Source organism: Nocardiopsis sp. NPDC055551, from assembly GCF_053619415.1.
The window spans coordinates 1-57671 of sequence record NZ_JBSHJJ010000006.1 but is presented as its reverse complement, the minus strand read 5'-3'; the positions used below and the strand labels follow the sequence as shown (position 1 = coordinate 57671).

Annotated in this window: 42 protein-coding genes, 1 tRNA gene, 1 pseudogene and 1 riboswitch (1 of these 45 running past the window's edge); of the genes and pseudogenes, 21 read left to right on the top strand and 23 right to left on the bottom strand. The window is 70.1% G+C overall.

Annotated features, from left to right (window positions below; all coding sequences use genetic code 11):
• The 3 genes from ald to ACWGSK_RS12405 all read left to right on the top strand — a co-directional run.
• Window positions 1-510: the 3' end of an alanine dehydrogenase gene (gene ald, locus ACWGSK_RS12415; protein ID WP_358509003.1), read on the top strand. The gene continues 609 nt to the left of window position 1, outside the view; only the last 510 of its 1119 coding nucleotides appear in the window; its start codon lies beyond the left edge, outside the window; its stop codon occupies window positions 508-510.
• 218 nt (window positions 511-728) lie between these two features.
• Window positions 729-1877 (top strand): enolase C-terminal domain-like protein, encoded by a 1149-nt coding sequence (locus tag ACWGSK_RS12410; RefSeq protein WP_452455857.1) that lies wholly within the window; start codon window positions 729-731, stop codon window positions 1875-1877.
• 83 nt (window positions 1878-1960) lie between these two features.
• On the top strand, window positions 1961-2416 hold the full coding sequence (locus ACWGSK_RS12405) for a MaoC family dehydratase (protein ID WP_452455856.1): 456 nt from the start codon (window positions 1961-1963) through the stop codon (window positions 2414-2416).
• 17 nt (window positions 2417-2433) lie between these two features.
• Here ACWGSK_RS12405 and ACWGSK_RS12400 read toward each other — a convergent pair whose 3' ends face one another.
• The 6 genes from ACWGSK_RS12400 to ACWGSK_RS12375 all read right to left on the bottom strand — a co-directional run bounded on the left by ACWGSK_RS12400 (window position 2434) and on the right by ACWGSK_RS12375 (window position 13612).
• Window positions 2434-4122, bottom strand: coding sequence for a glycosyltransferase (locus tag ACWGSK_RS12400; protein WP_452455855.1), 1689 nt, complete (start codon window positions 4120-4122; stop codon window positions 2434-2436).
• A complete protein-coding gene (locus ACWGSK_RS12395; protein ID WP_452455854.1) occupies window positions 4119-6218 on the bottom strand; it encodes a glycosyltransferase in 2100 nt (699 codons plus the stop codon). Before ACWGSK_RS12395 ends, ACWGSK_RS12400 begins: the two co-directional genes overlap by 4 nt.
• 164 nt (window positions 6219-6382) lie before the next feature.
• Window positions 6383-8008 (bottom strand): glycosyltransferase, encoded by a 1626-nt coding sequence (locus ACWGSK_RS12390; RefSeq protein ID WP_452455960.1) that lies wholly within the window; start codon window positions 8006-8008, stop codon window positions 6383-6385.
• A gap of 50 nt (window positions 8009-8058) precedes the next feature.
• Complete coding sequence (locus ACWGSK_RS12385) at window positions 8059-10125, bottom strand: glycosyltransferase (protein WP_452455853.1); 2067 nt, start codon at window positions 10123-10125, stop codon at window positions 8059-8061.
• 61 nt (window positions 10126-10186) lie between these two features.
• Window positions 10187-11206: a class I SAM-dependent methyltransferase gene (locus ACWGSK_RS12380; protein WP_452455852.1), complete on the bottom strand. Its 1020-nt coding sequence runs from the start codon at window positions 11204-11206 to the stop codon at window positions 10187-10189.
• A 330-nt stretch (window positions 11207-11536) separates the two neighbouring features.
• Window positions 11537-13612 (bottom strand): acyltransferase family protein, encoded by a 2076-nt coding sequence (locus tag ACWGSK_RS12375; RefSeq protein WP_452455851.1) that lies wholly within the window; start codon window positions 13610-13612, stop codon window positions 11537-11539.
• Between the two features lie 490 nt (window positions 13613-14102).
• On the opposite strand from ACWGSK_RS12375, the gene ACWGSK_RS12370 reads away from it, so the two are divergent.
• Window positions 14103-14717 carry a superoxide dismutase gene (locus ACWGSK_RS12370; protein WP_358508933.1) on the top strand — a complete coding sequence of 205 codons (615 nt, stop codon included), beginning with the start codon at window positions 14103-14105 and terminating at the stop codon, window positions 14715-14717.
• 100 nt (window positions 14718-14817) lie between these two features.
• On the opposite strand, the gene ACWGSK_RS12365 is transcribed toward ACWGSK_RS12370, so the two are convergent.
• On the bottom strand, window positions 14818-16293 hold the full coding sequence (locus ACWGSK_RS12365; protein ID WP_358508931.1) for an aminotransferase-like domain-containing protein: 1476 nt from the start codon (window positions 16291-16293) through the stop codon (window positions 14818-14820).
• Window positions 16294-16411: 118 nt separating this feature from the next.
• On the opposite strand from ACWGSK_RS12365, the gene ACWGSK_RS12360 reads away from it, so the two are divergent.
• Window positions 16412-16861: a DUF3291 domain-containing protein gene (locus ACWGSK_RS12360; RefSeq protein ID WP_358508930.1), complete on the top strand. Its 450-nt coding sequence runs from the start codon at window positions 16412-16414 to the stop codon at window positions 16859-16861.
• Here the strand turns inward: ACWGSK_RS12360 and ACWGSK_RS12355 are convergent.
• Window positions 16833-17480: a hypothetical protein gene (locus tag ACWGSK_RS12355; RefSeq protein WP_452455850.1), complete on the bottom strand. Its 648-nt coding sequence runs from the start codon at window positions 17478-17480 to the stop codon at window positions 16833-16835. The genes ACWGSK_RS12360 and ACWGSK_RS12355 overlap by 29 nt on opposite strands.
• A 98-nt stretch (window positions 17481-17578) precedes the next feature.
• The gene (gene fabI / locus ACWGSK_RS12350) at window positions 17579-18373 is read right to left on the bottom strand and encodes an enoyl-ACP reductase FabI (protein ID WP_358508927.1); all 795 of its coding nucleotides are present in this window, start codon (window positions 18371-18373) and stop codon (window positions 17579-17581) included.
• 443 nt (window positions 18374-18816) lie between these two features.
• Here fabI and ACWGSK_RS12345 point away from each other — a divergent pair, with 443 nt between their 5' ends.
• The gene (locus ACWGSK_RS12345) at window positions 18817-20172 is read left to right on the top strand and encodes an SGNH/GDSL hydrolase family protein (RefSeq protein ID WP_358508925.1); all 1356 of its coding nucleotides are present in this window, start codon (window positions 18817-18819) and stop codon (window positions 20170-20172) included.
• Window positions 20173-20242: 70 nt separating this feature from the next.
• Here the strand turns inward: ACWGSK_RS12345 and rocD are convergent, their stop codons facing one another.
• Window positions 20243-21517 (bottom strand): ornithine--oxo-acid transaminase, encoded by a 1275-nt coding sequence (gene rocD, locus ACWGSK_RS12340; protein WP_358508924.1) that lies wholly within the window; start codon window positions 21515-21517, stop codon window positions 20243-20245.
• Window positions 21518-21887: 370 nt separating this feature from the next.
• Here rocD and ACWGSK_RS12335 point away from each other — a divergent pair, with 370 nt between their 5' ends.
• The 3 genes from ACWGSK_RS12335 (at window position 21888) to thiD (ending at window position 25828) form a co-directional block, all read left to right on the top strand.
• On the top strand, window positions 21888-23549 hold the full coding sequence (locus ACWGSK_RS12335) for an acyl-CoA synthetase (protein ID WP_452455849.1): 1662 nt from the start codon (window positions 21888-21890) through the stop codon (window positions 23547-23549).
• 394 nt (window positions 23550-23943) lie between these two features.
• Window positions 23944-24870 (top strand): DUF368 domain-containing protein, encoded by a 927-nt coding sequence (locus tag ACWGSK_RS12330; RefSeq protein ID WP_452455848.1) that lies wholly within the window; start codon window positions 23944-23946, stop codon window positions 24868-24870.
• Window positions 24871-24937: 67 nt separating this feature from the next.
• Window positions 24938-25036: riboswitch (TPP riboswitch) on the top strand.
• Window positions 25025-25828, top strand: a complete 804-nt coding sequence (thiD, locus tag ACWGSK_RS12325) for a bifunctional hydroxymethylpyrimidine kinase/phosphomethylpyrimidine kinase (protein ID WP_452455847.1) — start codon at window positions 25025-25027, stop codon at window positions 25826-25828. It overlaps the preceding riboswitch by 12 nt.
• Before the next feature lie 73 nt (window positions 25829-25901).
• On the opposite strand, the gene ACWGSK_RS12320 is transcribed toward thiD, so the two are convergent.
• Both ACWGSK_RS12320 and ACWGSK_RS12315 read right to left on the bottom strand, forming a co-directional pair.
• A complete protein-coding gene (locus ACWGSK_RS12320) occupies window positions 25902-27320 on the bottom strand; it encodes an alanine/glycine:cation symporter family protein (RefSeq protein ID WP_358508917.1) in 1419 nt (472 codons plus the stop codon).
• A gap of 208 nt (window positions 27321-27528) precedes the next feature.
• The gene (locus tag ACWGSK_RS12315; protein ID WP_452455846.1) at window positions 27529-27786 is read right to left on the bottom strand and encodes a DUF6457 domain-containing protein; all 258 of its coding nucleotides are present in this window, start codon (window positions 27784-27786) and stop codon (window positions 27529-27531) included.
• Between the two features lie 270 nt (window positions 27787-28056).
• Between ACWGSK_RS12315 and ACWGSK_RS12310 the strand changes: the two are divergent.
• Together ACWGSK_RS12310 and ACWGSK_RS12305 are read left to right on the top strand one after the other, a co-directional pair.
• A pseudogene (locus ACWGSK_RS12310) lies at window positions 28057-28296 on the top strand (glycosyltransferase); the annotation flags it as partial.
• The gene (locus tag ACWGSK_RS12305; RefSeq protein ID WP_452455959.1) at window positions 28294-28914 is read left to right on the top strand and encodes a glycosyltransferase; all 621 of its coding nucleotides are present in this window, start codon (window positions 28294-28296) and stop codon (window positions 28912-28914) included. The pseudogene ACWGSK_RS12310 and the gene ACWGSK_RS12305, both read left to right, overlap by 3 nt.
• A 144-nt stretch (window positions 28915-29058) precedes the next feature.
• Here ACWGSK_RS12305 and ACWGSK_RS12300 read toward each other — a convergent pair whose 3' ends face one another.
• Complete coding sequence (locus ACWGSK_RS12300) at window positions 29059-30393, bottom strand: pyridoxal phosphate-dependent aminotransferase (protein WP_452455845.1); 1335 nt, start codon at window positions 30391-30393, stop codon at window positions 29059-29061.
• A gap of 150 nt (window positions 30394-30543) precedes the next feature.
• Here ACWGSK_RS12300 and ACWGSK_RS12295 point away from each other — a divergent pair, with 150 nt between their 5' ends.
• Window positions 30544-31494 carry a LysR family transcriptional regulator gene (locus ACWGSK_RS12295; RefSeq protein ID WP_452455844.1) on the top strand — a complete coding sequence of 317 codons (951 nt, stop codon included), beginning with the start codon at window positions 30544-30546 and terminating at the stop codon, window positions 31492-31494.
• Between the two features lie 103 nt (window positions 31495-31597).
• Here the strand turns inward: ACWGSK_RS12295 and ACWGSK_RS12290 are convergent, their stop codons facing one another.
• The 3 genes from ACWGSK_RS12290 to ACWGSK_RS12280 form a co-directional block, all read right to left on the bottom strand.
• A complete protein-coding gene (locus tag ACWGSK_RS12290; protein ID WP_452455958.1) occupies window positions 31598-31927 on the bottom strand; it encodes a hypothetical protein in 330 nt (109 codons plus the stop codon).
• Between the two features lie 118 nt (window positions 31928-32045).
• Complete coding sequence (locus ACWGSK_RS12285) at window positions 32046-33266, bottom strand: glycosyltransferase (RefSeq protein WP_452455843.1); 1221 nt, start codon at window positions 33264-33266, stop codon at window positions 32046-32048.
• A 52-nt stretch (window positions 33267-33318) separates the two neighbouring features.
• Window positions 33319-34212 carry a DMT family transporter gene (locus tag ACWGSK_RS12280; protein WP_452455842.1) on the bottom strand — a complete coding sequence of 298 codons (894 nt, stop codon included), beginning with the start codon at window positions 34210-34212 and terminating at the stop codon, window positions 33319-33321.
• Between the two features lie 445 nt (window positions 34213-34657).
• Here ACWGSK_RS12280 and ACWGSK_RS12275 point away from each other — a divergent pair, with 445 nt between their 5' ends.
• The gene (locus ACWGSK_RS12275; protein ID WP_358508904.1) at window positions 34658-36256 is read left to right on the top strand and encodes a beta-N-acetylhexosaminidase; all 1599 of its coding nucleotides are present in this window, start codon (window positions 34658-34660) and stop codon (window positions 36254-36256) included.
• Window positions 36257-36565: 309 nt separating this feature from the next.
• Here ACWGSK_RS12275 and ACWGSK_RS12270 read toward each other — a convergent pair whose 3' ends face one another.
• Both ACWGSK_RS12270 and ACWGSK_RS12265 read right to left on the bottom strand, forming a co-directional pair.
• Window positions 36566-37819 (bottom strand): alanine racemase, encoded by a 1254-nt coding sequence (locus tag ACWGSK_RS12270; RefSeq protein ID WP_358508902.1) that lies wholly within the window; start codon window positions 37817-37819, stop codon window positions 36566-36568.
• 104 nt (window positions 37820-37923) lie between these two features.
• Window positions 37924-38889, bottom strand: a complete 966-nt coding sequence (locus ACWGSK_RS12265) for a glycerophosphodiester phosphodiesterase (protein ID WP_358508900.1) — start codon at window positions 38887-38889, stop codon at window positions 37924-37926.
• Window positions 38890-39189: 300 nt separating this feature from the next.
• Here ACWGSK_RS12265 and ACWGSK_RS12260 point away from each other — a divergent pair, with 300 nt between their 5' ends.
• Together ACWGSK_RS12260 and ACWGSK_RS12255 are read left to right on the top strand one after the other, a co-directional pair.
• A complete protein-coding gene (locus ACWGSK_RS12260; protein ID WP_452455841.1) occupies window positions 39190-40626 on the top strand; it encodes a hypothetical protein in 1437 nt (478 codons plus the stop codon).
• A 508-nt stretch (window positions 40627-41134) separates the two neighbouring features.
• The gene (locus tag ACWGSK_RS12255) at window positions 41135-42961 is read left to right on the top strand and encodes a gamma-glutamyltransferase family protein (protein ID WP_452455840.1); all 1827 of its coding nucleotides are present in this window, start codon (window positions 41135-41137) and stop codon (window positions 42959-42961) included.
• Between the two features lie 520 nt (window positions 42962-43481).
• Here ACWGSK_RS12255 and ACWGSK_RS12250 read toward each other — a convergent pair.
• The 5 genes from ACWGSK_RS12250 to ACWGSK_RS12230 all read right to left on the bottom strand — a co-directional run bounded on the left by ACWGSK_RS12250 (window position 43482) and on the right by ACWGSK_RS12230 (window position 49123).
• A complete protein-coding gene (locus ACWGSK_RS12250; RefSeq protein ID WP_358508894.1) occupies window positions 43482-44705 on the bottom strand; it encodes a C40 family peptidase in 1224 nt (407 codons plus the stop codon).
• A gap of 193 nt (window positions 44706-44898) precedes the next feature.
• Window positions 44899-46590 carry a bifunctional 3'-5' exonuclease/DNA polymerase gene (locus tag ACWGSK_RS12245; RefSeq protein ID WP_358508893.1) on the bottom strand — a complete coding sequence of 564 codons (1692 nt, stop codon included), beginning with the start codon at window positions 46588-46590 and terminating at the stop codon, window positions 44899-44901.
• A 97-nt stretch (window positions 46591-46687) separates the two neighbouring features.
• Window positions 46688-47605, bottom strand: coding sequence for a 2-hydroxyacid dehydrogenase (locus tag ACWGSK_RS12240; protein ID WP_358508891.1), 918 nt, complete (start codon window positions 47603-47605; stop codon window positions 46688-46690).
• 66 nt (window positions 47606-47671) lie between these two features.
• Window positions 47672-48487 carry a TrmH family RNA methyltransferase gene (locus tag ACWGSK_RS12235; protein ID WP_452455839.1) on the bottom strand — a complete coding sequence of 272 codons (816 nt, stop codon included), beginning with the start codon at window positions 48485-48487 and terminating at the stop codon, window positions 47672-47674.
• Between the two features lie 18 nt (window positions 48488-48505).
• Window positions 48506-49123 carry a hypothetical protein gene (locus ACWGSK_RS12230; protein WP_358507446.1) on the bottom strand — a complete coding sequence of 206 codons (618 nt, stop codon included), beginning with the start codon at window positions 49121-49123 and terminating at the stop codon, window positions 48506-48508.
• 431 nt (window positions 49124-49554) lie between these two features.
• Here ACWGSK_RS12230 and ACWGSK_RS12225 point away from each other — a divergent pair, with 431 nt between their 5' ends.
• From ACWGSK_RS12225 to ACWGSK_RS12200, 6 genes are all read left to right on the top strand, one after another.
• Window positions 49555-51288 (top strand): substrate-binding domain-containing protein, encoded by a 1734-nt coding sequence (locus ACWGSK_RS12225; RefSeq protein WP_452455838.1) that lies wholly within the window; start codon window positions 49555-49557, stop codon window positions 51286-51288.
• Between the two features lie 387 nt (window positions 51289-51675).
• Window positions 51676-53442, top strand: coding sequence for a substrate-binding and VWA domain-containing protein (locus ACWGSK_RS12220; protein WP_358507442.1), 1767 nt, complete (start codon window positions 51676-51678; stop codon window positions 53440-53442).
• A gap of 382 nt (window positions 53443-53824) precedes the next feature.
• Window positions 53825-54496, top strand: coding sequence for a hypothetical protein (locus tag ACWGSK_RS12215; protein ID WP_452455837.1), 672 nt, complete (start codon window positions 53825-53827; stop codon window positions 54494-54496).
• Window positions 54497-54594: 98 nt separating this feature from the next.
• Window positions 54595-56502: a DUF2510 domain-containing protein gene (locus ACWGSK_RS12210; protein WP_452455836.1), complete on the top strand. Its 1908-nt coding sequence runs from the start codon at window positions 54595-54597 to the stop codon at window positions 56500-56502.
• A gap of 106 nt (window positions 56503-56608) precedes the next feature.
• Window positions 56609-57259, top strand: a complete 651-nt coding sequence (gene orn / locus ACWGSK_RS12205; RefSeq protein ID WP_358507436.1) for an oligoribonuclease — start codon at window positions 56609-56611, stop codon at window positions 57257-57259.
• 67 nt (window positions 57260-57326) lie between these two features.
• Window positions 57327-57402: transfer RNA gene (locus ACWGSK_RS12200), tRNA-His, on the top strand.
• The last annotated feature ends 269 nt before the right edge of the window (window positions 57403-57671 follow it).

Here is a 57671-nt window from a genome sequence, read left to right as displayed (position 1 = left end):
CTGCGGCACCTGGACTCCCTGTACCAGGGGCGGATCAAGACGGTGGCGTCCAACCGCTTCGAGGTGGAGTCGTCGGCCCTGGAGTCCGACATGGTGATCGGCGCGGTGCTGGTCCCCGGCGCCAGGGCACCGAAGCTGATCTCCAACGAACTGGTCGCCCGGATGCGCCCGGGCGCGGTCCTGGTGGACATCGCGATCGACCAGGGCGGCTGTTTCGAGGACTCGCGTCCCACCACCCACGACGACCCCACGTTCACCGTGCACGACACGGTGTTCTACTGCGTCGCGAACATGCCGGGCGCGGTCCCCAACACCTCCACGCACGCGCTCACCAAGGACACCTTGCACTACGTCGTGGCACTCGCGGACAAGGGATGGAAACGGGCCCTGCGTGAGGACCCGGCCTTGGCGGCCGGCTTGAACACCTTCGGCGGAGAGGTGGTCTACGCCCCGGTGGCGGAGGCCCACGGCCTCAAGCACCGTGCCCTGGACGAGGTCCTCGCCCACTGATCCCTGTTCCCGTGTCCGGGGTGAGACACCCGACGTGGACCCGACCCGAGGGGGACGAACCCGCTCCGACCCGCACAAAGCCCGTACCACCAGGGAAACCTTCGTCCACAGGGTGAGCCGTACGGGGTGGTCGGGCGGGTTCGGCGGGGGTACCGTCGAAAGTGGGTCCTTCCCCGTGGCGGGCCCCTTGCCCGAGGCCCGAGCAGAGGTGGACTGTAGTGACGCACGCCGGAGCGGTGACCGTGACCCGCATCGTCGAACTCGAACTGGTGCGGCTGCGTCCGTCTCTGGCAGGGCGAGGCTCGGGCACCGCTGCCCCCGTCCTGGTCCGGGTCTCCGACGGCGAGGTGAGCGGTTGGGGTGAGGTGCCCGGTGCCACTCCCGAGCAGTGGGACGCGCTGGCACGGGTCTTCGCACCCGCCCTGCTCGACCACCCCTGGCGCCGGCCGACCGAGGTGGTGGAGGCCTTCGCCGACCTGCCCTGGGATCCCGCGCTGGTTGGCGCGTTGGACACCGCCTGTTGGGACCTGTGGAGTCGACAGCGCTCGACCCCGCTGGCGCACGCCCTGGCCGGGTCGCGCACCGCGCTCACCGCGGGGGTGACCCTGGCCCGGCAGGTCACGTCGGAGTCGGTGATCACCGAGGTGAACCGTCAGGTGGGGGCGGGTTTCCGGCGGATCAGGTTGGAGGTCCAGCCGGGCTGGGACACCGACGTGGTCCGCGCGGTACAGACCAGCTTCCCGTTCATGGTGCTCCAGGTGGACGCGGGCGGCCGGTACACCGAGTCCCCCGAGGACCTGGACGCACTACGGTCCCTGGACGCCTTGGGGCTGGTGGCCATCGAGGACCCCTTCCCGGCCGACGACCTCGCCGCGCACACCCGGCTGTCCGGCGAGTTGCGAACACCGGTGGCCCTGAACCGTTCGTTGTCCTCATTGGAGGACCTGGGCGAGGCGATCCGGGCCGAGGCCGGCGGCGCGGTCAACGTGGATCCGGCCCGGCTGGGCGGGTTGACCGCGGCCCGTCGGGCGGTGGACATGGCGGTGGACGCCGGTTGGCCGGTGTGGTGCGGTTCCTCGGCTCGGACCGGGGTGGGCCGCGCGGCGACGGTCGCGTTGGCCTCACTGGCCGGGGCGACCCTGCCGGTGGAGATGCCCGGCGCGGGCTCTCGCGGTCGCGATCTGGTCGTGCCACCGGTGCGCGCGCACGACGGGGTGGTCCCGGTGCCCTTGACCGCGAGCGGTCTGGGACACGAACTCGATCCGACGACCCTTCGCTCCTTCACCGCCAGGACGCTGCTGTTGGACTCCCCACGGGCCTCCGATCCGGGCACGACCTGGCACCCGGGCGGCCCCGAACACAATTAACCGAACACCGTTAGGTAGAGTGGCGCGCACCACAGCGGGCCTCGGTAGGCAGGCCCGGCCCCCAACCCGAACGTGGAGGCGTCGTGCGCGTATTCGCCGACATCAACGAGGTCATCTCCGCCCAAGGCGAGTCCTTGGGCGTCACCGACTGGGTCACCATCGACCAGAGCCGTATCGATGGATTCGCCGACGCGACCGAGGACCACCAGTGGATCCACCTCGACGCCGACCGCGCCGCCCACGGCCCCTTCGGCGCCACCATCGCGCACGGCTTCCTGTCGCTGTCGCTCGTGGCGCACTTCTCCCAGCAGATCTTCCAGATCACGGAGAAGCCCAAGATGTCCATCAACTACGGGCTCGACAAGGTGCGCTTCCTCCAACCCGTCGTCGTGGGCTCACGCGTGCGCGACGCCGTGGAACTCATCAAGGTCAAGGAGACGCCCAAGGGCTACCTCGTCTCCAGCCGGCACACCGTGGAGATCGAGGGTCGGGAACGTCCGGCCCTGGTCGCCGAGACCTTGGGGCTGTGGGTGCCCTGACCCCCGATCCCCCTGCCTTAGCGGGCGATACGGCTCAGGGCCCGGCGGACCAGGCTCGGGGTGAACCAGCGCAGCTTGCGCTCGGCGCGTTCGGCCCGTCGACGCATCCGGTCCCCCCGGTCCGTGGCCTGCCGCAACTTGACCCGCAGACGCTCCACCGACTCGCCCTCGCGACCGGTGGGGGCCTTCTCCTCCAGTTCGGCCTCCTCCGGGCCCAGGGACGCGATGACGCCGGTCGCCGGGGTCCAGTGGATGCCGAACACCTCCTCCACGAGGTGATCCAGGTCCTTGCCCTCGGCCTCCGGGTCCAGGTGACGGGCGCGCTCGAAGGCGGCCACCCGCTCCAGCCGCAGCACACCCTCACCGGCGCGCAACGCCCCCGGCATCGGGGAGCACAGAAGTCCGGCACCGGATCGGTCGCAGGCCATGACGAGTTCCGCCAGGGCGTCCGGGGTCGGCGGCGGCCCCGCCTCCAGGTACAGCCGGAACGGCACGCGCGGGTCGGTCTCCGGCGGCGACTCCACGAAGCGCACCCGCGGGTCCCCCCGGAAGGTCTCGTGCGCCAGGCGCAGGTCGAGGAACTCCTCCTCCAACGGCGGGCGGCGGTCGTTGTGCAGGCGCGACCACGGCCCCACCATCCACAGACGCAGGTCCGGGGTGGAACCGGACAGCAACGCCCCGGCGGTCTCGTCGACCTCCTCCAGGGTGCGTTCGGCCACGTCGAGGACCACGTCCACCAGCGGCACCTCCCACTGGCGTTCCGAACGCTTGCGGCGCAGGTGGAAATCGGGCACCCGGTTGGCGACGAAGGGCATCCGGTAGCGGGTGCCCGCGTCACGCTTCTCCTGCATCTGGGAACGCCCCAGGTGCCAACTGCTGCTGTCCAGGTCGGGCACGAACACCGCGCCGCGCTGGGCCAACCGGTGCCCGAACTCGCTGTCGCCGCCCAGGACCATCTCGGGGTCCATGCCCCCCGACCTCAGGTACAGGTCGCGGTGCAGCGACCCGGTGGCGCCGACGTAGACCTTGAACCCCTCGTGGCCCGCCGAACGCAGCCGGTCGGTCCGTTCGATGAACCGTTCCACCCAGTGCGGATCGGCGCTCTCCCGGTCGAAAAGCGTGTCGCCGCGACCCGCCGCGACCTCCTCGTACACGTATTCCGGGACCATCGCGGTGGGGTCGAAGTCGACGAACAGCTTGTGACCCAGCACCACCGTGTAGTCGGCCAGGTGGTGCCAGCGCAGCTGCGACTCCACGTGCTCGCGATGGACCAGCATGTCCGCGTCCAGCCGCAGGATCACCTGCCCCGTCGCGGCGGCGACACCGGTGTTGACGGCGTGCGCCGCCCCCCAGCCACCTTCGGCGGAAGGGATGACGCGGGTGTTCTCTGGACGTATCCGCGGCGGGGTGAGCGGTTCGGGGCTACCGTCGTCCACCACGATCACCTCCATGAGGTGCGCAGGGTAGCTCTGCGCGGCCAACGACGCCAGCACCAGGGCGAGCTTGTCCGCCCCCTCATGCGCCGGGATCACCACGCTCACCGACAACGTCGGCGTCCACTCCCCCAATTCGGGGACGTCCAGCACGGTGTAGTCGTTGCGGTGGATCCGGGGCCGTTCGGGCGTCCCGCCGTCCGGTGGGACGACTCCGAGCAGCGGCGCCGGTCCGGTCTCGTCGTACGCGGAGGTGTTGTCTGCGGTGGTCAACGGTGGCCTCCCGTGGTGGTCGGTGTCGTCGTGCCCGGTGTCCCGGTCACGTCAGGTCCCTCGATGCGGGCCTGGACCGGTGCCCGGGAGCCGAGCAGGGGATCCTGTCCGCCGCCCATGGGCTCGGGCGTGCCCTCCAACAGGGCGCTGGGCCGCCAGCCGGACCACTGTCTGCTGTTGCGGCGCAGGAAGTAGCCCATGTCGGCGTCCCAGGTGTGCCCCTCCCCCGCGCGGCGCAGTAGGTAGCCCAGGCCGTGGGTACGGAAGATACGGCCGCCGTTGCGGCGCACGGCCAGCAACAGCTGACTGTCGATCGCTCGGGGCAGCGGCCGGAACCCGCCGACGGCGTCGAGCACGGAGCGGTCGATGACGATCGTGCTGCCCACCACGTCCGGCGAGGGCTTCTCCGTCTGGTAGCTGCGCCACACCGTGACGTCCAGTTCCTGCAGGTAGACCAGGTCCTGGGTGATGCCGACGAGGTCGGCGCCGGAGTACCTGCGGGCCATGAGCATGTCGCCGAGGTGTTCGGGGCCGTACCAGTCGTCGTCGTCCCACTTGGCGATGACCGTCCCCGAGGCACGGTCGGCGGCGTCGTTGAGGACGGCGCCGAACACCTGGTCGGCGGGGGCCTCGTGGACGGTGAGCGGGATTCCGGTGGCCTCGAACTCGCGCAGCGCCGACCGCACCACGGGCACGTCGGCGGTGAACCCGTGCATGGCCAGGACCAGCTCGAAGCGGACACCCCGTTGGCGGGCGATCTGGGCCAGCGCGAAGCCCACCAGTTCCGGTCTACGGGTGCAGAGCAGCACCGTGACCAGGGGTTCGGGTGGCAGCGGGACACCGGCACGTGCGGCCAGCGCACGCCAGCGGACCGATTGCGAGTGGGTGCCCAGGGCCGCGCGGCGCAGCCGAACGCTGTGCTCCTCGCGGGTGAGGGGGTCGGCGAGTTCCCTCTCCTCCACCGCGGTGAGCAGTTCGACGAGCGGGTCTCCGAGGTCGGCCGCCCATACCGGGACGGGCCGACCGATCAGGGGCACACCGGCGGCGGCCAGGGAGGCCACCGTGCGCACCGCGGCGAGCGGGCCGGAGTGTCCGGTCCAGTCGATCCGGATGCCGCGCAGGTACCGGAGCCTGCCGATGTCGAGGTCGGTGACGGTGCCGTCCTCCGGCAGGACGCACAACACCTTCTTGTCTTCGAGGATGACGGCACGGTCGCCGTGGGCGGTGAGGTCGCCCATGGGGCCGCCGGCCTTCTTGGTGAAGCCGATGGGGTTGACGGTGTACTCGTCGACGGGTGGGACCCGGTGTGGATCGGCCTCCCCGGCCCCCGGTGGAACGGCCCTGACGATGGCGGACCAGGTACGGCCCGTGGTCGCCGGGATGTCCAGGTGGGGGACGACGGGGTCCTCCCACTCGGGCAGTCCCACCTCGTCGGTGCGCAGGACCAGGTCGGACTTGGGCGAGACCCGACGCAGCGGAACCGGGCCGGTGGCGCTGACCCCGGTGGCGGCGATGTCGCCGGGCCGCCACAGGGACCCCTCGTTTCCGTGGAGGCCTGCCAGGGGCACGGTGCGCCGGCCACGTCGTCCCCCTCGGACGCCGTGCACGACGCAGTCCATGGCCAGGGCCGTCTCGACGGAGTTGGGGAAGAACAGTTCGCACACCCACCCGCGCTTGCCCATCCGGCGCACGCGGGCTTCGAGGAGGTCGTTCCACTCGTCGATGCCGGGCGGCGAGGGCAGGAGCGGGCCCTGGTGGCCGGGGGTGTCGATCACGGAAACGAGCAGGTGCACGGTGCGCGGCAGCGCGGTGGCCGCCGTCAGGACGCGGCGCAGGTCGGTCAGACTGGCGGCCACGACCGCGACCAGTCCGGCGGTCCCGGCGCCCTCCTCCGGTCCGCCCCCCTCGTTCTCGATGTCGGAGACGGGCACCAGGTCGCCCATGCGGTGGGCGTCCAGGTCGATCAGGCGGTCGCCCGGGCGCAGTCGAAGCGTGGCCAGTTCACGCCTGGTCGTCGTCGGGTCACCGGTGTGGCAGAGAACGGCGGGTTCTTCACCGCGGATGCGTAGGGCCTGACGGACGACTGATGTGATCATCGGGCAACCTTGGGCGTAGCGGGCAGGTGAGGCCCTTGAAGACGGACCGAACCCAGCGTGCCATAATTGTCACCGTATGTGATTGTCGCAGGCGGTGTGTCGCCGGAGCGAACACGGCACCCGATCGGGGCGGGCACGACCGACGTGCCCGCCCCGATCCGTTCTCAGCGCGCGATACGGCGCAGCAACCGTCGTCCCACACCCGGAGTGAACCAGCGCAGCTTGCGTTCGGCCCGCTGGGCGCGCGCCCGCTGCCGGTCGGCGTCGACCAACGCCTTCTCCAGACGCTGTTCGAGGACCTCCACGCTGGGCTTCGAGGCCTCCTCGGTCTCCTCCTCCGCCACGGCGACGAAGCGCTCCCCCGGCATCCAGTGGGTGCCATGGGTCCGCTCGACCGTCTGGTCCAGTTCCTTGCCGGTGGCCTCGGGCTCCAGGTGGAGCGCCCGAGCGAACGAGGAGGCGCGCTCCAGGCGCAACACCCCGTCACTGGCCTTGGTGGCACCGGGCAGGGGCGCGCACAGCAGCCCGCAGCCCAACTTGTCGATCTCCTTGATCAGGTCTGCCACGGCCGTCTCGGTCAGGGTGGGCCCGGCCGCCAGGTACAGGCGGTGCGGCACGCGCGGATCGGTCCGCGGCGGCGTCCCCACGAACTTCACCCGGGGGTCGCCGCGGAAGGTCTCGTGGACCAGACGGACGTCGAGGAGCTCTTCGTCCAACGGGGCGCGGCGGTCGTCGTGCAGCCGCGTCCACGGACCCAGCAGCCACAACCGCAGGTCGGGGGTGGAACCGGACAGCAACGAGGAAACTGTCGTGTCGACCTCCTCCAGGGTGCTGTCGGTGGTGTCCACGACCACGTCCACCAGCGGCACGTCCCATTGGCGGTCCGGACGCTTGCGGCGCAGGTGGAAGTCGGGCACCCGGTTGGACACGTACGGCATCCGGTAGCGGGTACCGGCGTCGCGACGGGTCTGCATCTGGGTTCGCCCCAGGTGCCAGCTGCTGGTGTCCAGGTCGGGCACGAACACCGTTCCGCGCTGGGCGAGCCTGTAGGCGAACTCGGTGTCACCGCCCAGGATGAGCTCGGCGTCGAGTCCGCCCGCGGCGTCGAACAGCTCCCGGTGCAACGACCCGGAGGCGCCGATGAACACCTTGTAGGCCAACCGTCCGGCGGTGCGCAGTCGGTCGTGGCGGTCGATCTGCCGCTCGATCCAGTGCGGGTCGGCGGTCTCCTTGTCGAAGAGCCGGTCCGCGCGGCCGGCCGCGACCTCCTCGTGCACGTGTTCGGCGGTCAGGGCGGCGGGGTCGAAGTCGACGAACAGCTTGTGCCCGAGGACGGCACCGTAGTCGATCCGGTGGTGCCAGCGCATCTGGGACTCCACGTGCTCGCGGTAGACGAGCATGTCCGAGTCCAGTCGCAGGATCACCTGGCCCGAGGACGCGGCGACGCCGGTGTTGACGCCGTGCGCCGACCCCCAGCCACCGGAGGCCGAGGGGATGACCCGGGTGTTCTCCGGGTGGACCGGCGGCAGGGTGAGCGGTTCGGGGCTGCCGTCGTCCACCACGATCACCTCCATGAGGTGCGCCGGGTAGCTCTGCGCGGCCAACGACGCCAGCACCAGGGCGAGCTTGTCCGCCCCGCCGTACGCCGGGATCACCACGCTCACCGACAACGTCGGTGTCCACTCCCCCAGTTCGGGGACGTCCACCACCGAGTAGTCGTTGCGATGGACGCGAGGCTGGGCGGATAGGTCCACGGTCCCGCGCGGCAGCGCGGACACGATGTCCGTCATCGACACGGTCGGCTCGGTGATCGAGGCGATCGTGTGCTCTTCGGTACTGGTCAAGATTGTTCCCCCGGGTTCGTCGTGGCCATGACCGGCTCCTCGTGGACCTCGGTCGGTCCACCCAGCGGGCGAGGTTCGCCTTCGAGCAGGACGCTCGGACGCCAGCCGGCCCACTGTCGTGCGTAGTTGTGCAGGAAGTAGGCCATGTCCTCGGACCAGGTGTGTCCGCCGCCGGTGCGGCGCAGCACGTACCCGAGCCCATGGGTGCGGTGGATACGTCCCCCGCCCCGGGACACGGCGATGAGCAGTTGGGTGTCGATGGCGCGCGGTAGTGGCCGGAAACCACCGGTCTCCTCCAACACCACGCGATCGGTGAGGATGGTGCCACCGGCGATGAACCGGGTGGCGGTCTCGGACTCGCGGCTGCGCCACACCATGAGGTCCACCTCTTGGAGGTAGACGAAGTCCTGTCCGGTGCCGACCAGTTCGGCCCCGGAGTAGGTCCGGGCGAGCACGAGGTCGGCCAGGTGTTCGGGCCCGTACCAGTCGTCGTCGTCCCACTTGGCGATGAGGTCACCGGAGGCGCGGGCGACGGAGTCGTTGAGCACCGACCCGAAGATCTGGTCGGCGGATGCCTCGTGCACGGTGATCGCCAGACCGGTGTCACGGTAGGCCTGGATCGCCGAGAGCACCTCGGGCCGGTCGGCGTCGAACCCGTGCAGCGTCAGCACCGTCTCCAACTCGACCCCGCGCTGTCGGGCGATCTGGGCGAGCGCGAAGCCGACCATCTCGGGGCGTCGGGTGCACAGGATGACCGAGATCCGGGGTGCGGGTGGCAGTGGGATCCCGGCCCGCGCGCCGAGCGCGCGCCAGCGTGAGCGCAGACCGTGTGTGTAAAGGGCGGCGCGGCGCAGCCGGACGCTGTGCTCCTCGCGGGCCAATCGGTCGGTGAGGTCGGCGTCGGTGGCCCCGGCCAGGAGTTCGGTCAGCGGCGCGCCCAGACCGGCGGCCCAGGAGGGCACGGGGCCGGCGACCAGGGGAACGCCCCCGGCGGCCAGGGAGACCACCGCGCGGACCGCCGCCGTGGGGCCGGTGTGCCCGGACCAGTCGACGCTCACCCCGCGCAGGTGACGCAGGTGGGTCAGGTCGACGTCGGTGACGGTGCCGTCGGCCGCCACGGCGACCAGGTCCTTGTTCCCCTCACGGATGACGGCGCGGTCCCCGTGCACGGTGAGGTGTCCCAGGGGCCCCTTCTCGGCCTTGGAGAACCCGGTCGGGTTGACGGTGGTCTCGTCGATCGGCGCCACCAGGTGGGCGGGCGAGACGGTGACCCGAGCGGCCGGGCTCTGCTCGGCGACGACCCGCTCGGCGCGAGCGCGACCGTCGGTCCCGGTGAGGGCCTCCCAGGCGTCGGCCGTGGTGGCCGCGCGGTCCAGCACCGGGACGGTCTCCTCGTTCCACTCCGGGGCCGCGTCGTCGTGCACGCGCAGGGCCAGGTCGGCGACGGGGGTGACCCGACGCAGCGGGACGGGGCCGGTCGCGTCGATGCCGTGCGCGCCGGTGTCGCCGGGCCGCCACAGCGAGGACTCGGGGCCGCTGAGCGCGGTCAGGGGTGCCACCATCGGCCCGCGTCGGCGGCCTCGGGTGCCGTGCAGGACGGAGTCGAGGACCTGGGCGGTATCGATCGCGTTGGGGAAGAACAGTTCGCAAACCCAACCGCGCTTGCCCATCCGCCGCACCCGCAGTTCCTGCAGGTCACGCCATTGGCCCATGCCCGGTCCCGCGGGCACCGGCGGGTCCTGGTGGCCCGGGGTGTCCAGGAGCGCGACCACCACCTGCACGGTCCGGGGCAGGTGCACGGCGGCGGTCAGGGCCCGGTTCAGGTCGGTGGGGGTGGCGGCGACCAACGCCACCAGCCCGGCGACGGGTTCCACCTCCGCGCCTTCGACGGAGTCGATCCGGAGCGGTTCGCCCAGAGGATGAGCGCCCAGATCCACGAGCAGGTCCCCGGGCCGCCGAGGCGCCCCGGACACCTCCCGGAGTGTGTCGGCCCCACTGTGGCAGAGCACGGCGGGCTCTTCGCCACGTGCGCGCAGGGCCTGCCGGAGGACGGTGGTGATCATCGGTGACCTTCTCGGTTCTGCTGCGGATCGGGAGAATGGGGGACGCTCGGGGGAGGGAGGATCAGGGTGTACGGGTGAAGACGTGCGCCCCCTTCTCGGTGGCCTCCTCGACGCGGGTCAGCTCGGGGTGAGCGGCCAGCCACCGGTCGCCCAGGGCGCGTTCCTCGTCGCGGTCGGCGTCGTCGAGGACGAACACGGCGGAGTCGGTGCAGGCTGGCAGGAGCGCGGGAACGGCCGGGTGGCGGGCCTCCGGTCCGGTGGCCGCGGGCGGGCCGTCGACGAAGACCAGTCCGACTCCCTTGAGGTCGCTCAGGGCCTCGGTGTCGTACCAGGGCACCTCGGCGGACACCCCGTCGGCCAGTTCCGCGGGTACCGGGGTGAGCGGCGCGTGCCGGACCTCGACGATGTCCTCCAGGGCGTGGGTGGCGACCAGGGCGCGGCTGAGCTCGGCGTAGCGCGCGTCGTGTTCGATCGCGACCAGACGACCGGCCCCCGCCTTGCGCAGCGCGTAGCCGATCCACACGCTGGAGGAACCGCTGCCGCACTCCACCACGAGTTCGGGACGGTCCCGGTCGATGACGCGGACCAACACCCGTAGCACGTCGGGGGAGGCGGCCCAACCGCGCAGCGGCGGCATGAACGGGGCCACGTCCAGGTACTCGCGCAGCTCGGTCCAGGCGACCTGCTGCTCGTAGTCGTCGCGTCCGCTCCGCACACCGGCGCGGGTGATCTTGTGGATCGCCCGGGGCAGGGCGCCGTCGCGCAGTTCCTTGACCTCGGCGCGCACCCCGTCGAGGGAGCGGGCCAGCTCCAGCCGGTCCTGCCCGAAGAGTTCGGTGACCTGGCCGGTCTGCGTGCGGACCGACGTGGACAGTTCCAGCACCGATCGGCGCAGTCGCGACAACCCCACGGCGAGGCCGAGCATCGCCACGCCCAGGAGCAGGACCGTGACGGCCAGGACGGCCTCGCCCCAGGTCACCAGCCCCAGGACGCCCAGGGCGATCGGGGTCGCGACGGCCGCCAGACCGAGGAGTCCGACCACGGGCAGCGATCGGCGAATTTTCTTCTTGAGGGAGCTCATGGGGGTTACCTCCGCGAAAGGGGTGCGGCGACCGACGCGCGGATCAGCACGCGGAACCGTTCGGAACCGCATCAGCGGGGAAGGCCACTGTGCGTCTTCGACATTAACGCCTTGAAAGAGCCCGGGGGTGCCGAGTATGCGCATCCGAAACCCAGGAGAGCGTCAATTACCGCATCGTTCACCGGACGATCACTCCGATATCACCAAAGCGTGTCCGGAATTTCTGGAAAGGGATTCCGAAGTGCCACGGAAAACCGTCGGACCGGCATGAAGCCCGCCCGGAACACCCTCGGACGTCATCCGGGCGAGGTCGTCGCGGCGGGGCCCGGGTCACCAACCCGTGGCCTCCAACAGCGCGCTCTCCACCACCGGGGTGAGGGTGGCCGCGTAGGTGGCGGTGATGTGCGAGTGGTCCCAGTAGACCAGTACGTTGCCCACCACCGCGTCACAGGCGCCGTCCGGACACACGTGTTCGGTCAGGTCCAGCAGGGTGACGTTGGGCGGCAGCTCCTCCAGCTGCGCGGCCGGGTCGACCTCCCGCAGGCTGCGCGAAACGGGGCTGGTGCACTCCACCGCTTCGGTGGACTCCAGGCACTCCGCGCCACGGTAGGGCAGTCGGGGCAGGTCACGCAGGCCGATCACGTCGATGCCCAGGTCGTTCAGGTGCCACCACATCTCCGTGTAGCCCTCTTGGACCACCTCACGATCGGCGAACGCCCTCGTTGAGGACAGCAACACCGCGTCGGGGTTCAGTTCCTCCAACTCCGCCAACGCATCGGCCTTCCACACCTCGCATTCCTGGAACACCTCCCCATCCCGGGTCGACGTGGCCAGACCGAACGGACAGCCGCTCTTGGTGAACGACACCAGCCGCCACCCGTGCTCGGCCGCGACCTTCTCCACCGCCGGATACCAGTGGGCGGTGCGCGACGCTCCCACCAGCGCCAACGTGTGCTCCGCGTCCGCCGGCCCCCGATCGCAGACCACCACTTCCTCGACGACGAGGTTGACGTGGCAGCCCTCCTGATGGTGGGAGGACAGGTCCCCCTGGGCGTCCTCCGGGGCCGGGCGTACCGGCACGTCGGGCAGTACCGTCAGCAGGTCGGGCTCGGCGACCACCCGCGCGCCCGGGTACGTCTCGGGTTCGATGACCTCCTGCACCCGTTCCACGCGTTCCCCCTCCAACCGCTGCGACCACGACTGCGCGACGATCAGGACCGGAACCAGGAAGAGCACGGCGATCATGACCGACCATCCGGGCCCGCGACGGTGTTCCGGTCGGGTGAGGCGATCGACGCCCCCGTCCACCACCTGATGGGTGATCCAGGCCAGCACGAACGAGGCGCCCAGGATCGCGGCCCCTCCCATCAGCGTGGCCGTCTGTCTCCCGGTCACCTCCAGGTAGCAGACCAGGATCGGCCAGTGCCACAGGTACAGCCCGTAGGAGAAGCGGCCCACCGACATCAGCGGCTTCCAGGTGAGCAGCCGATCGGCCCCGAACCTGCTGCCTGTGCCACCGGCCACGATGACCAGCAGGGCCGCGCCGGTCGGCCACAGCGCGACGTACCCGGGAAAGAGCGTGGAGACCTGGAGGAGCAACCCGCAGGAGACCAGCGCCACCAACCCGAACCAGCCGAGGAAGATCCTGACCCGCGTGGGCACGCGCAGCTCCGTGATGACCAGGGCGAGGATCGCGCCCAGGGACAGCTCCCACAGCCGGGCGCCGGTGTCGAAGTAGGCCCAGGCCTGGTCGTGGGCGGTGATGTACACCGAGTAGCTCAGGGAGAGGGCGAACAACGCCGTGACCAGCACGAGCAGGCTCCGGCGCAGCGGCAACCCCATCCTGGTGGCCATGAACGCGGCGACGGTGACCAGCACCGGCCACAGCAGGTAGAACTGTCCCTGGATGGACAGCGACCAGAAGTGCTGGAGGGGGCCGGCGGCCGTCTCGCGGGCCAGGTAGTCGACCGCGTTACCGGCCAGGGTCCAGTTCTCGTGGTAGAACGCGGCGGCCCGTACCTCCTCCAGGAGGCCCTCCCAGCGTGAACTGGGCAGCCACACGTACATGGCGGCCATGATGGCGAGCAGGACCACCGCGACCAAGGGCACCAGACGTTTGGCCAACCGGGCCCAGAAGGCGACGAACCGGACCCGACCGTCGCGTTCGACGGCGCGCACCAGGGAACCCGTGATGAGGAAGCCGGTGAGCAGCAGGAACACGTCCACGCCACCGGAGACCCGTCCGAACCAGATGTGGTAGACCGCGACCAGGACCACGGCGATGGCGCGCAGCCCCTCGATCTCGGGGCGAAAACCGCCTCCGGTCCGGACGGTCCGCCGAGTGTCGGTGACCGAGGGGATGCGGGGGTCGCCGGGGGTGGGAACCCCGGTCGTGGTTTCACTCATATGCGCAGACGGCCTCGGAAGATTAGGAAGCGTGTTTCACCGAACGAGGCTTCGTGGGCATGGCCATTCGAATTCGACGATGAATTCTCCCCCGGGCCGATGCCACCACGGTGAATGTCGGACGAACACGCGGTCAACGTTCAATCGCGATTCGGGGGCACGCGGGTCAGGGTAGCGGGACCGGACCGAATCACCCGAGATCGAGAATACGGAGGGTTCCTGTCTTAAGGGGCGCCCCGACGGATCCGACGGGAGGATTCGTCGGGCTCCCGGGGTTCACGGGACCTCTGTGGCGGGCAGGGGGGATGAGGAGCATGGGGTCGCCTTCGGACCGGCACGGCAACGACGGTCCGGCCCGATTTTATTCCCGGCCGCCCGTGTCCACGAGCTGACATCGGGGACTCGCTTCCGCTGCTGATAGCTTGCTGGTTAGCGATCCCATCGCTGGTAAGAACACGACGAATATCGTCCTGGAAAGGTGCGTCAGAGTATGTCTGCGCCGTACACGCTTCCCGAGCTGCCCTACGACTACGCGGCCCTTGAGCCGTGGATCTCCGGTCAGATCATGGAGCTGCACCACGACAAGCACCACGCCAACTACGTCGCGGGCGCCAACACGACCCTGGAGAAGATGGCCGAGGCCCGCGAGGCCGGCGACTTCGGGACCGTGAACCAGCTCCAGAAGAACCTCGCGTTCAACCTGGGCGGCCACGTCAACCACTCCGTGTTCTGGAAGAACCTGTCCCCGGACGGTGGCGACAAGCCCGAGGGTGAGCTGGGCGCTGCCATCGACGACCAGTTCGGGTCCTTCGACGCCTTCCGCGGGCACTTCAACGCCGCGGCTCTGGGCATCCAGGGTTCGGGCTGGGCCATCCTGGCCTGGGACGCCCTGGGTCAGCGCCTGATCATCGAGCAGCTGTTCGACCAGCAGGGCAACATCGCCATCGGCACGCAGCCGCTGCTCATGCTGGACATGTGGGAGCACGCCTTCTACCTCCAGTACAAGAACGTGAAGGCGGACTACGTCAAGGCGTTCTGGAACGTCGTCAACTGGGCCGACGTCCAGCAGCGTTTCACCGAGGCCCGCAAGACCCGGCTGGGCTAGCACCTCGAACGAACGTTCTCGTGCGTTCGAACGGGGGAGGGCGGCACCGATCGGTGCCGCCCTCCCCCTCGTCCGGGGGTCGTCTTCGGGGTCCTCGCCCTCAGACGACCAGGGTGTCCGGGTGGCCGACCATCGGACCGTGCCGGTCCAGTTCGCGCCAGGCACGGGTCAGCCGCCACACCATCTCCTCCCGGGTGGCGCGGTCGTAGGACACCGGAAGCCGGAAGTACTCCTCGTGGCACCCGCCGCCCGACGCCGACATCACCGGACCGGGCACCAGGTCGACCTCGTGCGAGAGCGCCACCTGCGCGAAGGCCCGGGCGGCGACACCCGGCAGCCGCACCCACAGCGCAGCCCCACCATCAGGGGTGCGCCACTCCCAGCCGGGCAGGTCCCGCCGCAGCATCTCCTCCATGTGGGCCATGGCCTCGCGCAGGGTCTCCGAACGGTCGTGGGCCAGCGCTTCGTAGTCGTCCATCAAGCGCACCCCGACCGCTTGGTCCAGCAGCGGGCCCGCCAGGTCGGCGAGGATCTTGCGGCGGCTCAACCGCAACGCCATCTCGGCCGGTGCGCGCAGCCACCCCACCCGCAGCCCGGCCCAGGCCACCTTGGAGAGCGAGTCGACGGTGATGACCTCCGCTCCGCGCGGGGCGAAGGCCGCCAGCGGTGGGGGTTCGTCCTCGGCGCGGATGCCGGTGTAGGCGCTGTCCTCCAGGATCGGCACCCCCGAACGCGCGGACAGCTCCCCCAGCTCCCTGCGGCGGACCGCGGACATCATCACGCCGGTCGGGTTGTGGTACGAGGGCATGAGGTACATCAGGTGCGGGCGGTGCTCGGCGATCGCGCGGCGCACCCCGTTCGGATCGATGCCCTGGTCATCGAGGGGCACCGGGATGATCTCGGCCTCACGGTCGCGCATGAGGTCCAGACACCCGGCGAAGCTCGGGTCCTCCGCCACCACCTTGGTCCCCCGCCGCAGGTAGAGCTGGGCGACCAGGGACACCGCCTGGTGGGCGCCGGTGGTGACGACGATCTGGTCGGGGTGGGTGGGCAACCCCTGGCGTTCGTAGTAACGACAGATCGCCTCGCGCAGGGCGGGCAGGCCGCGCGGGTGGTAGGTGCTCTCCGCCATCAGTGAGGGCAGGTCCTGGGCCACGACCTCGCGGACGGCGCGTTCGACCCCTTCCAGGGCGGGGGTGCGCAGGCAGGAGGCGGAGATGAGCGAGTCATCGGTGCGCAGCAACGTGCCGTAGACGGGGTTGCCGTTGCCGCCGGCGGTCCACCCGTCCGAGATCACCGGGGGCAGGGCGCTGTTGACCCGGGTTCCGCTGCCTTGGCGGCTCTCCAGGGTCCCCTCCTCGCGCAGGTGGTCGTAGGCGGCCACCACTGTGGTGCGACTCACTCGGAGCGCGCCGGCCAACGCCCGTTCGGACGGCAGGCGTTCCCCGGGGGCGAGCGAACCCTGCTCGACCAGGTCTTTCAGGGCTTCGGACAGGCGTTTGTAGAGGGCGCCGGAGCCGCTCGTCCAGGAGCCGAGAAGACCCACGAGCTCATCGGTCCGCCGAACAAGGTCCATTTTTCGCTCCATTGGATCTCGCCATCATGGCCTGCCCTTCCGAGAATGGCATCAAGTTCGTGGATCCACCAGAGCCAAAGTGGCCTCGACCACAGGGTCCACTTGAAGGAGAATCCTCATGAGCACCCTGCTTCGTCGTCGCCACGCCGCCGCCTCCCGAGGCCCCAGGCCGCAAGTTCCGCGTCCGCAAACGACGTTGGTCGAGCACCACGTGATCCAGGGCGACCACACTCACCTGGCCACCCTCGCCCGCGCGCTCCGGAACCGGGTCAAGGACCACTCGGGCCACCTGGGAGAGGTCCATTTCCACCACGAAATGGACCGCGTGCATCTGGTTCGGTTGTGGCGGGGGCCCATCGAACTGCGCACCTTCGTGGAGGAGGCCCACCCCGACCTGCTCGCCTACCGCGAGGACAGCGGAGCCTTTCCCACCGTGGAGCGCACCCTGTGGTGGTCCGACGCGGGCGCGAACGTCACCCTGGCGGAAGCGATCGAGCGGTCCTCGCACCTGCGCGGCCACGGCCCCGGGCCGCGCGCCTTCAGCCTGGCCTCCCCGGTCCCGGCCTGACCCCGGCGGCGTCCTCCAGGTAGCGGATCCATCCGTCCACGAAGGCCTCGTGCGTCGACGTCTCCGCCCCGCGCCGCTCCCGCTCACCTTTGCGCGAGCAACGTTCGGCCCTCACCCGATCGAGCGTGAGGGCCGGGAGCCTCACCGCCAGACCCCACTCCCGTTCGGCCACCCACCTCAGGTCGTGGCCCTGTTCCAGGAGCACTTCGGACACACGTTGGATCCGCCCCAGTCGGGCCCGATCCACGTCATCGAGCATCGTGTCCACCACGAACGAGTCCTCGAAGAACGCGATCGTCACCCGAGGATCGATCGAGGCCTCCGCCTCGTCCGCCTTGCGCCGGTATCGATGTCGAAGGTGGAGGAGGAAGATCCCGAAGCCGAGCACCGCGCCGATGGTCTGTGCCGAGTCCCAGAACAGCCACTCCAGGACTCCCAGCCCGCACAGCCCGAGCAGCCCCATGGCATGACCGACCCGCCGGCTCTCCGGCCGGTCCTCGGCCCTGAGCCGGCCCACCGCCTCAGGTGCCTGGTTCAACGCACGCCAGACACCGCGAGCATGGTGTTCCGGCAACCCGGGATCGATACTGACCCGCAGTGGTTCGGGGGATTCGAGCAAGAGCGTCCGCCTTGCCATCTGGGGGATGGGGGGATCCCACAGCTTAGCGTTCGGAGGTCTCGCCCTCCTCGAACCCCGCCGCCTCCACCGCCCGGTCCCTAGTCGTTCTCGGGCTCTGCGGGGGCCAGGGGGGCACCCATGGCGTGGTAGCCGCCGTCGACGTGCATGACCGTGCCCGTGATGGCGCGGGCGGCGGGCGACATCAGGAACAGGGCCGGACCGGCGACCACCGACGTGTCCTTGGTGTCCCAGCCCAGCGGGGAGTGGTCGCCCCAGGAGTCGGCGATCTGGGAGAAACCGGGGATGGACCCACCCGCGAGGGACTTGATCGGGCCGGCGGAGATCGTGTTCACGCGGATGCGGTCCGGGCCCAGGTCACGGGCCAGGTAGCGGGCCGAGTTCTCCAGGACGGCCTTGGCCGACCCCATCCAGTCGTAGACCGGCCAGGCGACGCTGGCGTCGAAGGTCAGCGACACCACGCCGGCGCCCTCGGGGGCCTTGGCGAGCAGGTCGCGCATGCCCACGGTCAGGGCGGCCAGGGAGTAACCGGAGATGTGGATCGCCTTGGAGACGTCCTCCCAGTCGGTGTTGAGGAAGTTGCCGCCCAGCGCGGACTCGGGGGCGTAGGCGATGGCGTGCAGCACCCCGTCCAAGTGGTCCCAGTGCTCACCGATCGCCTCGACGGTGGCCTTGATCTGCTCAGGGTCGGTGACGTCCATCGGCAGCACCGCGACCGGTTCCTTGGGCAGCCGCTTGGCGATGCGCTCGCAGATGGAGAAGGCGCGTCCGGGCGGGTTCGTCAGGATGACGTCGTGGCCCTGGTTCATGGCCTCCTCCGCGATCGCGTAGGCGATGGAGGACTGGGTGGTGATACCGGTGATGAGCAGGTTCAAGAGGTCCCCTTGACGATTCGGCGACTTGCAGTGGAAACGTATCGGCGGATCCACGATTCATCAGTCGTGGAAGCCGACAAAGATTCCAGCCCCCTCTTTGGTCACGCGGCCCACACCGGTGGAACCGGGGCGCGGGCACACCGGCGGAGCCCCGGTCCGTACGAGTGAGCCAGGAATCCACACCGATTCTTTGTGGTCTTCCACGGGTGACCGCGGGGGTGTGATGCGGGCAGAGTCGTAAGCGCGCCTCCCTGGCACGGGTTCGGGGCGTCCCAGCGGGCTTGGCCGCCGCTGGGGCGCCTCGTCATCTCCATGCCCACGGGTCGGCCCCCACACCCCGGAGAACCCCTCACACGGCCGGTTCCGGACGTAATCCGCACGAATCACCACGGGTAGTCTGGCTGCTGGACCACAGGCCCGAGTAACGCGGGAGGCTAGCGGCCGTGTCATCACGCGAGGGTGGGCCGGACGTGCCCGAGGGGACCCCCGGTCCCGATGACGACGGTGCCGCCGAGGAGAACACCCCCTCAGAGGTTCACCACCCGCCCGAGGTGCCGGGCGCCGGCGCGAACGCCTTCGACATCGAGGACGCCGAGCCGCCCAGGCGACGCCGCCGATCCAAGGTCACCGTGATCGTCGCGACCGCCCTGGTCCTGGTCATGGTCGTCGTGATGGCCGTCCCCGTCAGCCGCGACGGGATCCTGGCCCTGTGGTGCGACGTCACCGGCGGGGTCTGCCCCGGCGAGGCGCTGCCACCGATCACCGAGGACGAGGAGATCGACTGGCGGGTGCGCGTGGAACCCGAGGAGGCCGCGCTGTGGGGCAACTACGTGTCCCTGGGCGACTCCTACTCCTCCGGTGACGGCGCCGGCGAATACGACCCCGAGACCGCCGAACCCGGCGAGTGCTGGCGCTCGGAGAACGCCTACCCCAAGCTCATCGAGCAGGAGTTCGACTTCGTGGGCTCCCTGGGGTTCTACGCGTGCAGTGGACACCGCGGCTCGGAGATGCTCGAACAGGTCGGCACCTCCGAGTCCCAGCTCGAACGCGTCACCGAGAACACCTCGCTGGTGACCGTGGGCATCGGCGGCAACGACCTCGGGTTCATCTCGGTGCTGCGCACCTGCATCGTGCGCATGCCCCTCTTGGAGCGGACCGGTTGCACCGACCAGGAGGCCGAGGTCGAGGAGAAGATGGACACGTTCGAGGAGACCCTCACCGAGGTGCTCGGTGAGATCCGCGACCGCGCCCCCGACGCCCGTGTCCTGGTCCTGGGCTACCCGAGGCTCTTCCCGGAGGAGCCGCCCGGCATGTACTACACGCTCTCCAACGGTGACCAACTCTGGCTGAACACCGTCGCCCAGCGGTTCAACGACCGCATCCGCGACACCGCCTACCGGGTGGACGGCGAGGTCTACGGTTCGCGCCAGGTCGGCAGCGTGGAGTACGTGAACGTGTTCAGTTCGTTGACCGGCCACGAGGTCAGCGCGGACGACGCCTGGCTCAACGGCATCGTTCTGGGCGAACTGGGCGAGGGGCTGAAGGTGGACCGCGCGAGCTTCCATCCGACCGCCGAGGGGCAGCGCTCGGTCGCCGAGCGGGTGCGCCTACAGATCCTGGAGGGTCCCGAACGGGTGCTGTACCAGTCCCGCGACCGGTTGGAGAGCGTGTCCCCGGAGAAACTGTCCCGTGAACTCGGTGGTCCGCTGGACCCGGTGAACGGCGAGCCCGAGGACGAACCCGCCGCCGACGAGGGTGCGGAGGAGGCCGCCGAGGCGGACTCCGACACCGACTCCTGACCCGGTTCTCGATCGACGCTCGGACGGCCGGTGGAGGCGGGGGCCGCGAACGGCCCCCGCTCCCCCGTCGCTACTTCTTCTCCGCCTTGAGTTCGGCGATGACCTCGGCGAAGCGGTCCAGACCCCAGTTGAGGTCCTCTTCGGTGATCACCAGGGGCGGCGACATCCGCACGGTGGAACCGTGCGTGTCCTTGACCAGGACCCCGTGCTCGGCGAGCCGCTTGCACAGCTCCTTGCCGGAGGCCAGTTCGGGGTCGACGTCCACGCCGGCCCACAGGCCGATGCTGCGCGCCGAGACCACCCCGTCGCCAACGAACTCGTCCAGCCGGCGTTTGAGGACCTCGCCCAGTTTGCGGGCGTTCTCCAGGTAGGGGCCCTCACTCAGCATGCGCACGACCGTCTCTCCGACGGCCCCGGCGAGCGGGTTGCCGCCAAAGGTGCTCCCGTGCTGGCCGGGCTGGATGACACCCAACACGTCCTCGTCGGCGACCATGGCCGAAACCGGCAGGATGCCGCCGCCCAGCGCCTTGCCGAACAGGTAGGCGTCCGGGACCACCCCGCTGTGCTCACAGGCCCGGATGGTGCCGGTGCGACCCAGTCCGGCCTGTACCTCGTCGGCGATGAACAGCACGCGGTTGTCGTCGCAGATCTCCCGGACCCGGGGCAGGTAGTCCGCGGGCGGCACGATCACGCCCGCCTCGCCCTGTACCGGCTCGATGAGCACCGCGACCGTGGTGTCGTCGACGGCGTCCTCGATGGCCTTGGCGTCCCCGTAGGCCACGGAGCGGAAGCCCGGCGTATAGGGGCCGAAACCCGTCTTCGCCTCCGGATCCGAGGAGAAGGAGATGATGGTGGTGGTGCGTCCGTGGAAGTTGGCGCCCGCCACAACGATGGTCGCCTGGTTCTCGGGAACGCCCTTGACCTCGTAGCCCCATTTACGGGCCACCTTGATGCCGGTCTCCACCGCCTCGGCACCGGTGTTCATCGGCAGGACCTTCTGCTTGCCGACCATGTCGGCCAGGTCTCTCACCCATGGTCCGAACCGGTCGTTGTAGAAGGCCCGGCTGGTCAACGTCACCCGGTCGAGCTGGGCGTGCGCCGCCGCCAGGAGGTCGGGGTTGTGGTGGCCGAAGTTCATGGCCGAGTACCCGGCCAGGCAATCGAGGTACCGCTTTCCCTCGACGTCCGTCACCCAGGCGCCACGGCCCTCGGAGATCACGACGGGAAGGGGTGAGTAGTTGTGCGCCGATCTGGCCTGCGCGAGTTCGATGTGGTCCGAGCTGGAAAGTGCGTGTCCGGCGGGGTTTCCGGCGGAGTCCTGCTGTCCCAGGTTCTGGGTGGTCATCTAGCCGCTCCGATCACCATTGACCGATGTCAGACAGTAGATACCCACCGTGGGGCCGGGTAGAGCCTCCGCGGCGGGATCCCCAAGAGTTGAGCAGATCATCCGGTGAGCACACAAGAGGTGGCCGACATCACCGCGCGCGACCGACGCCCGAAACCCATGTGCGCTCCATGCCGGTACACCGCCTGAGCGGGGCTCTTCCGAACCCCGGTCACAAGGGGGTCACGGGCATGGTCGCGCAGGTGACGCGGTACACAGCCCTCACCACGATCAGCCCGGTTTCTGACGGGTACGGTCGCCGTACAGTCACAGCCGCCGCGAGCGTCTTCGCCGGGGACGGCCGTCACACGAACGCCAGGGAGGATCTGCCGTGCCACACACGTCTTCGGATACCCCTTTCTCCCTCCCTGCGCTGATGGCGGCGGTGGCCGAGGCCGTACCGGAGCGGATCGCCCTCGTCGCGGGCCCACGTCGGCTCACCTACCGCGCCTTGGACGAACGGGCCACCCGATTGGCCCGACACCTGGTCGGCGCGGGTGTGCGCCCTGGTGAGAACGTGGCGATCCTGTCGTTCAACCGGGCCGAGTGGATGGAGTCGTTCCTCGGTGTGCTGCGCGCCGGAGCGGTGCCGGTCAACGTCAACTACCGGTACGTGGCCGGTGAACTGCGACACGTACTGTCCGACTCGCACGCGGCGGCGCTGATCGCCGAGGACTCCCTGGCCGCCACGGTCACGGCCATCCGACCGGATCTGCCACGACTGCGCCACGTGCTGCTGTTGGCCGACGGCACCGAGCGAACCGCCGAGGGGACGGACTACGAGTCCGCCCTGACCGCGCAGGGCGAGGACGTCGGAACCCCCCGGAGCGCGCTCCCCGGCACGAGCGGCGACGACCACTACCTGCTCTACACCGGCGGCACCACGGGTTACCCCAAGGGTGTGCTGTGGCGCCAGGCCGACGTCTTTCGCGCCGCCGTGGAGCGCCGGTCCCCCGGCACGCCGCGCGCTCGCACCCCCGATGAGGTGGCCGAACGCGCCGTTCGCTGTTTCCCGCAGCGCATGCTGGTCCTGGGTCCGGTCATGCACGCGGCCGGGCAGTGGCACGCGTTGAGCATGCTGCTGTGCGGCAAGCGCGTGGTGCTGTCCACCGACCGCAGCTTCCGGCCGGACCGTGTGCTGGAACTGGCGCACCGCGAGGGCGTGCACGCGCTCCAGCTGGTGGGCGACGCGATGGCGCGTCCCCTGGCGCGGCACCTGCTCACCGAGCCCGAACTGTGCCCTGACCTGACCTCGGTGCGTTCCGGTGGTACCCCGTTGACCCCGGCGGTGCGCAACCTGTGGAGGGCCTGGCGCGGAGACGTGACCCTGGCCGACTCCTACGGGGGTTCGGAGACGGGTGTGTGCGGTTCGGCGACCGCCCCCGACGAGGCGGCCACGGTCGCCGACGCCACCGACCGTCGCAGCTTCACCATGGGCGGCAGCATCTCGGTGCTGGATGACGCGTTGCGTCCGTTGCGGCCGGGGTCGCCACAGGTCGGACGGATCGCGCGGACCGGCCGGATCCCCTTGGGCTACTACAACGACCCCATCGCCACCGCTCGTACCTTTCCCACCGACGCCGAGGGGCGACGTTGGGCGTTGTCGGGCGACTACGGGACCCGGGCCACGGACGGTTCGATCGACCTGTTGGGCCGGGGCAGCGTGGTCATCAACACCGCCGGGGAGAAAGTGTATCCCGAGGAGGTGGAGGCCGTGCTCAAGGCCCACCCGTCGGTGGACGACGTGATCGTGGTGCCCGCCCCGGACGAGAACCTCGGCCAGCGGGTCACGGCCCTGGTCTCGTTGGCCCCCGGAAGCGACCCGGACGAGAAGGCGTTGCGCGCCCACTGCCGGGTTCGGTTGGCCGGGTTCAAGGTGCCCCGGACGGTGCACTTCGTGGACCGGGTCCGGCGCACCGCCGTGGGCAAACAGGACTACCGTTGGGCCACTTCGGTGGCCGATGAGGGCGCCCACAGTCCCCGATCGCGGTGACCCGTGGAGGTCTCCGAGGGGTCCCCTCGACCTCCCTCTGTGGTACCCCTCATTTCGGTCTCCGAGTCAGTACACCATTAAGCATCCGAAACGCGGTTTCGGCGCCCTCTCGATGTCTCCAGGACAGTTCCGGGACGCTTTCCGCCCTCATCGACGACGCTAGAATGGCCACACCCGGCCCGGGGGCCGCGGTCCCCTTCCCCCATCGTGTGGCCGGAGTGACGAACCTCGGCGTTGGGCCCGGGATCGTACCATCGGCGGATTCATCGAGGTCCGCGCCGACCCAAGCACCCCTTTGATCGTCCGGTCCACCGTGGATACGGGACCGGCGACACCATCAGGACGGAGGACGGCGTCCCCTTTCCGGCTCCCCGGAAGAAGCGCCCGAGCATTCATGGCCAACTCAGTAGGCTCCTACATCTTCAACGCGGTGCGCGGCGGGGCCGTGGGCACCTCCGAAGCACTGCCCGGTATCAGCGGCGGCACCGTCGCCCTGATGGTCGGTCTCTACGACAAGCTGATCGGTGGCGCGGGCCACGCGGTCAGCGGGATCAAGCGCTACGTCACCGACGTGCCCCGAGGACGCGGCAAGGACCGTGCCCGGGAGCAGTTCCGCCAGGTGGACTGGGGCGTCCTGATCCCCGCCCTGATCGGTATGGCCTTCGCGCTCATCCTCGCCGCGGTCTTCCTGGCGCCCCTGGTCGAGAGCCACACCCAGTACGCCTACGCCCTCTTCTTCGGACTGGTACTGGCCTGCCTGTGGATCCCCTACACCGGCGCGGGCAAGACCTGGAAGGCCTGGCACTACCTCCTGGCCCTGGTCTTCGCCGCGCTCTCCTTCTTCCTCACCGGGTTGCCGGGTGCCAACCTGCCCACCCATCCCGTGGTGGTGTTCATCGCCGCCGCGGTCGCGATCTGCGCCCTGGTCCTTCCAGGTCTGTCCGGATCCTTCATCCTGCTGGCCCTGGGTCTGTACGAGCCCACCATGGCCGCCCTGCGCTCGGTCGACATCCCCTACATCGCGGTCTTCGTGCTCGGCATGATCACCGGTCTCGCCCTGTTCGTGAAGGTCCTGCAGTTCCTGCTGGAGAACCACCACCACGTCACCCTGGTCGTGCTCACCGGTCTCATGGCCGGTTCGCTGCGCGCCCTGTGGCCTTGGCAGTCCGAGGAGCGAGAGATCCTGCCGATGACCGACGTGCCCGTGACGCTGGCCTTCACCGCGCTCGGCTTCGTAATCGTGGTCGCTTCGATCGTGTGGGAGCACCGCACCCGCGCCCAGCGCGAGCACGAGGCCGGTCACCAGAGCGTCTCCGTCTGACCCTTAGAGTCGTACCCACAACCACATACCGAGTCGGGGTCGAGCGAGCGCTTCACGGCGCTTCGACCCCGACGGCGCGGGGTGCCGGGGAAACGACCCGGCTGAGAGCACACCCGTCGAACCTGCCCTAGTTCGTACTAGCGAAGGAACGCCCATGAGCGTGCACAACGTCGTGTCCATCGCCGGAAGCGACCCCAGTGGGGGCGCCGGCGTCCAGGCGGACCTGAAGTCGTTCTCCGCCCACGGGGTCTTCGGGATGAGCGTGGTGACGGCGTTGACCGCCCAGTCCACGCGCGGGGTCACCGGGGTTCACGGTGTCCCCGCTTCGTTCGTCGTCGACCAGATGGAGACACTGTTCGGGGACGCCACGGTCCACGCGGTCAAGGTGGGAATGCTGGGTACCGCCGAGGTCACCGAGGCCGTGGCCGCCGCGATCGACCGACACGGGCTGCCGAACGTGGTGGTGGACCCGGTGATGGTCGCCAAGAGCGGCGACCGGTTGTTGGAGCGTTCGGCGATGGAGGCGCTGCGCGGAGAACTGCTGCCGCGCGCCGACCTGCTCACACCGAATCTGCCGGAGGCCGCCGACCTGCTCGGCGAGGAGGAGGCCACGGACCTGGCCACGATGCGCTCCCAGGCCGAGAGGCTTCTGAAGCTGGGGCCGCGTCGGGTCCTGCTCAAGGGTGGTCACCTGCCGGGTACCGACAGCGTCGACCTGTTGGTCGACGGGGAGTCCGCCCCGGTCGAGCTGAGCGCCACGCGCGTGGCGACCCGCAACACCCACGGCACCGGCTGCACCCTGTCCTCCGCGATCGCCGCGCTGATCCCCCAACGCCCGGACGTGGCCACCGCCGTGGCCGACGCCAAGACCTGGCTGACCGAGGCGCTGCGCCACGCCGACGAGATCGACGCCGGCGGCGGCCAGGGCCCCGTGCACCATTTCCACGCCTGGTGGTGATCACACGAAGGGGGGACCGGCCCGTGCGGACCGGTCCCCCCTTCATATTCTCCCCGTGGGGCGTGCGAGTCGGCTAGCGCTGGACGTCGTCCATCACCGCGTCCGGGTTACGCCAATCGGGGTGACCGAAGAACCTCTTGCTCTCCGCCACGATGACCGGGGACAGCAGGAGCAACCCCACCAGGTTCGGCAGCGCCATCAGGCCGTTGGCGATGTCGCTGAACAGCCAGACGGAGTCGAGGCTGGCGACCGAACCGATGAAGATGATGACGATGAAGATGAGTCGGTAGGGCAGGACCAGCTTGCGTCCGCCCAGGAACTCCACGCACCGCTCACCGTAGTAGGCCCAGCCGAGCAGGGTGCTGAAGGCGAAGACGGCCACGGAGGCCGCGACGACGTAGGCGCCCGCGGTACCGAAGGTGGGGCTGATGGCACCCAGCCCCTCGGTCATGGCCTGCGACGTCAGCAGCGAACCGTCCTCGGCCTCGTCTCCCTGCCACACACCGGTCACGATGATGACCAGGCAGGTCATGCTCACCACGATGATGGTGTCGATGAAGGTCTGGGTCATGGAGACCATGGCCTGACGGACCGGCTCCTTGGTCTTGGCCGCGGCGGCGGCGATACCACCGGTGCCCAGCCCGGACTCGTTGGAGAAGATGCCGCGGGCGAAGCCCATCTGGATGGCGAGCATGACACCGGCGCCCGCGAAACCGCCGACGGCGGAGGTCCCGGTGAAGGCGTCGGTGAACACCAGCTGGAAGGCGGGCAGGAGCGACTGCCAGTTGGCGATGAGCACGACGAGGCAGATGCCGACGTAACCGATGATCATGATCGGCACGAGGCCGGAGGCGACACGACCGATGCTCTTGATGCCACCGAGGATCACTCCGCCGGACAGGATCATCAGAGCGAGGCCGATGACCCACGGCTCCAGCGGGGTGACGCTGCTGACCTGTTGGGCCACGGTGTTGGCCTGGGTGCCGTTACCGATACCGAAGGCCGCGATGGCGCCGAAGACCGCGAAGGCGACACCGAGGAAGGTGCCGAGCCCACCCTTGATCCCGTACTTGAGGTAGTACATCGGGCCGCCGCTCTGCTCACCCTTAGCGTCGGTGCGGCGGTACTTCACCCCCAGGAGGGCTTCGCTGTACTTGGTGGCCATACCGAAGATGCCGATGAACCACATCCAGAACAGCGCGCCCGGGCCACCGACACCGATGGCCAGCGCGGCGCCCGCGATGTTACCGACGCCGACGGTGGCGGCGAGCGCGGTGCTCAGTGCCTGGTAGTGGGAGATGTCGCCCTCGACGGAGGAGTCCTCCTTGCGACGGACGAGGGCGAGCCAAAGGGCGTGCGGGAGCCTGAGCAGCTGAAGGAGGCGCAGCCGGATGGTGAGGAAGACACCGACACCCAACAACAACGGAATGAGGACGAAGGGTCCCCAGATGACGTCGCTGATGATGCCGGCCATCTCAAGGAGTTGGTCCACAGGGGATCTCCCTTTCGGTGAGTGCGTGGGGCCGAGAGATCCGAGGGTGGAACAGAGGGACCGTTGTTCGCGGAGTCACATCGGCACAGGTGGGTGCATTTCGATATCGGCAAAGAATGACACTGACGCGTAACGAACGAATCACATGTGTTCGACATGAACGTTGCGCCGCGCCGGTGTCACCTCGGGTGCGCGACGGGGCGCACCCTCAGTCCGCCTTGTCCTCGTCCTCGGCGTGGGCCAGCGCGAGCCTGCTGAGCGCGGCCGCGGCCTCCTCCGGGTCCGCCCCCCTACCGACCGCCACACCCAACAGATAGGTGGTCAGCGGTGCCGCGGGGCGGGCGACGGAGTGCGCGGCGTCGCGGGCCAGGTCGAGGATCCTGTCGACGTCGGCCTTCTGGAGCGGCTCGCTCCCGGACAGTTCGAGCTCCTCGAACACCAGCTTCGACCATTCCACCAGGGTCACCGATCGACTCCTCAAAGGTGTGTCCTGCAACGTTTTCGGCGATCATGCCATCCCGGGGTCACACGACGGCCAGACGACCGTACACGCCTCGTCACCGCCCGATCCTCCAACCCTCCCCCTTCCGACGGGGCGGGTTCGCTCGGGCTGCGACCCCGGTTCACACTCCGAGCCTAGCGTCGGGAGCAGCGATATTCCGGCGTTGGGAGCCCGTTCGCATGTCCCCCATGACCCCGCTCGTCGACACCTTCCCGAACACCCCACCGGGCCACCCTCTTCGGTGCCGCCGCCGTGGACGTGGCGCGACGTTGGGCGCTGCCGACCGTGGGCGTGTTCCAGACCGACCTGGCCGGTTTCGCCGGTCGGTACGGTCTGCCCGGAACCGAGGCGCTCTGGTCGTTGCTGCACCGGATCCACTCCGCCGTGGACCGCACCCTGGTGCCCTCCTCCGCCACGATGGAGGCGTTGTCGGACCGCGGATTCCCCCGGTTGGCCCTGTGGCGTCGCGGGGTGGACACCGACCGGTTCCACCCCGACCACCGTTCCGAGGGGTTGCGGCGCCGTCTGGCCCCGAACGGCGAGACGCTCGTCGGATACGTGGGCCGGCTGTCCAAGGACAAGCGCGTGGAGCTGCTGGGTCACCTGGCGCGCCTGCGCAACATCCGGATCGTGGTGGTCGGTGACGGTCCCGACCGGACCCGGCTGCGCCGGATGCTGCCCGACGCGGTCTTCACCGGTCAGCGCACCGGCCAGGACCTGTCCCGGCTGTACGCGGCGTTGGACGTGTTCGTGCACACCGGGGCCGACGAGACCTTCTGCCAGACCGTCCAGGAGTCGCTGGCCTCCGGGGTGCCGGTGGTGGCCCCCGCCGCGGGTGGCCCGCTGGACCTGATCACCGACGAGCACAACGGGTTGCTGTTCGCGCCCGACTCGTCGCGTGAGCTGAAGGTGGCGGTGGGCCGGCTGGCGCACAACCACCGGGTGCGCGAGCCGATGCGGGCCGCGGCCCGGCCCTCGGTGGAGCACCGCACCTGGGCCGCAGTCAACACCGACCTCGTCGCGCACTACCGGTCGGTGATCGCCCCCAGCCGGGAGCTGGCCGAGCGGTCGGCGCAGACGCAGGGGGCCTGACCCACAGCGGCCGTGACCCCGCCGTGCCACCGTCCCCGAACATGACGAACGGGCCCCTCCCCGGGAGAGATATGGGGAGGGACCCGTCGGTTGTGTCCGCCGCGCCCCCTTAAAACGAGGCGGCCACAAGCTGTGGGGGCCGGATCAGCTCACCGACCGCGCGACCTCGCGTCGCACCGGGACGACCGTGGCGGCGTGGGCCGGGCCCTTGTCCAGCAGACCGCCGAGCACCTCGGTGAGTCGGTCCAGGTGGGCGCGGATCCACGGCAGCGCCAGGGGATCGTGTGCGGAAAGGGCCGCGTAACGACGCTCCTCGGAGTCGCCGTAGAGCAGGCTGGTGGCCACCCGCATGCGCAGGGTGTGGGGGCTCTCCCCGAACTCCACGGCCGGCAGGACGCCCATGCCGTACCCGTCCAGCAACAGTCCGGTCAGCTCGGGCCCGGTCGTGACCCCGTGCAGGGTCCGCAGGCGCTCCCGGACGGGCTCGAAGTCCGGGTACAGGTAGAAGGCGGCGCTGGGCGCGGCGACGTTCGCCCCGGCCGCGACGAAGACGTCGGTGACGGCTCGGGCGACGATGCCGTGCAGACGGCGACTGCGGTCGATGTGGTCGACGAGCTCGGTGGGTTCGGCGAAGGCGTGCGAGGCGGCCTGCTGGACCGGTGCGGCCGGGCTGGACCAGATCTCGCTGGCCACCCCCAGGAGTCCGCCGCGCAGCCGGTGACCGATCTCGGAGTCGGGCAGGCGCAGGACGCCGATCCGCCAGCCGCCCAGGGCCAGGTTCTTGCTCAGGCCGGTGGAGATGACGGTGCGTTCGGGCGCGAACTCGGCGGGGCTGTGCACGACGACGCGGTCCTCGCCGTCGGAGTCGAGGTGGACGAGGTCCCGGTAGATCTCGTCGGAGATGATGATGAGGTCGAGTTCGCGGGCGACGTCGGCGAGCCGTCGGACGGTCTCGACGTCGGCGACGGTCCCGGTCGGGTTGTCCGGGAGGGTGACGACGACGGCGTTGACGGTGCGACCCTGCTCGCGGGCGTCGGTGACGGCGGCGTGCAGTAGGTCGGGCTGGGGTACGCCGCCCTGTCCGGTGGCGGTCGGCACCATGATGGGGCTCTGGCCGACCAGGCGGCTCTGTGCCGCGTAGCTGACCCAGCTGGGCGCGGCGATGGCGGTGTCACCGCCGATCTCCAGGAGAAGGCTGTAGAGCAGGGGCTTGCTGCCGGGGCCCGCGATGACCAGGTCCGGGTCGGTGTCCAGTCCTCGGCGGTTCCAGTAGCCGGCGGCCGCCTCGCGGAGCGCCGCCGATCCGGCGACCGGCCCGTAGGCGTTGGCGCCGTTTCCCGCGGAGAGGTGGTCGCGCATGACGGGGTGTACCGGAAGGCCGGCCTCACCGAAGCCGAGTGGAAGCACGCGTACCCCTTGGCGACGCTTCTCGTTGAGTGCTTCGTTGACGGCGAGAGTGGCGGACACAGTGACGGTCATGGACGACTCATCTCCGAGATGGCGTTAGGCGCGGGGCCAGACCCCGAGCCGGTGTTCCGCTCTTCGTCTGACCTCTTCTGTGTTCCAGCCTGCCCATCGATCGCCATCAGCACAAGCGCGTCTTTTTGATGCTGAGCGTAAGATGTCCTTATGCTTGATCTCCATCGTCTGCAGTTGCTCCGTGAGTTCAGCGTTCGGGGCACCATCGTCGCCACCGCGAACGCCCTCGGTTACACCCCTTCGGCGGTGTCACAGCAACTGACCACGCTCGAACGGGAGACGGGCGTGGCCTTGCTGGATCGCTCTCCTCGCGGGGCGGAGCTGACCGATGCCGGTCGGCTGCTCGTGGTCCAGGCCGAGGAGATCCTGGCGATGGTCGAGGCGGCCGAGTCGGTCCTGGCCGAACAGGCGGACGTGGCCTTGGGCGTGGTCACCGTCACGGCCTTCCCGACCGCCGCGGTGGCGTTCGCGCCCGAGTTGGCGCCGCCGTTGCGCCGGCACCAGGGCATGCAGCTGGTGTTGCGGCAGACATTGCTGTCCACCGGAACGCAGAAGGTGCGTTCCCGCGAGGTCGACGTCGCGATCGTCGACGACTGGACCGGCAAGCACCCGGGGCGGGGGGCGGACAGCGCACTGCGCCACGTCCACCTGCTGCGGGACCCGATGGTGTTGGCCGTCCCGGAGGACCACCGGTTGGCGGAGCCGTCGTTCCCGCTGGTGTTGGACCGGTTGCTCAACGAGTCGTGGATCGTGGCGCCCGAGGGCGAGCGTTCGCGTTACGGCACGGACAAGCTCTTCGAGGAAGCCGGCGGCCTGCCCGCCGCCACCTGGGAGTTCGAGGGTCTGGGCACGATCTTGAGCCTGGTGTCGAGAGGGATCGGAATCGCCGCGGTCCCGGCGCTGGCGATGGTGGGCGCTCCGGCGGGGCTGGTCTACCGGAAACTGCCCTCGCCCCCGGTCCGGCACGTGTACGCGGTGCTGCGGCCGGCGTCGCTGCGCAGGCCGGCGGTGCGGGTGACCCTGGACGCCCTGCGGCAGGCGGCGCGCGGTGTGGAGGACGACATCGACCCGCTCACCACCGACGACGAGCCCACCATGTGACGCGGGGCCGTGGCGGGAGGGCGGATCCCAGGGGGCCTCACACGTCGAACGCGACACGTGGCGGACGTGTCGCGTTCATCGGTCGGGTATCGGTTCCGTGGTCTCACTCGCCGTCCCCTCTTCGGCGCGTCTTGTCGATCTTGCGTCGGATCCGACGACAGACGTGTCGGGCCCGGTCACGGTCGTCGCGAGCGTTCCACCAGCGCGCGTAGGCTTCCAGCCTTCTCTTGCGCAGGGAATCCAGCTCCGCCTCCATCCGGTTCACCCGGTGCTCCAGGTCGATCCGTTCACGTTCGAACGCCGACATGTCTCGCTCATGGAACCCCGCCTCCCGCTCGGCGCTGAGCAGTCGATCGCTGAGGCCCTCGGTCGTGTTACCGCCCTTGGCGGTCCGGCCGAGGCCTGTCTGTCCACTGATGCCTTCGAACCACACAACCACTTGTGTTTCCCGTATCGCCCGAACATCACTGTTGGCTACGCAAAGAATGCGGAAAGTGGCATTAGCCGCTTATGTCGCTTTTGCTGGCCGATGTTCTCCGGGCACCGGTCGTTCAGGCGACCAGGGAACGCTCCCCCGGTAGGACGGCCGCCCCCCATTCTCGGAGTCTCCGGTACACCTGCTCGAACCGCTCCAGCGACCGGTGGTGGTCGTGTTCCAGGGCGACCTCACGGCTCGCCTCCCCCAGCTTCTCCCGGTCCGGACCGAGCACCGCGAGCAGCCGTTCGGCCAGCACCGCGTCGTCCCCCGGCGGGAACAGGTACCCGTTGTGCCCCTCCGACACCAGGTGCGGCAGGGCCATCGCGTCGGCCGCCACCACCGGCAGCCCCGTCGCCATCGCCTCCAACGTCGCGATGCTCTGCAGCTCGGCCACGCCCGCGATCGCGAAGGCGTCACCCGCCGCGTACACCGACGGCAGGTCCTCGTCCGGTACGAACCCCAGGAAGAACACGCGGTCGGCCACGCCGAGGCGGGCCGCCAGTTCCCTCAGCTCGCCCTCACGCTGCCCGGTCCCGGCCAGCGCCAACTGCACGTCCCGCTCCGGCACGATCCTGGCCAGGGCCCGGATCGTCTCGTCGATCCGCTTCTCCTCGTCCAGACGCCCCACGAACACCACCGTGGCACGGTCGGGCAACCCGAACCGGGCACGCGGCCCGGACCGATCCGAGCACGGGTGGAAACGTTCCAGGTCGATCCCGCAGGAGATCGCCTCGATGTCGCGGGCGAACCCCTTCTCCCGCAGCAACGCCGCCGCGCGCGGGGTCGGCGTGGTCACGTGGTCGGCCTCCATCGCCACCCGCACCATGTCCCGCCAGGCGGCGGCGCCGGCGGCCCGCCGCATCGACCGCGGCACCCGGGCGTGCGCGTACAGGTTGTCCGGCATGAAGTGGTTGGTGAGCACCACCGGCACGGCCACCGAACGTGCCCGCCGCAGCGTCGAACGGCTCAGCGTGAAATGACTCTGGATGTGGACGACGTCGGGGTCCAGGCGCCGCAGGATCCGGGATATGTGTCCTCCCATCCCCAGTGGCAGGGCCGCCCGCATGTCCGATTGGAAGGGGATCGGGACCGACCTGAGTCTGTGTTCGGTGACCCTTCCGTTCACCGTCACGTACGGCTCGCCCTCCGCCGAGGGGCACACCACGTGCACGCGATGCCCCCGCTCGGCCAGCCCCTCCGCCAGGCGATGGGTGAAGTACCCGGCGCCGTTGACGTCCGGCGGGTAGGTGTCCGACGCGATGAGCACGTTCAGTGGACTCTCGGGGTGGAACATGGTGGGAACTCCTTCGTTCGACGTGGCGGTGCTCGCGGCGGTCGCCGATGCCTCAGTGGGAGCGGCCGTGGGCGGTGGTGGTCGTGGGAGCGTTGGGAACGGCCTCCGGGTTTCGGTGGCGGGAACGGGCCAGGATCACCGTGCCCAGGACCGCCAGGACGGCGAAGAGCGCGGCCGCGGTGGCCGTCAGCGGGGTGTCGGGCACACCCTCTCCCAGGAGGAGGACGCCGATGCCCACCCCGACCACCGGGTCGGCGATAAGCAGGGTGGCGTAGGCGGCGGCGAAGTGACCGGTGCGGTAGGCGTTCTGCAACAGCAGGGCTCCGAACACCGCGGTGACGATGGCCAACACCGTCAGCCAACCGAACAGGTGGATCGGGTCGGCCATGGTGTTGGCGGACACCACCCGGGCCAACCCGGAGGTGGTGCCCAGCGCCGCCCCGCCGGCCAGGGCGAGCGCGAGCGCGCGTGCGTTGCTGGGCATCCACTGGGCGGTGACGTACACGATGGTGCCCGAGCCGATGACGATCCCGGACAGCCACAGCGCGGTCCCGGTCGACATCACGGGGCTCTGAGCACCGTGCGGGAACAACCACAGGACACCGACCAGACCCACCATGACGGCGGCCCCGGCCAGGATCTGCGAGAGGGGCACCCGTTGTCGGTTGAACAACGCCGACAGCACGATGGCGAACAACAGGCCCGTCACACCGATGGGCTGGATGATGGTCAGGGGCGCCCCACTGAGGGCGACCAGGTGCAGCGTCGCGCCCAACACGGCCGCACCGCTGCCCAGTAGCCAACGGGGCTGGCGCAGCAGATGCAGGAGGAAACCCGCTCGGGCGACCCTCCCTCCAGGGGCCCGAACGGCGTCGCGCTCCTGCATCGCCGAACCGAACGCCAGGCTGAAGGCCCCCGCCACCGCGATCAACACGGACCAGAGCATCAGCGGCTCCGGCCCGGTCGGTGCGCGACGTCATCGTGCGCCCCTGGTGTCATCGGCGGCATCCCCGTCTCCTCCGGCACTGTGTCCTCCATCCGTTCCCACTCCGGGAACCGGATACGTTCACGACGGTACGGACCGGGTCGTGGCAAGGCGATAAGGACGACCCCCGTCTTGGAGGTGGTACAGGCCCTCCCTCCCCATAGGTGCGCCCCCCACCTTCCGTAGACCGCGGGCCTTGTCGTTCCGGCGATGCGTTCATCGGCCCCCTCGTCCCTACGTCTGCCGCAATCGCCCGTGCCCTAAGAGTCCGCACGGGTCAAAAGTCGGTATGGGGATCCGTCACCGCATCATTTATGGGACCTTTCGGCGCCGAACCCTTGGGGCACGGCGAGGATTCGTGACAGGATGTCCGATAGTGGTCTAGACCGGATAGGAGCAGTGCCTCGTGCCTGACAACCCCCGCAACTCCCCCGTCTCCCTCCTCCCCCGCCCCGTCGAGGTCACCACCGACGGACCGGAGGGCCTGGTACTCGACACCGACACCCACATCTCCGCGGACCAGGCCGCCGGCCCGACCTTGACCTGGCTGCGGCGTGAACTCGGCACCGCGACCGGGCTTCCCCTGTCCGTCGGTCACGAGCAGGACGCGCGGATCCGACTGAGCGTGGACCCCACCGCCGGGCTGGGCGAGGAGGGCTACCGCTTGATCGTGGACGCCGCGGGCGCCATCGTCGTCGGCCACGACCCCGCCGGTGTCTTCTACGGGGCGCAGACCCTGCGCCAACTCCTGCCCGTCGACGCCTACCGCGACGCGCCCGTGGGCGAGGCCACCGGCAGGTGGAGGCTGCCCTGCGTGCGCGTCACCGACTCCCCCCGCTTCCGCTGGCGCGGGGCCATGCTCGACATCGCCCGACACTTCGTGCCCAAACGCGAGATCCTCCGGTTCGTCGACCTCCTCGCGATGCACAAACTCAACGTGCTGCACCTGCACCTGACCGACGACCAGGGCTGGCGGGTCGAGATCCGCCGCTACCCGAAGCTGACCGAGAAGGGTTCCTGGCGCACCGAGAGCCAGGTCGGCATGACCAAGCCGCCGGTGTTCGACGGGCGCCCGCACGGTGGTTTCCTCACCCAGGACGACATCCGCGAGATCGTCGCCTACGCCGCCGCGCGACACATCACGGTGGTCCCGGAGATCGACGTGCCCGGCCACTCCCAGGCCGCCATCCACGCCTACCCCGAGCTGGGCGAGGTCGGCGAGATCCCGGTGGGGACCCGATGGGGCATCTTCGACGAGGTGCTGGCCGTCACCGACCACGTGATCGAGTTCTACGAGAACGTCTTCGACGAGCTCATCGAACTGTTCCCGAGCCCCTACATCCACGTGGGCGGGGACGAGTGCCCCAAGACCCAGTGGAAGAACAGCGAGTCCGCCCAACAGCGCATCCGCGAGGAGGGGCTGGCCGACGAGGACGAGTTGCAGAGCTGGTTCATCCGGCGACTCGACGCCCACCTCACCAAGCGCGGCCGTCGTCTGCTGGGCTGGGACGAGATCCTCGAAGGAGGACTGGCGCCGGGCGCGACCGTGCTCTCCTGGCGGGGCGAGGAGGGCGGGATCGACGCCGCCCGCTCCGGACACGACGTCATCATGGCCCCCACCGCCACCTCCTACCTGGACTACAAGCAGTCCGAGAGCCCGGACGAGCCGGTGCCGGTGGGCACCCTGCTGCGGGTGGAGGACGTGTACGCCGGCGACCCCGTGCCGGCCGACCTCACCGAGAAGGAGGCCGAGCACGTCCTGGGCGCCCAGGTGAACCTGTGGACCGAGCACATCGACACGCCCCGGCGTCTGGACTACATGGTCTTCCCCCGCCTGTCGGCGTTCGCCGAGAAGGTGTGGTCGACCAACGAGCGCGACTACGCCGAGTTCGAGCCGCGGCTGCTGCATCACCTCGGCCGCTTGGACGCTGCGGGCGTGGAGTACCGCCCGATGGACGGCCCCCGCCCCTGGCACGGCCGCCCCGGCGTCCAGGGCTGGGGCTGAAGGATCCTTGGGCTCTCGCGCCATCGTCGGCGCGAGAGCCTCATCCCGGCTCACCGGACGCTGCTTCCCAAGCCACCGATCCTCCGTCCGGCGCCGCCGCGCCACGGGGAGGAGCGGAGGCCCCTAGGGCGTGTTCCGCGGATCATTCCGGGCTCGCGACCACCAGGCTGCCTCTCGCTGCGCCGACTTCGCTCGGACAGCCAAACCCGGGCTGACCTTCGCTCCTCGTCTTGCGAGAGATTGCCTGGAGGCCGCTCGCGTCGATCGGCGCAAGCGCCGAACCAACCGAAAGCATCCACGGAACACGCCCTAGAAGTAGGTGGCGGTCGCGTCGACCACCCGGTCGTCGTCATCGACCACCGGGATCACCTGCCACCGGTCGAAGGCCGTGCAGGGGTGGGAGATACCGAAGGAGAACAGGTCGCCCGGGCGCACCCCCAACCCGCTCGGAACCCTCAGGTAGGCGTGGTGATCGTTGAGGTCGAACACCTCCACCCCCTCGGCCGGGACCTCGGTGCCATCGGCGCGGCGCAGCACCCGAGGGATCGGGAACCCCTGGTCGTGATTGGCCTCCCGGCGGCCCATGCCGGCGATCGCCAGCCCCTCTTCCGGGGTCGAGGTGACCTGCGCCCACAGTTCGAGGGCGCCCGAGAGGCTCTCGGGCCCCTCGGGAAGTCGGTTGTAGGGCGTGGTGCGCAGGTACAGGCCGTCGTCGTGGGCGACGTAGGCGCCGCTACGCAGGATCGGTAGGACGTCCTCGCGCCCGCCCAGCGTTTCCGCGACCAGGTCGAACCAGGCGCTGCCGCCCACCGAGAGCACCGGGCGCGTCGGGCCGTGTGCGTCGGCCAGCGCGGCGGCGTCACCGAGGAGGTCGTCGAGGAAACCTCGTACGCCCGCGGCGTCGCCCAGTGGCCCCTCGTAACCGGCGATTCCGGCCACGTCCAGACCCGGGGCGCTCGCCACCTCGCGGGCGACGGCCAGTACCTCCTCTCGGGTCCGGCAACCGGTACGACCGCCCGGGACACCACGCTCGATCAACACCTGGAGCGGTCGTGCCCCCTCGCGCGGCGTGGCGTGGGGAGCGACGGCCTGGGAGGCGACGGCGACGCCCTCCGGTGAATCGACGTAGAGGAGGAACTCGAAGTCGGGGTCGGAGTCGAGTTCGGCGGCCACCCAGCGCAACGCCTTCGGGTCGAGCAGTTCGTTGGCGAGCAGGATCCGGCGGACCCCGAACCGGCGGAAGTCCAGTACCTGGTTCGCGGTGGCCGCGGTGATCCCCCAAGCGCCCGCGTCGAGCTGGCGCCGGGTGATCAGGGGTGACATGGCGGTCTTGCCGTGCGGGGCGAACAGCAACCCGCGATCGCGGGTGAAGTCGGCGAGCGCGGCGACGTTGCGGTCCAGGGCCGAGGCGCGCAACACCATCAGCGGCCAGGTGAACGGGCCGTCGAAGAGATGGTCCTTGCGGGCGACGAACTCGTCGAGGGTGACGGGTTCCCCCGGCCACCACAGGCCCTTGGTGCGCCAGTCGACGTACTCGGTGGGGATGGTCGGCCGTTCACTCACGTGGTCTCCGCTCCGTGGCCGGGCCCGGTGTCGGACGGCGAGCACCGTCCGACACCGGCGGGTTCGTCACCGATCATCCCATCGGCGAACCTTCCCAGGAAGGTTCAGGACGCGAGCTCCACGGACTCTTCGGAGTCTTGGGGCCCCTCGTCGACGGCCAGGTCGGCGCGGCCCTGCAGGAACTCCGCGATGGCCCGCTGCCCGGTCTCGGGGAAGTCGGTGATGAAACCGTCCACACCCATCTCCAGGACGCGCCGCATCCCGTCGGCCTCGTTGATCGTGTACGGCATGATCTCCAACCCGGCGTCCTGGACGGCCGCGACGTAGTCGGCGTCGATGGAGTTGTGGTTGGGGTTGATCATCTGCGCCCAGTCGTAGTCGGCGATTCGATCCTTGGGGACCTGTCCGAGCAGGCCGTGCGGCACGGACGGCAGCAGGCTCTTGGAGTGTTCGGTGGACTCCCAGTCGAAGCTCTGGACGACGAGTCGGTGGGGTTCGCCGGGCGCGTTGGGCACCAGCCAGTGCGGGCCGCGCGCCAGTTCGACGGAGATCTGGTGCTCGATTCCCGGGTACAGGGAGGGTTCCTTGACCTCCAGGAGCAGGTTCATCCCGTGCTCTTGGAGTCGGTCGAGGGCCTCGCGCAGGGTCGGGACGGGTTCACCGGCGAACTCCTCGTCGAAGGAGGAACCGGCGTCGAGGCGCTCGATCTCCTCCAGGGTGAAGTCGCCGACGTCGTAGGGCGCCCGGTCGGGGAACACCTCGGTGACGTCGGTGGTGCGCTCCAACGTGGTGTCGTGCATGAGCACGATCTCCTCGTCCGAGGTGAGCTGGACGTCGATCTCCACGGTCTCCGCGCCGAGCCGGTGCCCCTCGTCGATGGCGGCGAGGGTGTTCTCCGGCGCGGTGCCGGCGGCTCCTCGGTGGGAGACGGCGATGAGCGGGCGCGTCGGCGCCGTCTGCTGTGGTGGGGTGGCCGTGCCCTGCTGGACGCGCTGTACTTCGATCGGCTCGTGATCGCTTCCCACGAGCGCGGACGGGGCCGCGAGCGCCGGGCTCGCGAGGACGGACATCGAGAACGTGACTGCTCCGACAACGAAACCGATGCGCTGATGCACCGGGCCTCCCATGTACGCGTGGATTGGCCGACTGCCCACTCAGAGTGAGCGCGCTTGGTGACCGGTCGGTGACCGTACGCGGAGCAGTCGGTGATCCGCGGCCCATTTTCTGGTGGACTGCACCAGCGGACCGACGAATCTCGCTCTATGTATGCATTTGGCTACTTCATGTCTGATTTTTGACCACGAATACTCTCGATAACTACCGAGAGTCCTGAAATCATCACACGTAGTAGTCGACGGGAAGGAACTCCCATGCGCAAGCACCACACGAGGTGGGTCGCGCTGTTCAGTGCCGCCGCCATCTCCACGTCGGGTCTGGTGGGCCTCGCCGGCCCGGCCGCGGCGGACGACAAGGAAACCGAGGCGCTCAGCTGGCCCGTGGTCAGTCAAGGGGTCTCCTCCTACAGCCTCGACGGACACCGGATCGCCTACCTGCCGCCGGGCCTGGACCGGTACGGGATCAACGCCGCCTCCACGACCGACCGCCAGGGCAACAGCCGCTCGCAGCTCTCATGGGTCCGGGGACCCGACCAGCTCTACGGCCGGGTCTCGGTGCTGCGCTCAGAGGATCTCCAGGAACTGGACGATCTCAGGGGCAGTCGGTACAGCCACCTCGCGGATTCGAGCCTGGAGGAGCTCCCCGAGAGCGAGGGGTTCGAGCACGGCGCCTACCTGTCCGAGGAGACCGGCGACCTGTTCTGGCTGGCGAGCCCTGGTGTCGCGGTCACCACGCACCTCCAGCCCGACCGTTGGGAGAGCGACGAGCTGATCCGGATGGCCGAGTCGGTCTCCGCGGTGGCTGACCCGGAGGCGGTGGAGGAAGAGGCCGAGGAGGTTCCCCAGGACGAGGCCCCTGAGGATGAGGCGCCCACGGACGAGACCCCGAAGGACGAGGTCCCTGAGGACGAAGCCCCCGCGGACGAAGCTCCCGCGGACGAGACCCCGGTAGAGGAAGCTCCCGAGGACGAGGCGCCGGAAGAGGACACCCCCGAGGAGGACGCTCCGGAGGAAGAGGCCCCCGCGGAAGACGTGACCCCGCAGACACCCGAGAACGAGGCGCCCGAGGAGGACGCCACCGACGAGGAGCCCACCCAGGAAGAGGGCGCCGAGGAGGAAGGGGCCACCGAAGCGGCCCCGGTCGACCAGGTCTCCGACGAGGCCCCGGTCGAGGACGCGGAAGAGACCCAGGAGGCCGACCAGCCCGCGGCCCCCACCTCCCGTGAGGTCAAGACCTGCCTGGTCGAGCACTTCGTGGACTTCGAGTCCGCCTCCACCGAGCTGGACCAAGAGCAGATGGCCCCGGGCAGTCAGGAGTTCGTCGAGCAGGCCGTGAGCGGGGGCGACCTCGACGACGCCGAACTCGACCGTCTCCTGGCCACCGTCTGGTACTACGGCGACGAGGACGACAAGGTCGCCTCGACCGACGCCTGCGCCGAGAGCCTCGGCCTGGAGCGCGACGAGGTCGAGGACGGCCTCTCCGAGGTCTCGGATCTGATCGGCGAGCTGGTCGAGGAGGCCAACAAGGCCATGGCCGGCGCGATCGACGAGGCCGAGAAGGCCTCCTCCGACGCACCCGAGGCGGCCGAGGCCGACGCCGCCTCCGTCGACGTCGAGGACCCGGTCGACGCCGAGGAGTGGGAAGAGCTGTGGAACTCCCTGCCCTGGAGCATCCCCGCCGAGAACTCCTGACGGAGCGCGCCCCTTGAGCGGGGCGGCGCGCGGCGAGCGGAGCTTAGGCTCCCCGCCACGGATACGACCCGGGGCCGGTGCCCGCATCCACCGGCCCCGGGTTCTTTTTCGGCCCGCACATATCACGAACGATCTCGGAGCGAAATCCGGGCGACCCTTTTCCGCCCCTCGCGACCCCACCGCGCCGGCTCACACCCCCTCGGCCCCGTGCGTGCACCCCCGGAACTCGACCCGGAATCCATCCCCCGACACCGTGCGTATCGCACCGGACACCCTGGGACCACCTTCCTCGTCGCCTTTCGGGAGAGAGGGGAAGGAAACCCGGAACTGAGGCCATTGGGCCCGAATCACCTGAACCCCCGACATTCGCGGCCTGCCATGCTGTACCGTCACCCACGTTCGACGACGTCTCCACCCGATGGCACGACCCCCGTCGCGGTGTGACCCCCGCCGTGCCCCATCCCGGCCCGGCCCCACCCCGCCTTCCCATCCGCAGGAGGACGAACGCATGCCCGGATTCACCACACGACCTCAGCTGCGCGGCGACTTCGGCATGGTCGCCTCCACGCACTGGCTGGCCAGCGCCGCCGGCATGTCCGTCCTCGAACGCGGGGGCAACGCCTTCGACGCGGCGGTGGCCACCGGCTTCACCCTGCAGGTCGTCGAGCCCCACCTGAACGGCCCGGGCGGCGAGGTCCCGGTGATCTTCCAGGCCGTGGGCAGCGCGCCGCGGGTGCTGTGCGGCCAAGGCGTCTCCCCCGCCGCCACGAGCATCGAGGCGTTCGCCGGAATGGATCGCATCCCCGGCAGCGGTGTCCTGGCCGCCACCGTCCCCGGGGCCTTCGACGCCTGGATGCTGCTGCTGCGCGACCACGGCACGATGTCGGTCCGCCAGGTCCTCGAACACGCCGTCGGCCTGGCCGAACGCGGCTACCCCGTCCTGCCGCGCATCGCGTCCGTGATCGAGAACCTGAGGCCGGTCTTCGCCGAGCACTGGGCGGGTTCGGCCGGCGTGTACCTGCCGCACGGCGTCGCCCCCGCCGCCGGTTCCCGGCTGCGCAACCCGGCTCTGGCCGCCACCTATCGGCGGATCGTCGAGGACGCCGAGCGGGGAGGCGGTGACCGCGAGGCGCAGATCGAGACGGCCCGCCGTTCCTGGGCCCAGGGGTTCGTCGCCGAGGCCGTGGGCGCCTTCTTGGCCGCTCCCGTCCCCAACGGCCGCGGAGAGCCCGAGCAGGGACTGCTGACCGCCGCCGACATGGCCGACTGGAGCGCCCACTACGAGGACACCTCCACCGTCACCCACGGCGCCCACACGGTGCACAAGACCGGACCCTGGGGCCAGGGACCCGCCATGTTGCAGCAGCTCCGGCTGGCCGAGGCGCTCGGTGTGGACGCCGACCTGCGCCGGGACGGGGTCTTCGGCGCGGACGCCGGTGTCGACGCCGACTTCGTGCACCGGGTCACCGAGATCGCCAAGCTCGCCTTCGCCGACCGCGAGGCCTGGTACGGCGATCCCGACCACACCGACGTGCCCCTCAAGGAGCTCCTGAGCCCGGCCTACGCCGCCGAACGCGCCCGAATCGTCGACGACGCACGTGTCGCCATGGACCTGCGCCCCGGCTCACCCGGTGGTCGTTCCCCCTTCGTCCCACCGCTGTTCCTGGCCGACGACACCCCCGGCGACCGCACCACCGGGGAGCCGACCGTACGCGACACCCCCGGAATCGCCCCCTCCGACCAGCGCGGGGACACCTGCCACCTCGACGTGGTGGACGCCGACGGGAACATGGTCTCGGCGACGCCGAGCGGTGGCTGGCTGAGCAGCTCCCCCGTCATCCCCGACCTCGGCTTCCCCCTGGGCACCCGCGCGCAGATGTTCTGGCTCGACCCGGCCTCGCCCAACGCGGCGGCCCCGCGCAGGCGCCCCCGCACCACCCTGTCGCCCACCCTGGTCACCAGGGACGACGGGCAGGCGGTGCTGGCCATCGGCACGCCCGGCGGCGACCAGCAGGACCAGTGGACGACCACCGCACTGATGCGGATCCTCAACGGGGCCACCGACCTGCAGGAGGCCCTGGACACCCCGATGTTCCACACCAACGCCTTCCCCAGCTCCTTCCACCCGAGGGAGACGCTGTCCGGCGACCTGGTGGTCGAGCCGGGTGTGGGCGAGGAGACCATCGCGGAGCTGCGTCGACGCGGCCACACGGTGCGGGTCGTGGAGCCGTGGTCGCTGGGTCGGCTCGCGGCCGTGGCCCGCGACCCGGAGACCGGTGAACTGCGCGCCGCCGCCGACGCCCGAGGGGGCCAGGGGTACGCCGCCGGGCGTTGATCGCCTGGTCGGAGGTGGTCGGGGCGGCTCCGCCCCGACCCGGAGATCACCCCCGACATCCAAGGCAGACGAAAGCGTACGGAATTCGCACACGATTGAACGGGATGGGACTTAGGGCACCGTTGCACCACCATGCATGCCTTGATCCAACCTCTTGCCAAATCGACCGGTCGCTGCTTATCTAGACCTTGTGCGGGGTGCGCTCCCGGACGATACGGTCGAGTGCGCCGCGACAACTCCATACCACCCGACAGGGTCGGTTTCGCTGTCTCCCCCTCCCTCAGCGACGGCCCTGTTCCCCCTCCAGACCGAGATCTGCCTTCCCCTCCCGGCGGTTCTTCGGACTCGGAGAGCGATGGGCCGTGGTGTCACCGATTCGGTGACACCACGGCCCATCGTCATTCTCGCGGTCGGTGCGGCGATCGGTGCGGTCGGATCGGTTTCGGACAGCGAAGACCCGGCCGGGCTCGGGGCCCGACCGGGTCGGCGTTCGCTCTTCCCGTCACCCAAGGGTGAGGGCTCAGGCGTGGACTCGCACCGCGCCCGCGTAGTTGTTGGTCCGGACCGGCGTGACGTGCACGTTCAGGCCGGTGCGCGGAGCCTCCAACATCTGTCCGTCGCCCAGGTAGATGGCCACGTGCGAGATGTAGTCGGGAGCGGTCGGGTCCGAACGCCAGAACAGCAGGTCTCCGCGTTCGAGGTCGTCCCACTCCACCTTGCTGCCGGCGTTCCACTGGTCGTGGGTGACCCGGGGGATCGACACCCCCGCCTCCTGGAAGGCCCACTGGAGCAGACCGGAGCAGTCGAAGCCGACGTCGGGGGTGGTGCCGCCCCAGACGTAGGGAACACCCAACTGCGTCTCGGCGTTGGCGATGACCTGTTCGACGACCGTGGTCGGCACGGCCTCGCCATCGTCGAGGGGTTCGGGGACGTCGGCGATCAGCTGGAGCTGGGCGTCCTCGCCGAGGGCCTCCTCCAGGGCCTCGTGCAACTCCCACAGGTCGGCGTCGGCCGCCGAGATCACCAGGGCGTTGCCCTCGGGCATGCCGAGTTCTCGGGCCTGGTCGCGGGAGACGAGGGCGTCGATCCCGGCGATGCCGGAGGTGGCGTGCGTCCACACCTCCATGGGGACCTCGCCGTTGCCGCCGGCGACGGTGACCTCGCCACCGACCTCTAGTTCGCGTTCCTTGCCCACGTCGTTGGACAGGGCGATGTGGCCCTCCGCGACGCCCTGCCAGATCTCGTCGGACTCGGCGGAGGGTTCGGGGGCGTGGTTGCGGAAGGTGGAGGGCTGCACGCCCATCACCGACGTGGCCTCGCCGTCGACCTCCACGCGCGCGGCGTCGACGGTCAGGACGTGGTCGACGCCGTCGATGCCGCGGATCTCGTCGACGACCTCGGAGGGCAGCGTCCGGGGGGCGACGGCGATGTACTCGACCGAGCGCGCTTCACGGAAGGGCGCGACGTAGGTGTCGCGGCGGAGTTCGTCGACGTCCGCGATGTCGGGGGAGGCCGCCGCCGTGGTGTCGTCGCCGCGCGAACCGTCCTGTTGGGCCTGGGACCGGGGTCGGGCCCCGCTGGGTTCCGCGTCGGTGGGGGGTGCCACGTCGTGGGCCGACTGGTCGGCGAGGGAGGGGCGTTCCTCGACCACGGGTTCGGCCATCGCGGGGGTCGCCCCGAAGGCGGTGAAGGCGACCGCGAAAGCGGCCGTTGTTCCCGCACATGTTCTGAGCCGTTTCCGCACGGGGGGTCATCACCCTTTCTGTGACCGCGGCGGGCGGGGGTGACCGCTGCGGCGCACGGCCTTTGGTTGCGTGTACCGATCCAAGAATGGGCGCCCAGGGGTTTGTTTGCAAGAAGTCCACGCCGTCCGATATCGGACGGCTACCTTTCCGCCGAATGACCGTTTCCTGAACGAGTGCCGCCTTCGCTCCTGGTCAGGGATGGTCGTACCGATCCGTCACGGACAGGTCGAACGGGAAACGGACCGGGGAATCACCGAAGAGGATTTCCCGGGTGCGGGTCTCGGCTCTGCGGACGGCTCGGACGGTCTCTTCGGCCAGGTCATCGGGCACGTGCAAGACCACTTCGTCGTGCACGAAGAAGACGATCCCGCCGCCCTCCGGCATGTTCGGAAGATGGTCTCGTAGTTCCTGGCGCAGGGCCGCCAACAGGACCAACGCCCATTCGGCGGCGGTGGCCTGCACGACGAAGTTGCGGGTGAAGCGGCCGTGGGCGCGTCTTCGACCATCGCCGTCCGGCGCGGCGACCGTGGCCGCCCAGCCGCGCGGTGGCGGGGAGGTGCGCCCCAGCCAGGAACGGACGATGCCTCCGCCCTCCCCGGTGCGCGCCGCGGCGTCGACGTGGTCCAGGGCCCGGGGATAGAGGCGGCGCATCGTGGCGAGCAGGGGCGCGGCGTCTCCGGACGTCTGCCCGTACATGGCGGCGAGCAGGCCGATCTTGGCGCGTTCTCGGTCCCCGCCCACCTGGTCGGCCAGGCTCGCGTACAGGTCCTCCTCGGCCGCGGCCGCCGCGAGGGCGTCGTCGTGGGAGAGCGCGGCCAGGACACGTGGTTCGAGTTGGCCCGCGTCGGCGCGCACCAGCACCCAGCCGGGATCGGAACGCACCGCGCCACGGACCGCCTTGGGGATCTGCAGTGCGCCGCCGCCCCTGGTGGCCCACCGACCGGAGACGACCCCGCCGATCACGTAGTCGGGTTGGAAACGACCCAGCCGCGGGCCCTCTCCCCCCGTCTTGAGTTCCCTGACCCAGGTCTCCAGCCAGGTCCACCCGTTGGCCGAATACAGCCGGGCGAGTTCCTTGTACCGCAGCAGCAGGGGGACCACGGGGTGGTCGACGCGTTCCAGCACCCAGGAACGGGTGGACTCGACCGGATGTCCGATCCACGCCATGGCCCGCATGACCTGGGCCGGGGAATCGGGGTTGACGTCGTGTCCGACCACCTCGCCGATCCGTTCGGCCAGGTCGGCCAGGACGCGCGGGCGCCCTCCGCCGGTCGGCCGGGGGCCGAGGAGCTCGGTGAGGATTCGGTCGTGTTCGTCGGGGCGCCAGGGCAGTCCGTCGTGGCTCATCTCCACCGCGGCCAGGGCCCCGGCCGACTCCACCGCCACCAGCAGGGAGAAGCGATCGGGGGCGAGCAGCTCACCGATGCGTTCGCCCTGGTCACGGTGGACCTCCACGAGGGCGTCGAGCCGGTCGGTGCCCGGTGGCAGGGTGGACCGGTCCGCCTCGAACAGGGCGGGTTGGGCGGCGGCGCCCTCCCCCAGTGGCCGGACGGGGTCGTCGGGCACCGGAAGGTCGCGCAGTCGCGCCCAGGCGGCCCCGAGCGAGTGGGGTTCGTAGTGGCGGGCGGCGTGGCCCAGCAGCAGCGCCTCGGTGTGTTCGACGTCGTGGCAGCGGCGCACCCGCACCCCGGCCCGGACCAGTTCGGGGTAGACGTCCTCGGTGCGGGCCCAGACCCAGCGCGGGGGTTCGGTGGAACCCGTCTCGATCTCCCGGATCTCGGCGACGAGGTCGGCCACGCGTCGGGCGGGCCCGACCGGTGAGGAGCCGTCGAGCTCCCTCAACCGGCCGCCGCCCTCCCCGTCTGCGACCACCGCGATCCGCATACCCACATCCTTCCCCGCAGGTATGACAATCGGACGAATCCACGCGTGTTCGTTCGTGGCCGTTTCCGGAGAGGGCGGGGCCCGGTGCGGTTTTGCGCTAACGGCCGGGGCGGACGACGTTGGCCAGGGGCTCCCCCGCGGCCCATCGGGCCAGTTGGGAGTCCATGAACGCGCGTGCCCGCGGATAGAACGCGGTCGAGCCACCGGCCACGTGCGGGGTGAAGTACACGCCGGGCGCCTCCCAGAGCGGGTGGTCGACGGGCAGCGGTTCGGGGTCGGTCACGTCCAGGGCGGCGCGCACCCGGCCGTTCTGGGCGAGCAGGGCGTCGGTGTCGAGTACCGCGCCGCGGCCCACGTTGACCACGAGCGCGTCGTCACGCAGCAGGGCGAACTCACGGGTGCCGAACAGGCCCCGGGTGGCCTCGCTGAGCGGGGTGACCAGCACGACGATGTCGACTCCCGGCAGGAGCGCGGGCAGTTCCTCGACGCAGTGGACGTCCTCCTCCGGGCGAGGGCGGCTCGCCACCCGCACCACCTCGGTCTCGAACGGCAGCAGCCGCCGTTCGATGGCCTTACCGATGCTGCCGTAGCCGACGATCATCACCCGGGAGTCCGCCAGTGACCGCTGGGGCGCGGGAGCCCACCGGTGTTCGCGCTGGTCGATGGCCCAACGAGGTAGTTCGCGTTGGGCGGCGAGGATGAGCGCGAGCGCGTGTTCGGCGGTGGCGGCGTCGTGCAGCCCCCGCCCGTTGCACAGGGTGACGTGGTCGGGAATCAGTCCCAGTACCTGGTCGTAGCCGGCGGAGACCAGTTGCAGGACGCGCAGCCGCGGCATCCGATCGATGATCTCCAGCCGTTCGTCCACTCCCTGGGTGGAGGGGGCGTAGGGCACCTGGTAGAAGGTGACCTCCTTCGTTTCCGCCGGTGCCGGTCCTCCCGCGTAGAGATCGACGTGGAGCCCGTCGGGCGCGTTGTCCCGGTTCTGCTCCCACTGCACCAGTGCTCGGCCGCCCATGTCGTGCGTCCTCCCTGCCGTGGCCGTCCGTGTCAGGCGCCACCCTAGCGCCGCGTCGGCCGAGGCTCACCGGGGACGTCCGAGCTCGTAACAGGCGATGGCGGCGGCCGCGGTGACGTTGAGGGAGTCGACGTCGCGGTCGGTCATCGGGATGTGCACGCGTGAGGTGGCCCGCTCCAACCAGCGCGAGGACAACCCGTCGCCCTCGGTCCCCAACAACAACCCCACCTTGGCGTCGGGCGCGAGGCGGTCCATCGCCTCCCCCATCGGCACGGACCCCTCCCCCGGGGTGAGCGCCATGAGGTCGAACCCTGACTCGCGCAGGGTGTCCAACCCGCCGTACCAGTCGTCCATGCGGGTGTGGGGCAGGGTGAAGACCGCGCCCATGGAGACCTTTACCGAACGTCGGTACAGCGGGTCCGCGCAGCGGGGCGCGAGGACGACCGCGTCCACCCCCAGCCCGGCGGCGCTGCGGAAGATCGCGCCGACGTTGGTGTGGTCGACCAGGTCCTCCAACACCACGATGGCGCGCGCCTGGGCGAGCACCTCGCCCAGCTCCGGCAGGGGCTTGCGGTGGTAGGCGGCCAGGGCGCCGCGGTGCAGGTCGAATCCGACGAGGCGTTCAGCGGTCTCCTCGCTGACGACGTACAGCGGCGCCTCGGTGGTGGCCACGACGTCGTCGAGGGCCCGGGCCCGCCGTTCGGTCAGCAGGAAGCTGCGCGGCGTGTACCCGGCGGTGGCGGCGCGGCGGATCACCTTGTCGCCCTCGGCCATGAACAGGCCGTGCTCGGCCTCCAGGTGACGGCGCAGGTTGACGTCGCGCAGACGGGTGTAGTCGGCCAGGCGCGGGTCGGTGGGGTCACTGACCCTGATGACATCCATGGTCACCGATTATCGCGCCTACTGCTCGGTCTCGAACCGTTCGGTGAGGGGAATCAGGCGCTGCCAGCGGGCCTCCTCGCAGGAGCCGCGGCGGGTCAGGGAGGTGTCGATCTCGCGCCCCTCCCAAACGCCCTCGATACCGGCCTGCTGGGGGCCGTAGACCTTGTCGGTGCACACGGTGCCGTCGCTGATCTCGGCGAACAGCGGGTGGCCCACGGGCTTCTCGGAGCCCTCGGACCCGGAGTCCTCTTCCTCGGCCTCCTCGGCGGGGGGCTCGGTGATGGTGGGGTCCTCGGCCATTCCGGCGGCGACCTCGGCCATCGCGGTGCAGGCCGCCGGGTCCTTGTCCAGGTCCCCGGTGCACTCCAGCGTCTGTACCCAGGCGTGGTGTCGGTCGGTGACCTGCACCCGCAACGTTCCGATCGGGCCGGAGAGCACGGGCTCCTCGGGGTCCGGCTCGATGACGCTGCTCAGCACCTCGGGGCTGGTCGCGTTGGTGGCCTCCACGTCCTGGGGCGGCAGCATCGATGGGCCCACGAACACGGCGTAGGTCACCGCACCGGTGCAGCAGGCACCGGCGAGGATCATGGAGCCGAGGTTGCCTCGGTTCCGTCGGTCACTGTGCGAATGGGACATGCCAAAACCCTCGGGGGTCGAATGGTCGCGGGGGCGTCCACGCGGGCCGGGCCCCGTCTTGGTGGGGCTTGCGCCGATCGGACGTCAAGTATCGGTCAAGCGAATACCGGGGGCCAATGGTAGCGGGGAGTCGGAAGTACATCTTGAGGAGCGCCGTAACGAAGCGGTCAAGGAGCACCTTGACCCGGTACCGATGTGAGCGGCACCACCCCCACCCTTCCACTCTCGCATTACCTGCCAGTAAGGTCCGGGGGAGGAATCGTTCGTTTCGCGGCCTACGGTCGTCCTCGCACATATTAGGACGCAGCCCGCGCGAGAACGGTTCACCCCACGAACCTTCCGCGGGTGCCGGGAACCGCACCCGGCGACCGCCACACGAGCCGGCCCCGGCGACCGGGCGCCGGACGACCAGTCCCACCCCCGGAGTGCCCGTGTCCACTGGACGCCATCGACTTCCCTCCCCGGCCGTCACCACCTCGCGCAAGGCGGTGCGGTCGCCGATGGGGATCACCGCGATCGTCGTCGCCCTCATCGCCGTCGCGGCCATCGCCGTCCCCGTCGGCATGAACGTCCTCGGTTGCGGCGACACCCGTTACCTGCGGGTGTCCACGACCCAGAGCGTCGCTCCCGTGCTGCGCGAGGCCGCCACGGAGTTCAACTCCGACGAACCCCGCTACGGCGACGTGTGCGTGTACGCGCAGGTCGACGAGATCGCCCCGCACCGGATCATGGACGCGCTGTCCGGCAACCAGCTGGGCGAATCGAGCATCACCCCGCACGTGTGGATCCCCGAATCCTCGGCCTGGGTGGAACTGGCCCGGGTGTCGGCGGGCGGCGCGCACGGCATCGAGACCGACCCGCCCTCGCTGGCCAGCTCCCCCGTGGTGCTGGCCGCCCCACCGGACACCGAGGGCATGCCCGACCAGGACGAGGCCGACTGGACCATGCTGTTGCCCGGGGAACGCGACCCCGACCGGCCCGTGGTGATGGTCGACCCCAACCGCGGCGCCGACGGCATGACGGTGATGCACGCGATCCGTGAACACCTGGGCACCGGCGACGACGCCGACACCGCCATGACCGACTTCGTCCGCGAGGTCCAGATGGACTCGGCCTTCGGTGAGTTGGACCTGACCACCGTGTTCACCGGTTCGACCGCCTCACAGGACCGGCAGGACCCGGTCATCGCGGTGCCCGAACAGGCGGTGGTCTCCTACAACCTGCGCCGCGCCGACTCCGCGCCCGAGTTGCGGGCGCACTATGTCGAGGACGGCACCGTCGGCCTGGACTACCCCTACGTGACCGTCACCGAGGAATCCGCGCTGCGGTCGGCCGCCGCCGACCTCTACCAGGTGGTCGGCACCGACGCCTACCGCGGTCAACTGCGCGAGCTGGGTTTCCGCGACCCGAACGGTGAGGCGTCCTCGGTGCTGGCCGCCCAGCCCGGCATCGAGGCGGCGGCCCCGCCCACGCACGAGGAGCTGACCGGCGACGCCCTGCTGGCCTCGGTCACCGACTGGAACCGGCTCTCGATGCCCAGCCGCACGTTGGTGCTGGCCGACGCGTCCCAGAACATGTCCGAGGACCTCAACGGCGGCCCCGCGCGGATCGAGGTCGCCAAGCAGGCCGCGCTCCTGGGCCTGTCGCTGTTCCCGGACGAGACCGACATGGGCCTGTGGCTGATGTCCGACCGATACGGCGAGAGCGGTCGTGAGGAGGCCGCGGAGATGCACCCCTTGGGCCAGGCCGACGACGGGGACGTGACGCGCCGCCAGGAGATGAGCGCGGTCGCCGAGGACCTGGAGACACAGGGCGGCGACTCGCGCCTGTACGACAACATCCTGGCCGCCTACGACGAGGTTCAGGACGGCTTCCACGAGGACAAGATCAACAGCGTCATCCTGCTGACCGCCGGTCAGGACGAGGGTTCCAGCGAGATCTCCCACGACGAACTGGTGGCCGCCCTACAGGACCGCTTCGACCCGGAGCGTCCGGTCACGATGTTCATCATCGGCTTCGGCGACCAGGCCGAGGAGCAGGAGCTGGCGCAGATCGCGCGGGCCACGAGTGGTTCGTCGTTCGTCACCGAGGACCCGGCGGAGATCGGCGACTTCTTCCTCAGCTCGATCTCGCGCCGCCTGTGCGTGCCCAACTGCGACAACTGATCGGCCGACCCGGTGGTCGGCGGATCGGGTACCCGGCAAGTCGAACGGCCACACCGACACCGGTGGTCTCGATTGAATATCGGAATCGCGTTTCGGTCGGACCGGTTCCCGAGCGACCTCGGGGAACCGGCCCGATCGGATTCCCCAAGGTGACTGCCGATATGCCCCGGTTTCCCACCACCGGACCACGACCCGTCTCCCCTGTCGGGGAGCCGGCCCCCATTCACTCGGTCTGAGGCTTTGAGTACGGTTCCCACCAGTAACACTCATAAGTTCGCCTCGCCCCGAGCCGAACCGGTAAGTACGGATTGACCCGTACCCCCTATCCCCGTACCCGATCATCCCCCTGTACGAGATCCGTCCGTACACCACCCCGTGAGGAAAGCTGTGGGACGTCACCGCGGAAAATACGCAGAAGAACCCTCCGGCCGAAGCAGACGCCGTCGTGGCCGTGGCGGGGCGTTCGTCGCTCTGGCCGCCGCGATGGTGATCGTCGTCGGTCTCGCCGTCGCGGGCGTGTACATGTTCGGCAAGCAGGGCGGCTGCGGCGGTTCCGACATCGAACTGGACATCGCGGTCAGCCCCGAACTGGGCCCCGCCCTGACCGACGTCGCGAGCGACTTCAACGCCGAGGACCACAACGTCGACGGCAACTGCGTGCGCGCCGAGGTGCGCCAGGTCGACTCGGCCAACGTCGCCTACGGCATCACCGGTTCCGGCGCGACCATGGGCGACACCGACTCCGACGTGTGGATCCCCGACTCCTCGCTGTGGAGCCGTCTGGTGCAGAGCCAGGCCGGCGACGCCGTCATCACCGAGACCGGCACCTCCGTCGCCCGCACCCCGCTGGTCCTGGCCGAGCTCGCCCGGTTCGCGGAGGCCGACGAAGAGCCCACCACCTGGTCCGACGTGGTCCCCACCGCCGCCCCCGGTGAGGACAGCGGTCGCACCGTCCGCGTGGTCGACCCGGTCCGCAGCTCCAGCGGCCTCGGCACCCTGTACCTGTTGCAGGGGGCGCTGGAGGAGTCCAGCTCCGACGCGGACACCTTCAACGCGCACATGACCGCGGCCCTGCAGTCCCTGCACCAGGGCGCCTCCGCCGACGAGGACGCCGCGTTCCTCGCGCTGAGCGGCGGCACGGAAAGCTCCCCGCCCGTCATGGTGATGTCGGAGCAGGCGGTGTGGCGCTACAACGCCGCCCACGGCGACAACCCGGCCCAGCCCGGCTACCTGGACGACGGCACCTACTTCCTCGACTTCCCGTACATCGTGCGCAGCGAGGACAGCGACATCACCCGCGCCGCCGAGGTGTTCCGCACCGCGGTGCGCTCCGATGAGGCCCAGCAGCGGCTGCTCGACGAGGGGTTCCGTGGCGCCGAGGGCCGATCCGACCCCTCGGTGCTGTCCACCGACGCCGGGTTCGCCGAGGGGGAGCCGACCGAGCTGGCCGCCCCGTCGGACGGTTCCATCACCGACCTGACCCGGTCCTGGACCCAGATGAAGATGGACTCGCGGGTCCTGACCATCGTGGACGTCTCCGGTTCGATGCTGGCCGAGGTGCCCGGGACCGGGCTGACCCGTATGCAGGTGACCGCCGCGGCCTCCGGCGAGGGTCTGCAGATGTTCACCGAGACCTCCGAGCTGGGTCTGTGGGAGTTCTCCACCAACGTCAACGACGACCTCCACTACCAGGAGCTCGCCCCCGTCCGGGAACTGCAGGCCACCGACGACAACGGCAACACGCACCGCGACGTGATCGGCTCGTCCCTGCAGAACCTGCAACCGCTCCCGCAGGGCGACACGGCGCTGTACGAGACCTACCTGGCCGCCTACCAGGAGATGTCCACCAACTACCAGCCGGACAGCACCAACGTCATCCTGATGCTCACCGACGGGGACAACGACAACCCCGGCGGCATGGAACTGGAGGAACTGCTGGAGCAGATCAACGAGCTGTCCAGCCCCTCCCGGCCGATCCCGATCATCACGATCGCCTTCGGCCCGGACGTTCAGCACCTGGAGCCGCTGCAGCAGATCGCCGCGGCCACCGGTGGCGCCGCGTACATGACCGAGGACCCGACGGAGATCGGTGAGATCTTCCTGCAGGCGTTCTCGCTGCGGATCGCCGAGGAGGGCGAGGAAGAAGCGGAGTGACCCGGGCGCCTCGGGGCGCGAACGGGGTCCGGGGCCGGGCCGTGGTGGAGACCACGGCCCGGCCCCTTCGTCTTGCCCGGTGGTGGACCCGACGCGGAGCCGACGTGAGCCCGGTCGTTGCGGTCCGACCACAACCGTTCCGGACCGTCCCTTACCGGGCCTTCCAGTACTCCATAGCGCTTCCGGGGTTCTCCACGGACGTCTGTGTCCCGCGGGTTCGGTGCGCGGAACGGAAGGTGACATGAACCTAACCGGACGCCGAAGGGCTATGGACTTCTCACCCACGGTGGCGTACCACGGATAGACCTGGATCCGGGCCGCCCTAAGCCCTCTCTCCCCGGTTCCCCAGGCACGACGAGCAGTACGACCGAATGGGAGTGCCATGGCGAAGGCGTGGATGCCCGGTGCCGAGAGGATCGACGGCGGGACCGCCCACACGGTGAAGGGGGCCGGGGCCCCACGAGCGGTCTGGACGGTCACCGGCAGCGATCCGCACGTGTGGTCGGCGGCCGAGGAGGCACGGCGACTGCTCCACGAGGGCCGGACCACGCACCTGGTGTGGAACCCGGTGAGCGGGGAGGTCGTCCAGCTGCTCGCCGCCACCCGCCGCGCGGGGATGGCGCTGGGCGGCACCGCGATCTTCGGTCGCCACCTGGACCACGGCGACGAGGGGCGCGTGTGCCTCGTGGTGGCCGTGGTGGGCACGAAGGAGCGGCCCTTCACCGACGGCCCCATGACGGGCCTGTCCACGCTCTTGGGGTGGCTGGACTCCTGGGGTGTGTCCCGGACCTGGCCGGCCGGACCTCCCGGACGCAGGGGCGTCGGGGGCGGGGCCACGGTCGAGGCCGCGGTGCGGTGCTGGTCCCGGGGCGGCCACTTCGGCCACGACCAGGTACCGGGTTCGGTCGCTTCCGCCCCCGGGCCCGTCTCCGTGGGGCTGTTGCTCTCCGGTGGTGGTTCCGGGGCTTCCGGCGGGCAGGGGGTGCCCCTGTTCCCGAAGGGCTCCGGGATGCCTCGCTCGCACCAGGAGCCACAACTCCCGGTGATCACCTAGGTACTTTCCGCGAGGCTTCGGCCCCCGATTCCTTGCCTTCTCGGAGAAACGGATACCACTGGTTAAGTACGGCTCCAAAACCCCTTAGTCTGTCGCCCATGGGTGGATCTATCGAGCCGGGTTGGTACGCGGACCCGCAGGGTGACGCACAGACACTCAGATGGTGGAACGGCGAGGGGTGGACGCGGCATACCCGTTCACTGAGTGAGCTCCAGAGCGGCGCCGGTGGCTCCGACGAGGAACCCGCCACCACCTACCTGGGCGGACAGGACGGGGGCACCGCCCCCACGGATGACGAAGAGGAAGGCACGGTCCGGCTGGGTTCACCGGCACCGTCGCCCGCTCCGATCGAAGACGAACCGAGCACCATGCGGATCGACCCCTCATGGGCTCGGCAGGCCTCCCCCACACCCGGTCCCCCCGCCGGGTCCGACGACGAGCAGGGAACCGTCCGGATCGACCCGTCCTGGCAGGAGCCGGCCGCCACCCCCACGCCGCCCCCGCCCGTCGGTGACGAACCGAGCACCATGCGGATCGACCCGTCCTGGAGTCGGGACGAGGACGACGAGGCCACCGCGGACCTCGGTGGCGCCGCCCAGGACTTCAGAGACCACGCACCGGTCGACGCCCCGGGCGGCGACGCCGGCGCGACCATCCGGGTCAACCCTTCCGACCTGCCCCGAACCGGCGAGGACGGGCTTCCCACCGCGGACCTGACCGGCGACGAGACACCAACGGCCGACCTCGGTGACGATGCCGGCGCCGGCCAGGCACCGCGCACCGCCGTGTTCGACCCCGACGAGATCGGCACCGGCGGGGCCGGTGACGTTCCCCGCACGGCCGTCTTCAACCCGGACGTGGTCGGCGAGGCGCCGCGCACCGCGGTGTTCGACCCCGGAGCCGGGGCACCGGCCCCCGGCGGTACCGCCGTCTTCGACCCCAACGACCCGATGTTCTCCGGCGGTGTCGAACAGGGCTCCGGCGAATCCGAGGACGGCAAGGGCGGCAAGTTCAACAAGTTCTTCGGCAACCTCAAGGAAGGCTGGGCCGACCTTTCCGAGGAGCGCAAGGAACAGCGCCGCCACGCCGAGGAAGAGGCCGCCAAGAAGCGCGAGGAAGAGCGGGTTCGCAAGGAGGCCGAGGCCCAGAAGCAGGCCGAGGAAGCTCGGCAGCGGGCCGAGGAGGAGCGTAAGCGCGCAGAGGAGGCCGCCAAGAACGCTCCCCCCGTTCCCCCCGGCACGCCCGGTATCCCCGGCGCCCCTGGTGAGGCCGAAACCCCCGGCGCCCCCGGAGCTCCCGGCACCCCGGCCCCGCCCGCGGGCGCGTCCGCGGCGGGCGCTCCACCCGCAGAGTGGACCCCGCAGAACCCGGGCCGGCCCCGACCCGGCGCCGAGCAGCCGCCCTCGGGACCCCAGCCGGGACACGCCCCCGCCGCCCCACCGCCCGGCGTCTTCCCCGGTCATCAACCGCCGCCCGGCGCCCAACAGGCCCCCTCGGGTGCTCAGCAGGCCCCCCACCGCCCCCCGTCCGGACCCAACAACCCCCCGCCGGGCTTCCCGCCTCCGGGATACCCGCCCCCGGGGCAGCCGCCTCACCAGCAGTACGCCCAGCCGCCCCAGCGTTTCGGCCCGCCTCCGGGGCAGCCCCCGATGCCGCCGCACGGCCATCCCCCACAGGGTTACGGTCCGCCTCCGGGACAGCCCCCCATGGGCGGCGCCCCCGGTGGTCCGGGGCGGCCTCCCGGCCCCGGTGGTCCTCCCCCGGGTGGTCCGCAGTGGGGTCACAACCCCCCGCCCGGCTCGCACGGCAACCCGTACGGTCGACCACCGCAGCAGAAAAGGAAGAAGAAGGGTGGCTGTGGGTGCGGCTGCTTCTTCCTCGCGCTGATCATCCTGGTCGTCCTCGCCCTGGGCTACCTGCAGTTCTGGGACGTGTGGGACTGGATGTACGCCATCTTCGACCTCGGTAACCCTCCGGGGATGTCCGACCCGTTCGTCTGGGACTGACCGGAGCGAACGGCTCCGGGTGAAACGCGCGCGGGGTGTCGGGTCACAGGACCCGGCACCCCGCCCGTCGTCCGATTCACGGCCCGAAACCCCTAAGCTGACCGGTATGAACGACAGCTTGGTGTGGATCGACTGCGAGATGACCGGCCTCGACTTCGAGAACGACGCGTTGATCGAGGTGGCCTGTCTCATCACCGACAGCGAACTCAACATCCTCGACGAGGGTGTCGACATCGTCATCAAACCCCCGCAGTCGACGTTGGACCGGATGGGCGACTTCGTCCGGAACATGCACACCACCTCGGGCCTGCTGGAGGAGCTCGACAAGGGCGTGACCCTGCAGGAGGCCGAGGACCGCGTCCTGGAGCACATCCGCCGGTACGTGTCCGAGCCGGGCAAGGCGCCCCTGTGCGGGAACTCCATCGCCACCGACCGCACCTTCCTGGCCCGCGACATGAAGCGCATCGACGAGTTCCTGCACTACCGGATGGTCGACGTCTCCTCCATCAAGGAGCTACTGCGCCGCTGGTACCCGCGCGTGTACTACGCGAGCCCGGAGAAGAACGGCGGCCACCGGGCGCTCGCCGACATCACCGAGAGCATCAGAGAGCTGCGCTACTTCCGCGCCGCCGCCTTCGTCGCCGATCCCGGCCCGGACTCCGCCACCGCCCGCGCCATCGCCGCCGAGACCGTCGAGGGCGGTACGGGCTTCAAGGCGCGTGACGCGGCTCTCGCCCGGCCCTCCTCGGAAAAGTGATCGAAGCACTCCCCGGAGTCCGCTAGGATGACATACGTACGCAGGGCCGAGAGGCCCGGCGGACATGGTGGGTGTAGCTCAGTCGGTAGAGCACTTGGTTGTGGTCCAAGAAGTCGCGGGTTCAAGTCCCGTCACTCACCCCAGAGGCTCAAGCCCCTGACCAGCGGAAACGCAAAGTGGTCAGGGGCTTTTGCGTTGCCGGGGGTGCACCAGAGGGTGCACCGGGCCGCGATCCCGGGTCGGTGAGTGCGCTCCACCCATCCCGTCACTCACCGATACGGCGGGGGGTGCACGGCCGGGCCCCCCCCCCCCCCGGCCCCCCCCCCCCCCCCCCAAACCCCCCCCCAAACGGCCATGGCGCCACCCGCGGGCCCCCCACCCCGTGGCATATAAACAAAACCCAGCCCCCCCG

Coding starts and splice junctions, on each gene's coding strand:
- ACWGSK_RS12280 (WP_452455842.1), bottom strand. CDS start 34,212: ATGCTCTGGTCCGTGTTGATCGCGGTGGCGGGGGCCTTCAGCCTGGCG.
- ACWGSK_RS12240 (WP_358508891.1), bottom strand. CDS start 47,605: ATGGGCGGCCGAGCACTGGTGCAGTGGGAGCAGAACCGGGACAACGCG.
- ACWGSK_RS12245 (WP_358508893.1), bottom strand. CDS start 46,590: ATGCGGATCGCGGTGGTCGCAGACGGGGAGGGCGGCGGCCGGTTGAGG.
- thiD (WP_452455847.1), top strand. CDS start 25,025: ATGAGCGTGCACAACGTCGTGTCCATCGCCGGAAGCGACCCCAGTGGG.
- rocD (WP_358508924.1), bottom strand. CDS start 21,517: ATGACCACCCAGAACCTGGGACAGCAGGACTCCGCCGGAAACCCCGCC.
- ACWGSK_RS12265 (WP_358508900.1), bottom strand. CDS start 38,889: ATGTCCGTCCTCGCGAGCCCGGCGCTCGCGGCCCCGTCCGCGCTCGTG.
- ACWGSK_RS12370 (WP_358508933.1), top strand. CDS start 14,103: ATGTCTGCGCCGTACACGCTTCCCGAGCTGCCCTACGACTACGCGGCC.
- ACWGSK_RS12285 (WP_452455843.1), bottom strand. CDS start 33,266: ATGTTCCACCCCGAGAGTCCACTGAACGTGCTCATCGCGTCGGACACC.
- ACWGSK_RS12260 (WP_452455841.1), top strand. CDS start 39,190: ATGCGCAAGCACCACACGAGGTGGGTCGCGCTGTTCAGTGCCGCCGCC.
- ACWGSK_RS12215 (WP_452455837.1), top strand. CDS start 53,825: ATGGCGAAGGCGTGGATGCCCGGTGCCGAGAGGATCGACGGCGGGACC.
- ACWGSK_RS12390 (WP_452455960.1), bottom strand. CDS start 8,008: ATGACGGACATCGTGTCCGCGCTGCCGCGCGGGACCGTGGACCTATCC.
- ACWGSK_RS12235 (WP_452455839.1), bottom strand. CDS start 48,487: ATGGATGTCATCAGGGTCAGTGACCCCACCGACCCGCGCCTGGCCGAC.
- ACWGSK_RS12230 (WP_358507446.1), bottom strand. CDS start 49,123: ATGTCCCATTCGCACAGTGACCGACGGAACCGAGGCAACCTCGGCTCC.
- ACWGSK_RS12360 (WP_358508930.1), top strand. CDS start 16,412: ATGAGCACCCTGCTTCGTCGTCGCCACGCCGCCGCCTCCCGAGGCCCC.
- ACWGSK_RS12380 (WP_452455852.1), bottom strand. CDS start 11,206: ATGAGCTCCCTCAAGAAGAAAATTCGCCGATCGCTGCCCGTGGTCGGA.
- ACWGSK_RS12330 (WP_452455848.1), top strand. CDS start 23,944: ATGGCCAACTCAGTAGGCTCCTACATCTTCAACGCGGTGCGCGGCGGG.
- ACWGSK_RS12255 (WP_452455840.1), top strand. CDS start 41,135: ATGCCCGGATTCACCACACGACCTCAGCTGCGCGGCGACTTCGGCATG.
- ACWGSK_RS12385 (WP_452455853.1), bottom strand. CDS start 10,125: ATGATCACCACCGTCCTCCGGCAGGCCCTGCGCGCACGTGGCGAAGAG.
- ACWGSK_RS12395 (WP_452455854.1), bottom strand. CDS start 6,218: ATGATCACATCAGTCGTCCGTCAGGCCCTACGCATCCGCGGTGAAGAA.
- ACWGSK_RS12210 (WP_452455836.1), top strand. CDS start 54,595: ATGGGTGGATCTATCGAGCCGGGTTGGTACGCGGACCCGCAGGGTGAC.
- ACWGSK_RS12295 (WP_452455844.1), top strand. CDS start 30,544: ATGCTTGATCTCCATCGTCTGCAGTTGCTCCGTGAGTTCAGCGTTCGG.
- ACWGSK_RS12365 (WP_358508931.1), bottom strand. CDS start 16,293: ATGGACCTTGTTCGGCGGACCGATGAGCTCGTGGGTCTTCTCGGCTCC.
- ACWGSK_RS12375 (WP_452455851.1), bottom strand. CDS start 13,612: ATGAGTGAAACCACGACCGGGGTTCCCACCCCCGGCGACCCCCGCATC.
- orn (WP_358507436.1), top strand. CDS start 56,609: ATGAACGACAGCTTGGTGTGGATCGACTGCGAGATGACCGGCCTCGAC.
- ACWGSK_RS12300 (WP_452455845.1), bottom strand. CDS start 30,393: ATGACCGTCACTGTGTCCGCCACTCTCGCCGTCAACGAAGCACTCAAC.